This window comes from Glycomyces luteolus, assembly GCF_027622875.1.
Lineage (GTDB): Bacteria > Actinomycetota > Actinomycetes > Mycobacteriales > Micromonosporaceae > Glycomyces > Glycomyces luteolus.
Genome location: NZ_JAPZVP010000002.1, coordinates 193,885 through 234,995, shown reverse-complemented (window position 1 = coordinate 234,995; position 41,111 = coordinate 193,885). Strand labels below are relative to the sequence as shown.

General features: G+C 69.2%; 32 protein-coding genes and 2 pseudogenes. 9 read left to right on the top strand and 25 right to left on the bottom strand.

The annotated features are described in order from the left end of the window. Positions 1–155: 155 nt before the first annotated feature. From O1R50_RS03020 to pruA, 8 genes and pseudogenes are all read right to left on the bottom strand, one after another. Positions 156–578, bottom strand: a pseudogene (locus O1R50_RS03020) (protein-tyrosine phosphatase family protein); the annotation flags it as partial. Between the two features lie 88 nt (positions 579–666). Then, positions 667–1,944, bottom strand: a complete 1,278-nt coding sequence (locus O1R50_RS03015; RefSeq protein ID WP_270108380.1) for an MFS transporter — start codon at positions 1,942–1,944, stop codon at positions 667–669. A gap of 72 nt (positions 1,945–2,016) precedes the next feature. Beyond that, entirely contained in the window at positions 2,017–4,530 is a 2,514-nt protein-coding gene (locus O1R50_RS03010) for a CHAT domain-containing protein (RefSeq protein WP_270108379.1), read from the bottom strand. A gap of 10 nt (positions 4,531–4,540) precedes the next feature. Continuing rightward, positions 4,541–5,071 (bottom strand): hypothetical protein, encoded by a 531-nt coding sequence (locus O1R50_RS03005; RefSeq protein WP_270108378.1) that lies wholly within the window; start codon positions 5,069–5,071, stop codon positions 4,541–4,543. Further along, a complete protein-coding gene (locus O1R50_RS03000; protein WP_270108377.1) occupies positions 5,061–5,675 on the bottom strand; it encodes an RNA polymerase sigma factor in 615 nt (204 codons plus the stop codon). The genes O1R50_RS03005 and O1R50_RS03000 overlap by 11 nt, the downstream gene beginning before the upstream one ends. A 9-nt stretch (positions 5,676–5,684) precedes the next feature. Next, positions 5,685–7,229, bottom strand: coding sequence for a S8 family peptidase (locus tag O1R50_RS02995; RefSeq protein WP_270108376.1), 1,545 nt, complete (start codon positions 7,227–7,229; stop codon positions 5,685–5,687). 331 nt (positions 7,230–7,560) lie between these two features. Next, on the bottom strand, positions 7,561–7,863 hold the full coding sequence (locus O1R50_RS02990) for a DUF397 domain-containing protein (protein ID WP_270108375.1): 303 nt from the start codon (positions 7,861–7,863) through the stop codon (positions 7,561–7,563). A gap of 57 nt (positions 7,864–7,920) precedes the next feature. Continuing rightward, a complete protein-coding gene (gene pruA, locus O1R50_RS02985; protein WP_270108374.1) occupies positions 7,921–9,546 on the bottom strand; it encodes an L-glutamate gamma-semialdehyde dehydrogenase in 1,626 nt (541 codons plus the stop codon). Between the two features lie 178 nt (positions 9,547–9,724). Here pruA and O1R50_RS02980 point away from each other — a divergent pair, with 178 nt between their 5' ends. Next, positions 9,725–10,648, top strand: a complete 924-nt coding sequence (locus tag O1R50_RS02980) for a hypothetical protein (protein ID WP_270108373.1) — start codon at positions 9,725–9,727, stop codon at positions 10,646–10,648. 47 nt (positions 10,649–10,695) lie between these two features. On the opposite strand, the pseudogene O1R50_RS26220 reads toward O1R50_RS02980, so the two are convergent. Together O1R50_RS26220 and secA are read right to left on the bottom strand one after the other, a co-directional pair. Beyond that, positions 10,696–11,040, bottom strand: a pseudogene (locus tag O1R50_RS26220) (DUF6912 family protein); the annotation flags it as partial. Positions 11,041–11,080: 40 nt separating this feature from the next. After that, complete coding sequence (gene secA / locus O1R50_RS02970; protein ID WP_270108371.1) at positions 11,081–13,981, bottom strand: preprotein translocase subunit SecA; 2,901 nt, start codon at positions 13,979–13,981, stop codon at positions 11,081–11,083. A 114-nt stretch (positions 13,982–14,095) separates the two neighbouring features. Here secA and O1R50_RS02965 point away from each other — a divergent pair, with 114 nt between their 5' ends. The 3 genes from O1R50_RS02965 to O1R50_RS02955 all read left to right on the top strand — a co-directional run bounded on the left by O1R50_RS02965 (position 14,096) and on the right by O1R50_RS02955 (position 17,521). Beyond that, positions 14,096–15,217 carry a GNAT family N-acetyltransferase gene (locus O1R50_RS02965; protein ID WP_270108370.1) on the top strand — a complete coding sequence of 374 codons (1,122 nt, stop codon included), beginning with the start codon at positions 14,096–14,098 and terminating at the stop codon, positions 15,215–15,217. A gap of 99 nt (positions 15,218–15,316) precedes the next feature. Beyond that, the gene (locus O1R50_RS02960) at positions 15,317–16,288 is read left to right on the top strand and encodes a GNAT family N-acetyltransferase (protein WP_270108369.1); all 972 of its coding nucleotides are present in this window, start codon (positions 15,317–15,319) and stop codon (positions 16,286–16,288) included. Positions 16,289–16,372: 84 nt separating this feature from the next. Beyond that, positions 16,373–17,521, top strand: coding sequence for a L,D-transpeptidase (locus O1R50_RS02955; RefSeq protein ID WP_270108567.1), 1,149 nt, complete (start codon positions 16,373–16,375; stop codon positions 17,519–17,521). A 165-nt stretch (positions 17,522–17,686) separates the two neighbouring features. On the opposite strand, the gene hpf is transcribed toward O1R50_RS02955, so the two are convergent. The 5 genes from hpf to O1R50_RS02930 all read right to left on the bottom strand — a co-directional run bounded on the left by hpf (position 17,687) and on the right by O1R50_RS02930 (position 22,853). Next, complete coding sequence (hpf, locus tag O1R50_RS02950) at positions 17,687–18,349, bottom strand: ribosome hibernation-promoting factor, HPF/YfiA family (protein WP_270108368.1); 663 nt, start codon at positions 18,347–18,349, stop codon at positions 17,687–17,689. Between the two features lie 409 nt (positions 18,350–18,758). Further along, complete coding sequence (locus tag O1R50_RS02945) at positions 18,759–19,400, bottom strand: ComF family protein (RefSeq protein ID WP_270108367.1); 642 nt, start codon at positions 19,398–19,400, stop codon at positions 18,759–18,761. Between the two features lie 16 nt (positions 19,401–19,416). After that, on the bottom strand, positions 19,417–20,775 hold the full coding sequence (locus O1R50_RS02940; RefSeq protein WP_270108366.1) for an ABC transporter permease: 1,359 nt from the start codon (positions 20,773–20,775) through the stop codon (positions 19,417–19,419). After that, a complete protein-coding gene (locus O1R50_RS02935; protein WP_270108365.1) occupies positions 20,775–22,064 on the bottom strand; it encodes a peptidoglycan-binding domain-containing protein in 1,290 nt (429 codons plus the stop codon). Before O1R50_RS02935 ends, O1R50_RS02940 begins: the two co-directional genes overlap by 1 nt. 96 nt (positions 22,065–22,160) lie before the next feature. After that, positions 22,161–22,853: a ferritin-like fold-containing protein gene (locus O1R50_RS02930; protein WP_270108364.1), complete on the bottom strand. Its 693-nt coding sequence runs from the start codon at positions 22,851–22,853 to the stop codon at positions 22,161–22,163. A 239-nt stretch (positions 22,854–23,092) separates the two neighbouring features. On the opposite strand from O1R50_RS02930, the gene O1R50_RS02925 reads away from it, so the two are divergent. Next, a complete protein-coding gene (locus O1R50_RS02925) occupies positions 23,093–24,964 on the top strand; it encodes a DEAD/DEAH box helicase (protein ID WP_408612583.1) in 1,872 nt (623 codons plus the stop codon). 295 nt (positions 24,965–25,259) lie between these two features. Then, the gene (locus O1R50_RS02920; RefSeq protein ID WP_270108362.1) at positions 25,260–25,487 is read left to right on the top strand and encodes a hypothetical protein; all 228 of its coding nucleotides are present in this window, start codon (positions 25,260–25,262) and stop codon (positions 25,485–25,487) included. Between the two features lie 63 nt (positions 25,488–25,550). Here the strand turns inward: O1R50_RS02920 and O1R50_RS02915 are convergent, their stop codons facing one another. The 9 genes from O1R50_RS02915 to O1R50_RS02875 all read right to left on the bottom strand — a co-directional run bounded on the left by O1R50_RS02915 (position 25,551) and on the right by O1R50_RS02875 (position 34,567). Next, on the bottom strand, positions 25,551–26,066 hold the full coding sequence (locus tag O1R50_RS02915) for a hypothetical protein (protein ID WP_270108361.1): 516 nt from the start codon (positions 26,064–26,066) through the stop codon (positions 25,551–25,553). A 68-nt stretch (positions 26,067–26,134) separates the two neighbouring features. After that, positions 26,135–26,758, bottom strand: a complete 624-nt coding sequence (locus O1R50_RS02910) for a MarC family protein (RefSeq protein ID WP_408612590.1) — start codon at positions 26,756–26,758, stop codon at positions 26,135–26,137. 62 nt (positions 26,759–26,820) lie between these two features. Continuing rightward, the gene (locus tag O1R50_RS02905) at positions 26,821–28,008 is read right to left on the bottom strand and encodes a hypothetical protein (RefSeq protein ID WP_270108359.1); all 1,188 of its coding nucleotides are present in this window, start codon (positions 28,006–28,008) and stop codon (positions 26,821–26,823) included. After that, a complete protein-coding gene (locus tag O1R50_RS02900; RefSeq protein WP_270108358.1) occupies positions 28,005–28,550 on the bottom strand; it encodes a SigE family RNA polymerase sigma factor in 546 nt (181 codons plus the stop codon). The genes O1R50_RS02905 and O1R50_RS02900 overlap by 4 nt, the downstream gene beginning before the upstream one ends. A gap of 246 nt (positions 28,551–28,796) precedes the next feature. Further along, entirely contained in the window at positions 28,797–29,630 is an 834-nt protein-coding gene (locus O1R50_RS02895; protein WP_270108357.1) for a PH domain-containing protein, read from the bottom strand. 13 nt (positions 29,631–29,643) lie between these two features. Further along, entirely contained in the window at positions 29,644–29,808 is a 165-nt protein-coding gene (locus O1R50_RS02890; protein ID WP_230601565.1) for a hypothetical protein, read from the bottom strand. 540 nt (positions 29,809–30,348) lie between these two features. Beyond that, the gene (locus O1R50_RS02885; RefSeq protein ID WP_270108356.1) at positions 30,349–31,038 is read right to left on the bottom strand and encodes a TrmH family RNA methyltransferase; all 690 of its coding nucleotides are present in this window, start codon (positions 31,036–31,038) and stop codon (positions 30,349–30,351) included. A gap of 206 nt (positions 31,039–31,244) precedes the next feature. Next, on the bottom strand, positions 31,245–33,170 hold the full coding sequence (locus O1R50_RS02880) for an acetoacetate--CoA ligase (protein ID WP_270108355.1): 1,926 nt from the start codon (positions 33,168–33,170) through the stop codon (positions 31,245–31,247). Positions 33,171–33,235: 65 nt separating this feature from the next. Then, positions 33,236–34,567 carry an MFS transporter gene (locus tag O1R50_RS02875; RefSeq protein WP_270108354.1) on the bottom strand — a complete coding sequence of 444 codons (1,332 nt, stop codon included), beginning with the start codon at positions 34,565–34,567 and terminating at the stop codon, positions 33,236–33,238. A 253-nt stretch (positions 34,568–34,820) separates the two neighbouring features. Here O1R50_RS02875 and O1R50_RS02870 point away from each other — a divergent pair, with 253 nt between their 5' ends. The 3 genes from O1R50_RS02870 to O1R50_RS02860 all read left to right on the top strand — a co-directional run bounded on the left by O1R50_RS02870 (position 34,821) and on the right by O1R50_RS02860 (position 37,102). Continuing rightward, positions 34,821–35,489: a FadR/GntR family transcriptional regulator gene (locus O1R50_RS02870; protein WP_205326814.1), complete on the top strand. Its 669-nt coding sequence runs from the start codon at positions 34,821–34,823 to the stop codon at positions 35,487–35,489. A 112-nt stretch (positions 35,490–35,601) separates the two neighbouring features. After that, positions 35,602–36,060 (top strand): RrF2 family transcriptional regulator, encoded by a 459-nt coding sequence (locus O1R50_RS02865; protein WP_270108353.1) that lies wholly within the window; start codon positions 35,602–35,604, stop codon positions 36,058–36,060. A gap of 118 nt (positions 36,061–36,178) precedes the next feature. Continuing rightward, the gene (locus tag O1R50_RS02860; RefSeq protein WP_270108352.1) at positions 36,179–37,102 is read left to right on the top strand and encodes a YihY/virulence factor BrkB family protein; all 924 of its coding nucleotides are present in this window, start codon (positions 36,179–36,181) and stop codon (positions 37,100–37,102) included. Positions 37,103–37,148: 46 nt separating this feature from the next. On the opposite strand, the gene O1R50_RS02855 is transcribed toward O1R50_RS02860, so the two are convergent. Further along, positions 37,149–40,871, bottom strand: a complete 3,723-nt coding sequence (locus O1R50_RS02855) for a rhamnogalacturonan lyase family protein (RefSeq protein WP_270108351.1) — start codon at positions 40,869–40,871, stop codon at positions 37,149–37,151. Positions 40,872–41,111: the final 240 nt, after the last annotated feature.

Here is a 41,111-nt window from a genome sequence, read left to right as displayed (position 1 = left end):
GAGCGCCCGCGGTGCCACGTCTTATCCGCCCCGCCCCCCCCCTTTTGGGGGGGGGCCCCCCCCCCCGGCCCCCCCCCCGCCTGTGTCTGCATCCGTTCAGAGTGCCGTGGTGCGAATGTTCGCGAACCGCTGATTAACCGAGCCGCGCATCCGGTGAAGCGGGTGACGAAGCGGCTTTGCCAGGGGGTTTCGACGGCTTTGGGGGCGTAGTTGGCGCGGACGTAGGCGACCGCTTCGGGGGCGGGGACGCCGTCGAGGACGGCGAGGCAGGCGAGGGCGGTGCCGGTGCGGCCGTGGCCGCCGTGGCAGGCGAACTCGACGCGTTCGGTCTCGGCGCGGGCCCAGGCCGTTCGGAGCGCGGTGACGAAAGCGGGCTTGTCGCTGGGGAGGCGGAAGTCGGGCCAGCGGATCCACTCGGACTCCCACGCGACGGCGGGCGGTTCCTTGCCGAGGAGGTAGAGGGCGAAGTCCGGAGTCGGACCTTCTGGGAGCGGCCGGGCGAGCCCGCGACCGCGTACGAGGCGGCCGGAGGGCAGACGGAGGACGCCAGGAGCATCCGGATTCCAGGTTTCCTTCATCCCTTGGAATCTACTGCGCGCCAATGACTCGGGTACCGGCCGAATTGCGGAACGCGCGTGGGTGTGCTCCCTGGCGGCGATGTCCCGTTCAGGACTGCGGCGCGGCCTCCTCAGGAATCTCCCGGAGTTTCCGGAGCGGCGTGCGCAGCAGCGGCACGAAACCGACGAAGAGCATCCCGGCGGCGATCAGCAGCGCGGCACGGGCGCTGAGCACGTCGCCGGTGAAGCCGCCGACGATCGAGCCGACCGCGAGTCCCGCCCAGCAGATCACGCGCTGCGTCGCGCCGACGCGGCCCTGCATGTCGTCCGGGGTGACCGCCTGGCGGTAGCTGATGACGTTCACGTTGAATACGACGATCGACGCCACGAACACCACCTGTCCCGCGAACGCCACCGCCGCGCCCCAGCCTGGACCCGAAGCCGCGACGATCGCCATGCCCGGCCCCGAAACCGCCAGCGCCGCGATCGCAGTCGGGCCGACGCCCGCCTTCTTCGAGATCCGGCCCACGAGCATCGCCCCGAGCACCCCGCCGACACCGGAACCCGCGAGCACGAATCCGGCGACCTCGCTCGACTGGTCCGCCTCGCGGATGAGGAACACCATGAGCATGGCCTGGAACGCCCCGATCGACAGGTTGCACCAGGTGCTCACCAGCAGGATGCTCCGCAGGAGCTTGTCGTGGAAGATGAACTTGACGCCCTGAGCGATCTCAGTCCACAGGTGCGGCTTCTCGGGCTTTTCCGGCTCTTCCTCGCGGTACTTGATCGTCGCGACGGAGAACGCCGACACCGCGAACGACACCACCGCTACGACAATCGCGACCGGCGCGCTCAGCAGCGAGACGAGCGGGCCGGCGGCGAGGGGGCCGCCGGTGTCTGAGGCCGACCTGATCCCCTGGATGCGCGAATTGCCGCTGGCGAGGAGCTTGTTGTCGATCAGCCGGGGGACGTAGCTCGTCTGCGCGACATCGAAGAAGACCGAGGTCAAGCCCAGCAGGAACATCGCCGCGAAGATATGCCAGACCGTCAATGCATCGAGAGCCCATGCGGCGGGGACGCTCAGCATCACCACGCCTCTGAGGATTTCACTCACGACGATGATCGGCTTGTCCCGCAACCGGTCGACCCAGACACCGACCAGAAGCCCGAAGAGCACCAATGCGATCTGGTCCATCGCGTACAGGATCCCGATCTGCGACTCGCTGAGGTCGAGCACGACGACCGCGATGATCGAGATCGAGAAGTACGCGACCTGCAGGCCGATCTGGCTCGCTCCGACGGAAGTGAAGATCCGCAGGTAGTCGGGGTTGCGGAACATGGATGCGGGTTGGGACTGGGGTTTGGGGTCGGGCGGGGCTTCGGGCATCGGGGTGGACCTTCTCGAGAGACGGCGGGTTCGAAGGCGGCGGACAGGGAGTGGGGGTGTGCCGTGGCGATATCAGGCGCCGAACGCGACGAACGGATGCCACGGGCGGTGCTCCCCCACGGCCGCAAGGGCTTCGGCAGGAGTCGCGCCCGCGGCGCAGCGCTGGTGGTACTCGATCATCATGTCGGCGGCCATTTCATCGGGGACCCGAGCCAAGCTCGACACCACGGTCGATGTTCCGGCATGCAGGAGCGCAGCGGTGAAACCGAGGGTCTCGTTTCCGACCTCCACGGTCGACCGGCCGAGGTCGCACGCCGACAAGACCACGTGCGCAGGCGGCTGGTCGAGACCGAGGAGCTCGTACGCGTTGAGCGGGCCGAGCCCGAAGTCCAACCGGGAGAACAGGACGTTGTCCGGTTCGTGGTGTCCGTGCGCGGCGAGGTGCGCTACGGAGGCGCCGTCAAGGGCCTCGAGCACGTTCTCGGGGTCGGACTGCTCGGCGCGGATCACCCTCGCATCTGCATAGAGCGCGCCGACCGATTCGATCTCGCTGTCAGCGCGAACGAGCCGGGGCCCGGCTGCGACGAGCGCGGGGCCGGTGGCCGCGGGCTTGTGGACTGCACGCCACCAGGCCTCGGCGGAAGGGGAGACGGTCACCGGTCGTCCGCGCAGCGGCGGCAGCAGCGGCCACGGAACCCAGGCGAGCCGACTATGCGGCACGATCACGATCTGCCGGTCGCCAATGTACTCGGCCATGGGCTTCCAAATGCCTTCAGCGAGCACGTCCGCATTGCGGCGCATTGCGCTCTCGACACTCTGGCGGAGCCTCGGAGGGTGGTGGAAGGTCCGGCTCAGCGCGTCGAGGTCGGCACCGAGACGCCGTTCGAGCTCGGTCGCCTCGTCCAGCGGCATGAGCTTCACATGCTGGAGCCCGTCACCGCCGGCGAGGACCGCATGGACGAGCCCGTCGACCTGGAACATGTTGACCACCACGGTTTCCCGGGCGACCGCCAGGTCATGGATCTCTCCGGGCACGATCCGGTCCGCCTGCTCCCCCGGGCCGGGTCTGGCGCGGTCGTAATCGCGGATCTCCGCTTCGAGTTCACCGACGCGCGCTGCCGCCGCGCTGGTCTCCTTGCGTTCGATCTGGAGATCCCAGAGTTCCTGGCGCGCTTGGCGGAGCCGACCGAGCGCCTCACGGGCGCCGGGATCCGCCGAGGACTTGACCGGCGGAATCCGAAGCGACTGGGCCCGGGAGCGCTCCGCCCACCACAGCATTTCTGCCGGCTCCCCATGGGAGAAGGCATGGCCGAGGCCGGTGTTGGAGAGCCCGACTCCGAGCGCGGAGACCCCCGCCTGGAATTCGACCGAGCCGAACGCCGTCCGGTACTCGTCTAGGAGATCGAGCCCGGCACGCAGCTCCGGCATCGGGTCCTGGTCGAGTGCGATCGCGAGTTCGGCCCTCGCGAGATACCGGGCCAGGTCCTCCGCGAGTGCGTCGTGCCCCGGCCCGCCGTGCTCCCCTTGGAGCATCTCTGCCACGCCTTCGAGATCGCCCGCCTTGATCCTGGCGCGCGCTGCGAGGATCTTGGCCTGTTCCAGCCGCAGCGTCCAACCGCGCTGCTCCAGCGCCTGGCACAGTCCGACCACCTTCTCGACGAAACCCGGACCCGCCTGGCCGGAGTCGAACCTACCTTGAAGGATCAGGAGTCGCGCGAGGAACGCCATCGGCTCGTTGCCCTGCTTGTAGAGCGAGTCCATCGCTTGAATCGCCCATTGCTCCGCCGATTCGAACCGGTTGTCCTCATATGCGGCGAGCGCCCGCCAGTATTCGGCCATCGCCGCATTCCGCTGGTCCCCCGCGAGTCGCTGTGCGGCGATGGCCTCCTCCCATCGTTCGGCGGCCTGCCGGTACATGCCGACGGAGAAAAGCGCCCCCGCGTACGAAGCGTCGATGAAGGATTCGAGTTCGGGTGCGACGGAGCGGTACTGCTCCCGGACCTTGTCGAATGCCCGCAGTGCCTTGGTGACCTCGCCGAGGTCGAACCAGATCAGCGCCTCGAGGTGGATCGCCTTGGCGCGGTTCACAGGGATGTCGACGCGCTCGTACTGGGCGATCGCACGCTGGATGCTTTCGAGCGCCTTCTCGAGCTCGCCTAGGTCCCGCCACAGGTTGGCCCGGTTGTGAAACAGGGCTGTGTACATGTAGTCCGGCCCATTGGCTTCAAGGTGCGGTTCCGCTTCCTCGAACCAGTGGAGCGCCTGAGAGAGCCTGCCGCTCTGCCAAAGACCCAGTGCGCGCGTGTGAAGCAGGACCCCCCGGTCCGCCGGGGCGGCGAACCCCTCGGCGAGGTCGAGGAGCCGCAGTCCGTCGGCGGTGTCGCCGAGACTCGCGAGGTCGGTCGAGAGGACCATGAGCGCCTTCGCTGTCAATCTCGCTTGAGCGGTGCCGGGTTTCGGAGGAGACTCCGGATTCCATTCAAGGAGCGCCAATGCCTCTTCCAGCACCGCCGCGGATTCCGCGATGCGTCCGCGCCGGTTCAAGCGCTGGCCACGGGTGAAGAGACGCCAAGCGCGGTGAAGCATTCTTCACATGCTACAGCCGCACGGCAGGGGTCACGACGACTGCTGGGAGCCCTTCTCGCTGAAGGGCTTCGTCCGGCCTGATGACCAATTGGAACATTTCATCGTTCGGCAGTCCTTCGAGTGCGAATCGACCGGTCTCATCAGTCGAAGCGCGCCGAGTGCCCTGCGGGCTCCGCACTTCAACCTCATAGGTCCCCTCGGGTCCGATCCATCCGTCGAGCCGTATCTCCTGCACCGCGGAAGGCCGCGGCGTGACCATTACCGTGATCGTCTCGCAGTCGAAGGTGATCGAGGCGGGATCGCCCTGATTCACCGTCAAGCCAGTGTCCCCGCGAGTCAGCGCCATTTCGGTGGGGCGATACACCGAGGCTACTTTGGCGTCCAATGCGGCTTCGAGCTCGAGCACGAACTGCACACGCTCATTCAGATCATTCGGGATTGGATCGTCCCGGTGGTGCAGTTCGTTGATCACCGACATGATCCGCTCGTCGCAGGAGTCCATCGGTTCGAACTCGCCCTGGTTCCCAGTCTCAGGTTTCATCTGCCTCGCGCTCCTCACCTGAAGCCCAGGACGGATCATCCATGAGCGTCTTCCTCAGTTTGTCCAAGCAGCGGCCCCGGGTGGGTCCGATGCTCCCCCTTTTCATCCCGAGAGCCTCGGAGATGTGGTCGTAGTCGGGCCGGGCGACAGCCGATATGAAGGCGAGCAACTGCCGGCACCGTTCGGGCTGTACAAGGAAAGCCCGGCGAACGGCCTCGCGCTCGGCATCTCTGACGATGCCGTCCTCGATGCCCTCGATGACCGGCTCCTGTATGTCAAGCGGATCCGAGACGAGTTCGCGCTTCGCGCGTCCCGCGACCTTCCATGCCTCCCGCTTCACCGTGGTGAGCAGCCACTTGGTCAGCGCGCGAGGCTGGTTCAGCCCGTTCTCGGTGCGCCACAGGCGAAGCCACGCGGTCTGCACCACATCAGCGGCGCTGTCGCGGTCGAGGCCCGCGCGCCGCGCCGCCCGCCAGAGCAGCTCGTTGAGCTCCTCGACGAGGGCGCGCTGTGCGATGCGGTCCCCGGCACGCGCGGCCGTGTAGAGCCGCGCGTGCCGGTCGTAGTCGACCGTGGCCACCGAGTGAGCTGAAGTCGCGTTCATGGTCTCAGGCTAGCGACTCTTCAGCCGCGTCAGCGCCGCGTGCGCACGCTCCGCCGCCTTGACCGAGTCCTGCACTTCCTCCAAGCCGAACTCGGCCATGGAGTTCAGCAGATACGCCGCCGCGACCGGGGCCGCGAACGAGGTGCCGCTCCAGACCGCGTAGCCGGAGGAGAAGTCGTCGAAGTCGTAGGTCTCACGGAAGCGATTGCGCATGGAGGACTTCGAACGTCGCTCCGGTTCCAGCGAGCCCTCGGCCTCGCACGGATACGTGCTCACCAGCCCGGCCCCGGTGGCGTAGCACGAGACCCACGGGCCCTCGTTCGAGAACATCGCGATCTCCAGGTTCGGATTCAGCGCCCCGACGCTCAAGATCGGCGCGGCGTTCTCCGGCTGCCCGTGCGCCGCGTAGGCCGCGGGGTAGAACGGCCGATCCGACGACTGGTTCCCCGCGGCGGCGACCACCGGGACGCCCAGCTTGATCAGCCGGTCCACCGCCCCGCCCATCCAGCCTCCCGGGATGTCGTCGGCTGCTTCGTCCACATAGCCCGTGGCGAGGACGACCACGTCGACCGCGAACACCTCGGCATCGCCGGCACGGGCTGCCTCAACCTGGTCGGCCACGTGGTGAAGTGCGCCGATGATTTCGTGCTCGTAGGAGAGACCGTCGTTGTGAACCACCCGGAGCGAGTACACCTGGACGTCAGGGGACATCTGGCGCAGCAGCCCGGTGATGAAGGTGCCATGGCCGAAGTGGGTGGCGACCTCCCCGATGAGGGTCGGCTCGTGGACCGGGCCGTCCCAGGGGTCGTCGAGCGGCGGCGCGGGCGAGTCGTTGTGCTGGCCGAGCCTGGCCTGGAAGGCGTGGTCGACCACCACGAAGGTGTCCTTGCCTTCGGAGAGGTCGGAAATATCGAAGGCAGGGTGTCCGCTGGGGACGCCGGTGTCCAGCATTGCGACCCGAAGGCGTCGCTCGAGCCTCTTGCGTTCGGGCATCGGGGCGACCATGTCGACCGGCATGCGGCCGATGGAGTGCCTGTGCGGGCCGCCGACGGGGGGCTCAGGCGTACCGACGCTGGGTCCGCCGGTCTTCGAGCAGATCATCAAGTGCTCCAGGCGGACCTTGGCGAGCAGGTCCTCAGGGAGGCTCTCGTCGCTCGTGTCGGTCCTCAGCCGCTGTAGCAGCGACCACGCATCGACACCGGCCTGGTTGCCGTGGCTGCTGACGACCGGGACCCGGAAGGGGCCCTGGCCGGTGACGAGGGCGCTGGCGGACTGGCTCTCCAGCGTCATCCCGGTCGGCTGGATAGCGCCTTCGAGCTTCAGACGCGCTTTGTCGTCATTGATGACCGACTCGTCCACCAGCAGGCGGTCGTAGCGGTAGATCGTGCCGACCGGGGCGGACTGTCCGGCAGTGCGGACGACCTGGCCGGGTGCCAGGACGCGGCCGCCGTGGCGGTCCAGCGTGGAGTACGAAAGCTCGGGGACGCCGCTCATGTGGTCGCGGCGGGGGTTGGGCTTCAGATGGGGTTCGTGATCGGCGAACACCAATCGCATGGGAGCTCCTCTGCTTGTCTCGGGGGTCTATGCGGTTGTTCGGTGAGGAGGGGGATCCTTCGCGATCCATTCTCCTCGCCGGCCGCCATGCGTGGGGGCCACGCAAGGCGCCGATAGGTCGGGAGGCACTCAAGCCCGGAATGCCGCGAACGCCACGGGCTGGACTGGTATCGCGTCATTCACCAGGGAAGAGACCTCCGAGTCCGTTCGGATACAAGAGGTTCCCGAGAAATTCAGGTTGGCACGTTTCGGCGATGCGAGGCTCGTGCGGGGTACGCGAACGGCCGCGGCGGCGGATGTCCGTCGGCGCGGCCGTGTGTCGTTGCGGGACTTACTGCTTGGCGGGTTGGTCCGCGTCTTCGTCGTCTTCGATGATCTCGACGATGGGCTCGTCGTCCCAGGTCTCGATGTCGAACTCGCCGTCGCGGACGCCTTCGACGAAGGCCTCCCATTCGGACGGGGTGTAGATGAGGATGTCGCCCTCGGGGTCTTCGGCCATGCGGAGGGCGACCAGGCCGTTGTCGGCGTAGCCGATCTCGAGCGCGGCGGGCGTGCCGTCCTCGTGGGTGGTGCGTTCCCAACGGGCGGCGGCAGTGTCGAATTCGCCCTTGAGCGGATGCTCACGCTTCGTCATGGGGCAAGCATAAAAGGGCCCGGACCTCGCGGTCCGGGCCCCCTCGGTCGCGACGGGCTAACCCTGATGCGGGTAGCGGTAGTCGGTGGGCGGCAGGAAGTTCTCCTTGATGGAGCGCGGGCTGACCCAGCGGACGAGGTTCTGCCAGGAACCGGCCTTGTCGTTGGTGCCCGAGCCGCGGGAGCCGCCGAAGGGCTGCTGGCCGACGACGGCGCCGGTGGGCTTGTCGTTGATGTAGTAGTTGCCGGCGGCGAAGCGCAGTGCTTCACTCGCACGGGCGATCGCGGCCCGGTCGGTGGCGAAGACCGCGCCGGTGAGCGCGTACGGGGCGATGTCGGCGGCCTGGCGGACGACGGTGTCGAAGTCGTCGTCGTCATAGACGTAGACGCCGTTGATCGGCCCGAAGTACTCGTCGGTGAAGAGCTCGTGGGTCGGGTCGGTGGACTCGATGAGGGTGGGCTTCACGAAGTAGCCCTGGGAGTCGTCAGCCGAGCCACCGGTGATCACCGTGGCCTTCGAGTCGCCTTGCAGGCGTTCGAAGAGCGCGGTGTGCTTGGCGAAGGCGCGGTCGTCGATGACGGCGCCGCCGAAGTTCGCGAAGTCGGTGACGTCGCCGTAGGTGATGTCCTCGGTCATGCCGACCACGATGTCCCGCAGGCCGCTGCGCCACAGCGAGGCCGGGACGTACGTCCGCGAGAGCGCCGAGCACTTCTGGCCCTGGTACTCGTACGCGCCGCGCACCATCGCCACGGCGAGCGACTGGGGCTCCGCGCTCGGGTGGGCGACGATGAAGTCCTTGCCGCCGGTCTCGCCGACGATCCGCGGATACGAGCGGTACCCGGCGATGTTCTGCCCCACGGTCTTCCAGAGGTGCTGGAAGGTCTTGGTCGAGCCGGTGAAGTGGATGCCGCCGAGGTCGGGGTCGAGCAGGGCGACCTCGCTGTGCTCGCCGTAGCCGGTGACCATGTTGATCACGCCCGGCGGCAGGCCGGCGTCGAGGAGCACCCGCATCACGAAGTGCGCCGCGAACTGCTGGGTGGGCGAGGGCTTCCAGACCACGGTGTTGCCCATGATCGCCGGGGCCGTGGGGAGGTTCCCCGAGATCGCGGTGAAGTTGAACGGGGTGACCGCGAGGACGAACCCGTCGAGGGGCCGGTGGTCGGTGCGGTTCCACAGGCCTTTGGAGGAGTTGGGCTGCTGCCGGTAGATGCCCTCGGCGAAGCTGACGTTGAAGCGCAGGAAGTCGATGAGCTCGCACGCGGCGTCGATCTCGGCCTGCGTCGCGGTCTTCGACTGGCCGAGCATGGTCGCGCCGTTGAGGAGGTCGCGGTAAGGGCCGGCGATGAGTTCGGCGGCGCGCAGGAAGATCGCGGCGCGGTCGGCGAAGTCGGTGCGGATCCAGTCGTGGCGGGCGGCCTTGGCGGCGGCCACCGCGTCGGCCCATTCGGCGCTGGTGGCCTCATGGGCGACGCCGAGGACGTGGGCGCGGCGGTGCGGCTGCACGACCTTGATCTCGGCGCCGGTGCCGCGGCGCCACTCGCCGGAGATGTTGAGGTCGAGGTCGAGCTGGGTGCTCGAGAGTTCGGCGAGCGCCTTCTGGAGGCTTTCGCGCTCGGGAGTGCCCGGCGCATACGAATTGACCGGTTCGTTCTCCGGAGTGGGAACCGTAAACAAGGCGTCCATCGCGCCCTCCCGTCGAATCGATGGCTACTGCAGATTTGTGTCTTTGATCAGTAGGCTACAAGATGCGCTGCCTTCTGGCCATCCTCGCATAGTTCAGTGCCCGTGACCTGGTGCGAGATCAATAAAGAACCAAGCGGTGTGATGTAGCCGCCCGAACCGCGATACGTACTCTGGGCTCGTGACTGAAACGCAGGAAGCACAGGCGCAGGAGCACCAGACCGAGCAGCGGGCGGCGGCACCGCCCGGGGTCCGGCCCGGCCGGGTCGCGCTCTGGGTGCTCGGCGCCGCCGCAGTGCTCTCGCTCGCCGGGGTCGTCTTCTCGCTGTACCAGCTCACCGGCATGGCCGACGGCCTCGACGACACCGGCGTGATGCTCCTGGCGAACAGCCTGTTCAGCCCCATCATCGTCACCGCCTTCGCGGGCGCCGTCGCCGGCGTCGTCACGCCCCGGCTGCTCAAGGGCCCGCAGCGGGCCCTGACCGCGCTCGGGTTCACCGTGATCGGACTCGCCGCCGCGATCGTGGCCTACGCGAGCTTCGCCGTCGACGCGTCGATCGCCCTGGTCCTGGCGCTCGTCCTGCTCGGCTCGGCGGTCATCGGCGGACTGTTCGCACTGCCGAGGCGCAGCGTCACCGTCGTCGCCGGGCTCAGCGCGACCCTGCTGCTCCTGGCCCTCATGTTCGCCCGCGGCCTGTTCGAATCGGCCACCTCAGTGAGCCTCTTCTCCGACCCGCTCGACCAGTACGGCGCGCTCGGCCGGACCCTGCCGTTCATCGCAGGGCTCGCCTGCGGCATCTGCGCGTTCCTCTACCTGCGCAAGAAGAAAGCGGGCGTGAAGCTCCTCGGGCACCTGCTCGCCGGGGCGATCCCCGGCGGGATCTGGCTGGTGTCCACGGTCATCGCCCAGATCGGCGTCGAAGTGCTCCTCAGAGTGGGGCTCGACGAAGTCTCGCCGCTCGACAGCGCGTTCCTCGCGCTCAGCTTCCAGTGGCAGTACAACGGCTCGATGACGGCGATGTTCGCCGGCGCGTTCTGCGCCGTGCTCGCCTTCGGGCTGCTGCTGCCGAAGACCGCTAAGCCCAAGGCCGCCAAGAGGTCTTGAAGCTCCGAGGGGGCGTACCAGTCGAGCACGTTCGACTCGATCAGCTCCAGGTCGGGCTCGTCCGAGGCGAGCTCGGCCGCGATCTCCCCGGCCGCCGCGGCATCGTCCATGTGGATCGCCGCCACCTTCTTCAGCTTCACACTGCCGTCGAACGCGGCGGCGGTGCTCCCGGGCTGGTCCGTCACGAGATCGTCAGGGACGTCAGCGGAGATCACCACCCGCCGCGGCGGCTGGCCGGCCAAGAGCCCCACCGAAGCCAGCGCGGCGTCCGCGAACGCCGTGTACTCAAGGTCTTCGACGTCGGCCTGCGGCGCCTCGCGCCTGAGCCAGGCCGTCACCGTGTGGACCGTGCTCGGCTTCACCTCGCCGCTCGCGGCGAGGTGAGCCAGCATCTCCGCGTTCGCGGGCACATAGATACGACGGGTCATGCCCCTAGTTTGCGGCCCCGCCGGGCGCCCCGTGGCAGCGCTTGTACTTCTTGCCCGAACCGCACGGGCAGGGCTCGTTCGGCCCGACCTTCTCGGACTGGCGCTGCTGCGGGTTCGCCTGCTTCGCCGGAGGCGCGGTCGAGGCCTTGCGCGGACCGGCCGAACGAGCGGACTTCGGGGCGACCTTCGCCGCGCCCTTCGTGCCCGCACCGGGCGTCCGCTTCACGGCGCGCTTCTGGCCGGGGACCGGCTTCGGCGGGCGCTTGAACACCGCGCCGTCCTCGGTCGTGGTCTGCTGCTCCACACCGCTCGCGGTGTCCATCGACGGCGCCGACTGCACCAGCATCTCGGGCTTCTTCAACGGCTCGAGGCCGCGGATCTGGGCCTCGGGCTCGGCCGCGGCGCCCTCGGTCTTCTGCTTCAACTCGGCGTTCATGAGGAACCGGACCGACTCCTCCTTGATGCCGTCGAGCATCGTCTGGAACATGTCGAAGGCCTCGCGCTGGTACTCGATCACCGGGTCGCGCTGCGCGTACGCCCGCAGGCTGATGCCCTGCTTGAGGTAGTCCACCTCGTACAGGTGCTCGCGCCACTTCCGGTCGATCGTCTGCAGCAGCACGCGCCGCTCGAGCTTGCGGAGGATCTCCTCGCCGAACTCCTCCTCACGGGCGGCGTAGACGGCGTGCGCGTCCTCCTTCACGGCGGACAGCAGGGTCTCGGCGTCGAGCTCGGAGAGGCCACCGGCCTTCTTCACGACCTCCTTGTGCGAGATCTGGATCGGGTAGAGCTGCTTGAACGCGCTCCACAGCTCGTCCAGGTCCCAGTCCTCGGCGTAGCCCTCGCTCGTCGCGCCCGCGACATAGGCCTCGAGGGTGTCGTCGATGAAGTGCCCGATCTGCTCGGAGACGTCCTCGCCGTTGAGCACCTTGCGCCGCTCGTCGTAGATGACGGTGCGCTGGTTGTTCATGACTTCGTCGTACTTGAGGACGTTCTTGCGGATCTCGCCGTTGTGGCCCTCGATCTGCGACTGCGCCGACTCGATCTGGCGCGACACCATCTTGGAGATGATCGGCACGTCGTCCGGGACGCGCAGCCGGTTCATCATGGCGCGCACCGCATCCGCGTTGAAGCGCTTCATCAGGTCGTCGGAGAGCGAGAGGTAGAACCGCGACTCGCCCGGGTCGCCCTGGCGGCCGGCGCGGCCGCGCAGCTGGTTGTCGATGCGGCGCGACTCGTGGCGCTCGGTGCCCAGCACGTACAGGCCGCCGGCGTCCTTCACTTCCTCGGCCTCGGCCTTGGTGGTCTCCTCGAACTTCTCGAGGGCCTCTTCCCAAGCGGCCGCGTAGGTCTCCTCGTCGGCCTCGTCGATCCCGCGCGCGCGCAGGTCGGCGGCGGCGAGGTACTCGGGGTTGCCGCCGAGCATGATGTCCGTACCGCGACCGGCCATGTTGGTGGCCACGGTGACAGCGCCGCGCTGGCCCGCCTGGGCGATGATGTCGGCTTCCTTCGCGTGGTTCTTCGCGTTGAGCACGTTGTGCGGGATGCCGCGCTTCTTCAGGAAGTGGCCGAGCATCTCGGACTTCTCGACCGAGGTGGTGCCGACGAGGATCGGCTGGCCGGTCTCGTGCCGCTCGGCGATGTCGTCGACGACCGCCTGGAACTTGGCTTCCTCGGTCTTGTAGATGACGTCGGACTGGTCCTTGCGGATCATCGGCTTGTTCGTGGGGATCGGGATGACCCCCATGCCGTAGACGTTGTTGAACTCGGCGGCCTCGGTCTGCGCCGTGCCGGTGATGCCGCCGATCTTCTCGTACATGCGGAAGTAGTTCTGCAGGGTGGTGGTGGCGAACGTCTGGTTCTCCTGCTTGATGTCCACCTTCTCCTTGGCCTCGATGGCCTGGTGGATGCCCTCGTTGAAGCGTCGGCCCGGCAGGACGCGGCCGGTGAACTCGTCGACGATGAGGACTTCGCCGTTCTCGGAGACGATGTACTCGCGGTTGCGCTCGAACAGCTCGTGGGCCTTGATGGCGTTGTTGAGGTAGCCCACCAGCGGGGTGTTCACCGAGTCGTAGAGGTTCTCGATGCCGAGGCGGTCCTCCACGCGGGCGACGCCGCGCTCGGTGATCGCGATGGTGCGCTTGCCCTCGTCGACCTCGTAGTGCTCGTCGCGCTTCATCGAGCGCACGATCTCCGCGAACTCCTTGTACCAGCGCGGCGTGTGCTCGGCGGGGCCGGAGATGATGATCGGGGTGCGGGCCTCGTCGACGAGGATCGAGTCGACTTCGTCGACGAGCGCGAAGTGGTGGCCGCGCTGCACGAGGCCGTCGGCCGAGCTGGTCATGTTGTCGCGCAGGTAGTCGAACGCCAGCTCGTTGTTCGTGGAGTACGTGATGTCGCAGTTGTAGGCCTCGCGGTGCTTCTCCGAGCCCTCGCCTGGGAGGACCACGCCGACGGTGAGGCCGAGGAAGCGGTGGATCTCGCCCATCCACTCCGCGTCGCGTCGCACCAGGTAGTCGTTGACGGTGACCTGGTGCACGCCTTTGCCGGTGAGGCCGTTGAGGTAGACCGGGAGCGTGGAGACGAGGGTCTTGCCCTCACCGGTCTTCATCTCGGCGATGTTGCCCTGGTGCAGGGCCGCGCCGCCCATGAGCTGCACGTGGTAGTGCCGCATCCCGCGGACGCGCTTCGCGGCCTCGCGCACGGTGGCGAACGCCTCGGGCATGAGGTCGTCGGTGGTCTCGCCGTCCTTCAGACGCTCTTTGTACTCGTCGGTGAGCGCGCGCAGCTGCGCGTCGGTCATCGCCTCGTACTCGTCCTCCAAGGAGTCGACCGCATCGGCGATCGCATTGAGTCGCTTGAGCGCACGGCCCTCGCCGGCTCGCAGTACCTTCTCGAACAACGACACGGAAGATCAGCTCCCACAGCAACGTCTCGGCCAAATCGGGTGGATTTCCCGGTCAATAGTACGCGTCGTCGGCGGCTGGCCCCGATGGCAGCCGGTGGGGCAGAATCGAACGCTATGGAACCCGTCACCCTCACCGCCGACGGCCTGCGACTCGTCACGTGGGAGCAGCGGCACATGTCGGATCTCGCGAAGATCTACGCCGACCCCCTCATCGAGCGCTTCCTCGTCATGCCGCTGCCGTGGGCGGGCACCGCCCGCGAGCGCTTCGTGTGGCTGCAGGAGCGGCACTGGCAGAGCGGGAACCCGCGCTGGGCGGTCATCGACGAGGACGGGAGGCTGGCCGGCTCGATGGCGCTCACCAAGTCGTTCCCGTACGAGCTGACGATCACGTACGTGACCGCGCCCTGGGCGCGGGGGCGCGGGGTGGCGCAGCGGGCGATCCGCGCCGCCGTCGAGTTCGGGTTCGAACACCTCGGCGCCAAGCGCATCGCATGGGACGCGATCGTGGGCAACCACGCCTCGCGCCTCGCCGCGATCCGCACCGGCTTCACCGTGGAGGGCATCGCCCGCAACGGGGTGCACCAGCGGGGCGTCTCGAAGGACTGCTGGGTCGGCGGCGTACTGCCCGGCGAGGTGCGCGGGCCCGACGACCCGCCCGCGAACTACGCGATCCTGAAGCGCCAGGCCGGGTTCTTCATGGCCGAGCGGCGCGAGCTGGAGACCGGCGCGGCCGGGCTGCGGCTGCGTCCGCTGCGCGAGACCGACCTGGACGACCTGGCCGCGACCTGCGCGGACGAGGAGGTGCAGCGGTGGGTGGACATGCCCGGCGACTACACCAGGGCGAAGGCCGACCAGTGGTTCGCGTTCGCGCAGGGCGCGTGGGACCGCGGCGAGCGCGTGCTGTTCGCGCTCGCGGACTCGGACGACCGCTACTGCGGCTCGGTCGATCTGGTGCTCAAAGCGCCGGGCGAGGCCGAGATCGGCTACTTCTGCTCGCCGTGGGCGCGCGGGCAGGGCTGGATGACGGCGGCGGTCAAGCGGCTGTGCGGGCTCGGCTTCGAGGATCTGGGCCTGGAGCGGATCGAGTGGCGCGCGGTGGTCGGGAACGAGGCGTCGCGGCGGGTCGCGGAGAAGGCCGGATTCTCCGTCGAGGGGACGCGCAGGCGGACGCGGCACGGCGGGGACGGCCGGGTCGACTCGTGGACCGCGAGCCTCTTCCCTGACGAAATGGGCTGAGCCCCGACGACCTGGGATGAACCGGGCGACCTGAGCGATTCGTGAATCCTGTTCGCCGAATGGTTGACGGGACGGTGTCGTCCCTGCTTGGCTGAGGGCGTGTATGTCTTCGAGCCCGTCGATGCCGCGGCGTTCTCGCTGCGCGTCGCGCCTGAGGACGCGAAGGTCGACTGCGGGTTCGCGCCCGACGCCCTCGCCGTCGGCCCCGAGGACGAGTCGGTCTGGGGCGCGCTCGGCTTCGCCACCGCCGGGAGCACCGTGGGCGTGCGGTACTGGGTCGCGCCCGAGCGGCGCGGCAAGCACCTGGCGGCGGTGATGCTGCGGGCGGTCGCCCCGGGCGTGTTCGCCTCCGGCGCGTCGCGCTTCGAAGTTCGCCCGCCTGTACGCGACCAGGCCGCCATCCGAGCCGCCATGCGGGCAGGGTTCCGGCCCGACGGCGGCGTGGCGCCAGGCGCGGCCTGGGACGGCACCACGGCCCTGACGCTCGGGCTGCTGCCGGGCGACGGGCCGGGCCCGGCGCCGCGGGTGCTGCCGGACCTGCCGGGCGGGACCCTGAGGGACGATCTGATCACACTGCGGCCCTTGACCCCCGACGACTACGAGGCGCACCTGCGGCACCGCTCGCGCCCGGAGGTCTACTCCGGCGCGGTCCTGCCGCTCCCGCCGAGCGAGCTGGAGGCCCGCGAGGTCTGCGAGTGGCGGGCGGCGGTCGAGTGGCTGCGCGGCCGCAGCGCCCTCATGGTCATCGACGACGGCACGGGCTACCAGGGCACGATCGGGCTCTACGACGTGGCGCGCGTGGTCGGAACCGGGATGATCGGCTACGACCTGCGTCCCGAGACGCGCGGGCGCGGGTACGCGACGCGCGCGGTGCGGCTGCTGCGCCGGTGGGCGTTCAAGGAGGTCGGGCTCGACCGGGTGTGGGCGGGGACCGACATCCACAACACCGCGTCGCAGGCGGTCCTGCGGCGCGCCGGGTTCCGGCTCGAAGGCGTCGAACGGGGCGGTCTGCCGACCCTCTCGGGGCGGCGGCGGGACACCCTGTTGTGGGCCTCACTTAGTAGTGATTGACGTGCAACCCAACAGGTAGGGCCGAGCGTCGAAGCTATAGTGGTCCAGTCACTTCGCTTTGTGGAGGAACCCCCTTTGAAGCTCATGCCCGCGCGCGCCTTGGCGGTGCTGTCCCTGCTGCTCCTGGCGGGGGCCTGCAGTGCGCCCCAGACGGGGACGTTCACGCCGGCGCCGATCGTCCCGGTGGTGTCGATGGACGCCGTCGAGGAGCAGGACCCGACGGCGCCGTTCACGCTGTCCGTGGTGGACGGCATCCTCGAAGAGGTCAATGTCACGTCCGACCGCTCCGAGACCATCGACGGCTCGTTCTCGGAGGACCTCACCACCTGGACGTCCGAGGGCATCCTCGACGCCGGGTCCACCCACACGGTGGTGGCGAAGGCCGTCAGCTCCGACGGCACCGTCACCGAGTTCGAGAAGCAGTTCACGACCGAGGCCCGCGAGAGCTCCGGCTTCGAGGTCGCCGACGTCACCCCGGTGGCCGACGGCGAAGAGGTCGGCGTGGGCGCCCCGATCATCGTGACCTTCACCGAGGACGCCCCCGACCGGGCCGCCGTCGAGGGCCTGCTCGTCGTCGAGTCCGAGAAGCCCCACGAGGGCGCTTGGCGCTGGATCGACGACGACACGGTGATCTACCGGACGAAGGAGTACTGGGAAGGGCACCAGACCATCACGTTCACCGCGAACTTCGAGGGCGAGTTCCTCGGCGGCGACACGTGGGGCGGCGAGGACTACACCGCCCAGATGGTCATCGGCGAATCGCAGATCTCCCGCGCCGACCTGGACTCGCACACGATGACCGTCGAGGTCGACGGCGAAGTGGCCCGCGAGATCCCGATCAGCGGCGGCAACGGCGAGGAGTTCGAGTACTACACCGCCACCGGCACGCACCTGGTGATGGAGAAGTTCGAGAAGAAGACCATGGTCTCCCCCGGCAAGGAGGAGGGCGACGAGGGCTACTACTCGACGGACGTCAACTGGGCCACCCGCATCAACGCCACCGGCGAGTTCGTGCACGGCGCCCCGTGGAACGGCAGCCTGGGCGAGGCGAACCTCTCGCACGGGTGCCTGAACGCCAGCGAGTCCGACGCCGAGTGGTTCTACCACATGGCGCAGCGCGGCGACCCGGTCGAGGTCGTGGGCGACTCCTCCCCGCGCGAGATGCCGTGGGACAACGGCTGGGGCTACTGGGTGCTGTCCTTCGACGAGTGGAAGGAAGGCTCGGCCCTCTAGGCCCGGCGAATTCCCCGCAGCGACAAGCGAATGAACATGGATCGAGGCCCCGGGCTCGCGCCCGGGGCCTCGTCCGGTCCGGATGCCACCCCTCAACAACATCCGGGCCGAAGAGGAAAGTCCCCCCTCTTCAACGGTGCCGGGTGTGCGGCACCGCGGTCCTGGTCAGAGGTCGAGCCGCAGCAGGCCGTAGTCGAAGGCCCGGCGGCGGTAGACGACCGACGGGCGGCCGCTCTCCTTGTCGTGGAACAGGTAGAAGTCGTGCCCGACGAGCTCCATGTTCTGGAGTGCGTCGTCGACGGTCATCGGCTCGCCCGGGTGGATCTTCTCGCGCACGATCCGGCCGGGCAGGTGGTCCTCGACGAGGCCGTCGAAGTGGTCGACGTCCTCGGAGATGAAGTGGGCCGAGGCCGCGTCCTTCGTTTCGGGCTCGGCGAGCAGGGTGCCGTTCACGTTGTTGCCGTTGGAGGTCGCCTGCGCCACCGACATGGGGGCCTTCGTCCCTCCACGATGGACGCGCTTGCGATCGGTGTTCTTGCGGAGCTGGTGGCCGAGCTTGGTCACGGCGAGTTCGAACGCGGACCGGAAGTCCCCCGCGCAGGCCTCGGCACGCATGACCGTCCCCTTGGGACGGCAGGTGATCTCGACTCGCTGGGCGTGGTCGGCCTGGCGCGGATTGGGCTCGTGATAGAGCTCGACGTCGATATCGATCGCCTCCCCGTCGTAACGGGCGAGGTACTTGGCGATCTTCGATTCGATCTTCTCCTCGACGAGCTCGCGGTAGTGGTCGGGGACCTCCACGTTGCGACCCTTGACGACGATGTCCACCTCTGAACCTCCCAGGTGCATCCCGCGTCTGGCGGCGGTGATGCGAACGAAGTTGTGCGTGCTGGGTCCGGAGCCGATGGTCCGGTACGGCGGAAGCAGCGACCTCCTCTCACGGGTGGAACGACCTGGGGTTCCGCGCCTCAGTTATTGGGGGCGTTCACCTTTGAGCCATCTGGCCTCTGTCGTCTCGTTACCGATCTGAGATTTCGAGACTATCCCTTCGTTCACCGAAAGTCGACCCTTCGGCTACCGGAATTCTCCAATGGGAATGGGCACGCGCGCGCGAGATTCGGCGGACCGGAGACAACTCTTCGCATTCGCGGCCGAAGCGGCGACTAACGGCTTGTCGCCTTGCCGACAGCGAGAGGGGTACCCGGCAGCATCGCCCCGTGAACCACTCCCGCCACGCTCATGCGGCGGCGACCGCGATCGCGGCGGGCACGTGTACGCCCGCGCCGCGCAGGATCGCGGCCGCGGCGCCGAGCGTCGCGCCCGTGGTGACGATGTCGTCCACCAGGATCGCGGGGCGGCGCAGCGCGGCGAGGGCCGCGAGGCGGCGCGGGACGGCGTGGAGGCTCGCCCGCGCGTGGGCGGCGCGCTGCCGCGGGCTGAGGCCCACCGAGTCGGGCCGGGGCCGGGCCCGCAGCACCGGGCGGAGGTCGCCGAGGCCCGCGCAGGCATGGGCCACGTGGTCGAAGCCGCGGGCGCGGCGGGCGGCGCGGGTGGGCGGGACCGGGACGAGCACGGCGCCGGGGACCTCCTCGGTCACGACCGCCAGCGCGCGGGCCAGGAGCACGCCGAGTGCGGGGGCGAGTTCGCGGCGGGAGCGTTCCTTGTATTCGTTGAGCGCTTCAGCGAGCGTTCCGGCGTAGGGCCCGCCCGCGACGACCGGCGGCGCGGTGCGCAAGGCCGTTGAGGCGAGGAGGGGGCGGAGGGCGAGCAGGTCGGCGGCGCAGTCGGCGCACAGACCGCTGCCCGCCGCCGGCGCGCTCCGGCAGGAGGCGCAGGCGGCGGGCAGGAACAGGTCCCGTGCGTCCTCGGTGAGTCTCACCGGGGACTAACGAGGGTCAGGCCCGGAGGGTCACCGCGGGCGGGATGCGGCTGGCGCGCCAGGCGGGGTAGACGCCGGCGACGACGCCCACGACCGCGCCGATGATCGGTCCGGCGGCGAACAGCATCGGGTCGAACACGATCTGCCAGTCGCGGTAGAGCGAGACGATCGCGGTGACGTTGACGCCGAGCACCGTGCCGAAGAGGCCGCCGATGAGTCCGATGAGGGTCGATTCCCACACGAACTGCATGGCGACCGCCCGTCGGGCGGCGCCGACGGCGCGGCGCAGGCCGATCTCGCTGCGGCGCTCCATGACCGAGACGAGCGCGGTGTTGGAGACCGAGACGGCGCCGATGACGAGCGAGACGCCCGCGAGGCCGAGCAGGAGGGCCTGCATCTCGTTCTCCACGCCTTTGCGGAAGTTCCGCAGGTCCGAGGGCTTGGTGATCGAGAGGTTCTCGGCGCCTTCGGGGAAGACCGCGGTCGGGGCGGTCTTGGCGACCTTGTCGGCGGCGCCCAGGTCGGTGCGGATGAAGACCTCCGCGGCCCCGTATTCGGGGTCGGCGGCGGTGCACGGAGTGGGCGGGATGATCACGGCGCCGGTGAGCTTGGCTTCGCCTTCGGGCGCGGTGTAGATGCCGACGAGGGCGTACTCCTCGCCGTTGAGGTAGATCATCGGGCCGCCTTCGAGCGAGGCGTAGCCGAGGTCGCGGGCGGCGGACTCGTCGACGACGGCGACCTTGTCGTCGCGGGAGACGTGTCCGATGTCGAAGGCCGCGCCTTCGACGAAGGTGAAGCCGAAGGCGTCCATCGCGCCGGGTTCCATGCCGAAGACCGGCACGTCGCGCACGTAGTCCTGGGACTCGGTGCGGGAGGCCTGCCGCTCTTCGCCTGAGGCGCAGAAGATGCCGGCGTCCTGGACGCCGATGATCTCCCGGACCCGCTCGCTGGACTCCAATGTGGGCGCGAAGCCGGCGTCGCGCATGTTGTTGGAGAACGAGACGGTGACCTGAGTGGCCTCGGTGGCGTTGAAACGCTCGGCGATGGCCGCGGCCGAGGTGGACGAGAGGCCCACGGTGGCGACGGTGGCGGCGATGCCGAGTGCGATGCCGATCGCGGTCATCCAGGTGCGCATGGAGCGGCCGCGCAGGGACTGGAACGCCTCGTAGGCGATGCCCATGCTGCGGACTCCGAAGCGGCCCTGCCGTTTCGGCGCTGCGGCCTTGGCGGCCTTCCGCTCCGCCTTGGCCGCCCGCTTGGCGGCTCGGCGGCCTTTGCGGCCGCGCGGTTCGGCCCCGACCGCTTCACTTTCCTCCGCGGAGACGTACTCCAGGAGTTCGGTGTCGGTCTCGGGTTCGCGGCGCTTCCGGGCCATCAGGCGTTTTCCCGGTCGCGCCAGGCGATCACGACCTCGTCGTCTTTGGCGAGCTCTCCGTCCACGGCCTCGACGACGCCGCGTCCCTCGTGGCGGAGGGTCACGTTGACTTCGACGTGGCGCTCCTTCTGGTCCTCGCCGTCGACGACGGTGAGCATGGTGCGGTCCTCCGCGTCGGTCCACAGTGCGGAGAGCGGGACGATGAGCGCGTCCTCGGCGGAGCGGGCGCGGACGAGCGTGACCTCCTGCTCCTCGCCGGGGGCGAGGTCCTCGATGCCCTCGATCTTGTCGGCGTCGAATTCGAAGACCGCGTAGGTGACTTCGACGGGCTCCGGCTCGCCTTCGCCTTCGTAGAAGTCGCCGCCTTCCTCGGGGGCCTCCTCGCGGGTCTCGAGCTCGAACGCGCCGACCTCCTGGCCCTCCATCGGGCCGTCGCCGAATTCGAGTTCGGCGTCGCCGCCGAGCTTCGAGAGCTCCGAGGCGACCTCTTCATCGAGCTTCGCCTCGAGCTTCCAGTCGCCGGAGGCGAGCACCATGACGGGCTCTTCGGTGCCGACGGGCGCGGACTGCTTGGCGTTGATCTTGCCGACCTGCATGGGCAGGTCCGGCAGGAACACGACCTCCGAGGAGGGCACGATCACGCGCTCCACAGTGGTGGCCTGGCCGCCGCCGGTGTTCTCGGCCTCCTCGTCGCCCTCGCCCCCGGGGGGCACCTCTTCCTCGCCCTCGGTGGTCTCGTCGGGGACCTCTTCAGAGGTCGTGGCGTGGTCGTAGCCGGCGTGGTCGTAGAGCTTCTTGACGTCCGAGACGGTCCGGGCGTCGAACGTGCCGGTCTTCGGGGTGCCGTAGATCTGCTGGAGCGCGAGCTGCAGCTGCTCCACGTCGGGCCCGGTGTCGCCCTCCTTGAGGTCCCGGTAGGCGGGCACGTCGCCCTCGAGGGCGATCATCGGGCGGCCGGAGACCTCCAAGAGGACGGTGCCGGCCTTCACCTCGTCGCCGACCTTGAGCGGGAGCTTCGAGGCCAGGGCGGTCTCGATCCCTTCGGGTGCGGCCGGGGCCGGGACGGGGAAGTCCCCGGTGCGGTCGAGGACCGCGTCGAATTCGAGTGTGTCGATCAGCTGGTCCTGGTCGACCCGGACGGTGATCACACTGTCCTCGGGTTCGGCCGTCTCCTCGGCGCGCTGCGCCGGGGTGCGCGCCTGGAGCGCGAAGTACCAGGCGGTGCCGGTGGCGCCGAGCAGCGCCAGGGCGAGCACCCCGCTGACGACATGGCTTTTCTTGAGCCGCATGTTTGTGTCCTCCTCCACCGCCAAGACGCGTGGAAGGAAGGGTCCAGTTGCGGCCGAATCATCTCGATTCGGTAACGCCCCTTGCGGGGCCCGGCCTCAGTTGTTCAACCCGACGGATTTCATGCGGTCCTGGTGCGCGCGCGTCAGCCTGCGCAGCAGCGCGTCGAGGGTGCCGCCGTCGCCCACGATGATCGCGGTGAGGCGCTCGTTGGCGGCGGCCACGCCCTGGGCGCGGTTGATGCCCTCGCCGACGAGGCGGCGGGCCCACAGCGAGAGGCGGCCGGTGACGGCGGGGTCGGCCTCGACGGCGGCGCGGATCTCGTCGGCTGCCAGGTCGGAGGCACCGGTCTCGGCGAGGACGCTCTCGATGAGGAGCCGGTCCTTGTCGTCGAGTCCGGCGGAGACGACGCGGAAGAAGTCGTCGGCGACGGCGTCGCCGAGGTAGACCTTCACCAGCGCCTCGAGCCAGTCGCGCGGCGAGGTGGAGGCGTCGAAGGACCGGAAGGCCTCTTTGAACGGGGCCATGGCCTCGCCGGGGTCGGCGCCGAGCTCCTGCAGGCGGTCGGCGAGGAGCCGGTAGTTGCGAATCTCACCCACGGCCGCCTCCGAGAGGGCGGCCCGGCGGCCGAGGTCGGGCGCGAGACGCGCGTCGTAGACCATCCGTTCGAACGCGAGCAGTTCGCCGAGGGCAAGCAGCCCAAGGAGATCGATGACGGCCTCGCGGCTGGGGGCCGTTGCGGCGGGAACCGGGTCGTCGGACTGCGCGGCGGGATCAGTTGTCTCGGACACGGGGGCAGGTTACCACTGGCCCGGAGTGGCCTTCGCCTTCGCGGGGCTGTCGCGAACCGGACCGATACACGCGTCTTCGCAGGTCGGCACGGCCCCGAACGGGTGAGTCCGCCCACCTTGGGGGCCTGACCGCAGCGTCGCTCCGAGACGGAGGTGCGTCCGGGGCGTACGATGGACGGGAGCGACCGCGGCCATCTGGTGGCAGTCCCCTCGACGAAGCTCGCGAATCCTATTCGGCAATGCGAGAGCGGCGATGCGAGAGCGGTCCTCGAACGCGGTACCGGCGCCACGCGCCGGACCGCTCCTGCGAAGCGGCGACTTCCCGAATCCGGCGGTCGTCGCCGCTGTATGACGAGACTGAATGTGGCGCCGAGTTCCCCGGATCTGGTGACGTCCTCCGCCACGAGGTGAACAGAGTGAACGAAGTGAACAACGACCGGCCCAAGAACGAGGGGCCGACCTTCGCCCAGCTGGGCGTCAGAGAAGAGACCGTCGAAGCGCTTGCGGCGCTTGGCATCGAACGGGCCTTCGCCATCCAGGAGTACGCGATCCCCATCGCACTCCGCGGCTCCGACATCATCGGCCGCGCCCCCACCGGCACCGGCAAGACCTTCGGGTTCGGCCTGCCTATCATCGACCGGATCGTCTCCGCCGAGGAGGGCGCGAGCGGCAAGCCGCAGGCGCTGATCCTGGTCCCGACCCGCGAACTGGGCCTCCAGGTCGCACGCGACCTCGAGGACGCGGGCAAGACCCGCGGCATCCGGGTCCTCCCGATCTACGGCGGACGGGCCTACGAGCCCCAGGTCGAGGCGCTCAGGGCGGGCGTCGACATCATCGTCGGCACCCCGGGACGGCTCCTGGACCTGTACAAGTCCAAGCACATCAAGCTCGACGCGATCGCGCACTGCGTGCTCGACGAGGCCGACCGCATGCTCGACCTCGGCTTCTCCGAGGACGTCGAGAAGATCCTCAAGCTCCTCCCCGAGGAGCGCCAGACGATGCTGTTCTCGGCGACGATGCCCGACACGATCATGTCGCTCTCGCGCCGCCACATGCACCGGCCCATGACCGTCGCCGCCGACGTGACCGGCCCGGACCAGGAGGCGGCCAACAACACCCGCCAGCTGGTCTACATGACCCACGCGCTCAACAAGGTCGAGGTCACCGCCCGCATCCTGCAGGCGCGCGAGCGCGGCCTGACGATCCTGTTCTGCCGCACCAAGCGCGCGGCGCAGAAGCTCGCCGACGAACTGGACTTCCGCGGTTTCGCGGTCGGCTCGGTCCACGGCGACCTGGGCCAGAACGCCCGCGAGCGGGCCCTCCGGGCCTTCCGCTCCGGGAAGATCGACGTGCTGGTGGCGACCGACGTGGCCGCCCGCGGCATCGACGTCCCCGACATCACGCACGTGATCAACTACGACTCGCCCGAAGAGGCCGAGACGTACGTGCACCGCATCGGCCGCACCGGCCGCGCGGGCGCCACCGGCATCGCGGTCACCTTCCTCACGTGGGAGGACCTGCCGCGCTGGAAGATCATCGTCAAGGCCAACAACCTCGACATCGGCGAACCGGTGGAGACGTACCACACGTCCGACCACCTGTACACGGACCTTGACATCCCCGAAGGGGCGCCGTCGGCGCTCCCGAGCGAGCTCCGCAAGCGCGACGGCCTCAGCGCCGAGCGCGAGGAGAACGTCGAGGGCGACAGCCGCAAGTCCGGTCGCGGCCGGGGCCGCGGACGCGGTGACCGCGAGCGCGGTCGCGGTGGGAACGACCGCGGCGGCAGCGACCGCCGCGGCGGCGGCCGCTCCGGCGGGCGCAGCGAGGGCTCTGGCGAGCGCACTGCGGCCTCCAGCGAACGCATCACGGTCGACGACAGCGGCTCGGTCGTGGGCGGCTCAGCGGACGGCGGCGAGGCTCCGGCCCCCCGCAGCCGCCAGCGCCGCCGCATCCGCACCGAAGGCGAAGGGGCCGAAGCGAAGGCACCGCGCGAGTCCGCGCCCGCGGCCGAGAGCGCCCCGAGCGCCGACGCCGAAGGCGACGCCCCCCGCCGGCGACGCCGTCGCCGCCGCCCCACGGGCGGCAGCGACCGCCAGACCAGCGCCGAATAGGCGAAAGCCAGAGCACAACGGCTCGGCCCGCCGGATCCGATCGGATCCGGCGGGCCGAGCCGTTTCCGCGTCCGCCGCCAGCATCCGCTTCGGTTCGGGCCCGTGTCCCTGGATCGACCGGCCTGAGCCGTTTCGTCGTACCCCGGAGCCGCTGTCGTATCGGGGGCGCTCAGCACCGACACACCGACCTCGGGGGACCGGGACCCCTCCGGCCGCCCCGTCCGGCTCGCAGCGCTCCTGCGTCGCCTCCAGCGACCCCGGAACCGCTGCCGCGGTCCGGCGTTAGGCTTCTTCGATGAGCGACCGCAACGAGTACGACGGCCCGCCCGTCAACGTGCCGCCTCCGCCCGGCTGGCGGGTCGAGGCCGTGGCGCTGCCGAGCGAGCCCCGCGTGCTGCCGCGCCAGGACCACGAGGCGATCAACGCCGCCGAGCAGCGGGCCCGGCTGGTCACCCACTGGATCACCCTCGTCAGCGTGGCGCTCATGTTCACCGTCCTCATCATCGGCCTCCTCAACGGCTGACCGCGAACGAGCAGCCGGCCCCGGTCGGGCTCATGCCCGGCCGGGGCCGCTTCACGGCTTCGCCTACTGCTGCACGGTCGCACCCCAGACCATGTCCGCACCGGAGTGACCGGACTTGAAGAGCAGGTATGCCGCCAGCGCCAGCAGCGCGAAAGCCACCAGGCCGATGATGAACATGATGACCTTGCGCCCGGTCGCGGCCGGGTCGTCCGCGCCGGCCGGGGTTTCGCTGTCCTCGTCGGCCGCCGGCGCCGGAGCGGCGCCGTTGCGCTGCAGCGCGGCCCGCCGCCCCCGGTCGAGCCCGGCGAACAGGAACCACACCGGAACCAGGGCCACAAGCGTCCACAGGAGCCACCAGCCGTAGTTCTGGTGCTGCTCGACCGCGTCGGTCCACTTGCCCTCGCCGAAGGTGTAGTCGGCGAACATCTCGCCGGTCAGCACCGAGCCGTACACGGTCGCCGGCGAGATCAGGGCCAGGGCCGCCACGGCCCAGCCGATGCGCTGCCGCAGCGGCGGGATCAGCAGATAAGCGAGGCCGCCGAGCACCAGCAGGGCGACCAGAATGATGGGGGCGTGCACTGCCAGAGGGTGAATCGGCAGGTCAAGAATCGTAGGCATCTCCATAGGGTTAATTGAACCCTAAAGCATCACCAAGCGGAAGCTCCCGCAGAACTTTCGAAGAGTTCGACGTAGCCCATCACGGCATCCGCTATGAGCTGCACCGCGATCGCGGCCAGCAGCACGCCCGCGATCCGCGTCAGCACCTCGATGCCGCCGCGCCGCAAGATCTTCACCAGGAACCCCGAGTAGCGCATGACCAAGTAGATCGAGATGTGGATGACGAGGATCGCCAGCGCGATCCACAGGTAGTCCGCAGGGCCCGGCGCCTGCTGCACGAACAGGATCACCGCGACGATCGCGCCCGGCCCGGCCAGCAGCGGCGTGCCCAGCGGCACGAGCGCGATGTTCGAGGTGGCCGTGCCCGAGGGCTCGTCGGCCTGACCGGTGAGCAGCTGGAGGCTGACGAGGAGCAGCAGCAGCCCGCCCGCGCCCTGGAGCGCTTCGAGATCGATGTGGAGGTAGTTGATGATCTGCTGGCCGAGGAGCGCGAACAGCGAGATCACGCCCAGGGACAGCAAAGTCGCCTGGAGCGCGGCTCGGTTGCGCTCGCGCTGATCCATGGTCCCGGTCAGGGCCAGATAGATCGGCACGATCCCCGGAGGGTCCATGATGACGAAGAGGGTCACCATGACCGTCAGCAAGTATTCGATTCCACCCACGCTGCGAGTATGTCAAGCCCGCTCGATCACAGACTCCGGTTCGACCGCCCGTGTTACGTGTAGCTCAGGATGGGCATCACGGCGCCCTCGGGCGGCTCGAGTTCCGACACCACCGGTTCCTCGCCGGACGCGTCGATGAGCAGCCAGGTGTCCTCGCCGCGGTTGCCGACGATCTGCCAGGCCCCTCCCGGATCGGTCCAGAACTCTCCGGCGTTCTCGTAGCGTTCCTGGTACACACCGAAGTCGACGTCCTCGATCGGCGCGAACTCGAACTCGGCCTGGGACTTCGTGATCACGGTGTCGACGAGCGGCACCGGGTCGGCGGCGGCCTCGCCACCGGCTGCGGCGACCATCTGCGCTCGGATCTCGGCGCTGTCGGCGGGCCCGCACTGCTCCCGCTCGCTGGCGGTGCCGACGGCGTCGAGGTCGGAGACGCAGACGTTGTTCGGGTCGGTCGTGTCGACGAGGACCGCGGCCTCGAACCCGGCGGCGCTCACCGTCTCCAGGCCGAGGCTGAGATTGTCGTTGAACCAGTAGGCTCCGGCGCTCCCACCGGTGGCGCTGTTCAAGTCGGTCGTGAACACGGCGGTGGTCGCGTCCCAGTCCTCCAAGGTGACGGCGTAGTTGGTCGTGAATCCGACCGTCTCGGTCGCGGCCTCCTCGTGGAGGGACACGTCGAGCAGCTCGTAGTCCTCCGCGGAGTAGTCGGAGTTCGGCGTGATCATCGCGAAGCGGTCGCCGGCGCTGCTGATCCTGGTGTAGGTCTCGTCCGCCGAGGGCTTCTCCCAGGCGGTGGCGTCGCCGTCGAAACTGACCGTCCACACGTCCGACACGGCCTCGGAGAAGTACGAGGACTGCAGCTTGTAGACGTTGCCGATCGGCTCATCGACCCCGAAGGAGATGGTGTTGCCGTTCTGGTCGAGCACGTTGTACGAGCCGTCTTCCTCCTGGATGAGGAACTCCATCGCGAACTCGTTCTGCACCTCGACCGTGCTCGTGTCAGCGGCGGTCAGGTTCCCGTCGCCCCTGTCGTGCCCGATCAGGGGGTTCCACGCGAAGGTCGCGGCGCCGAGCACGATGAGGCCCGCGCCGCCCGCGGCGGCGGCCACGCGCCTGCGGCGGCGGATACGGCCGGCCCCGGCGATGGCCAGATCGGCCAGCCCGGGGTCGTCGAACGAAGGCGCGGCCTCGGCGCGTTCCGCCAGCCCGCTGCGCAGGAGGCCCTCTATGTCGTCGCTCATGCCGCTTTCCCCTGTTCCACCTGCAGGCCCAGTGCGGCGGAGGGCGTGCCGAGTCGCTTGCGCATGCCGGCGAGCGCGCGGGACGCCTGGCTCTTGACGGTGCCGACGGAGATGCCGAGGATCTCGGCGATCTGCTGGTCGGTGCGGTTCTCGTAGTAGCGGAGGACGAGGACCGCGCGCTGGCGCTTGGGCAGGACGGCGATGTGGCGCCACATGGCGTCGCGCACCGCGGAGTGCTCGGTGAAGTCGCGGGAGTGGTCGGCCTTGTCCTCGAAGACTTCGGTCGGCTTCTCGCGGTTGGACCGCTTGCGCCACCAGGAGGCGTTGGTGTTGTAGAGGATGCGGCGGGCATAGGCGTCGACCGAATCAGTAGTCCTGATCCGGCTCCACGCCAGGTAGGTCTTCGTCAAGGTCGTCTGCACCAAGTCCTCCGCTGTCGCCCAGTTCCCTGTGAGGAGATACGCCGCACGGTGCAGCGCGGCGGAGCGTGCCGCCACGTACTCGCGGAACTCCTCGTCCTGGGACGATTTGGCCTCGCTCACGAGTCTCCCTGGGGGGGTCGAAGAACAGACGACATTCCCCCGGCGGGCGGTTGCGCCGCCGGGCGGAATTCTGCCAAAAGATGGGTGTCATTGGCAACCGAGGGTCGGTTAGGAGATGAGTATACGAAGTAGGTGCTACCCCATGGGTCCGGGCATGGGTTGCGGCGATGTGGGTCATGACCAGGACGAAGAACACCCGCCGACGGTGTCGGCGGGTGTGCGGAGGGTGAACGGAGCGGCTCGGCCTCAGGCGTCGGCGGACTTCGGCGCGGGCTCCGCTTCGGGTATCAGATCCTCTTCGGGTTCGGCCTCGCGTTCGTCGACGGCCTCGGGCTCGTACATCTCCTCGCACATCTGGAGGTAGAGCTCGTTCGGGTTCGGCAGGTGCGGGACGTTCCGCAGCGCCTGGTCCTGGCCGGCGGACTCGATGATGAACTCGCCGTAGTTGAGCATCCGGCCCATGGGCGTCTGGGAGTACTTCATGTCGGTGACGCGGCCGAGCGGCATCATGGCGACCGAGCGGGTGATGACCCCCTGGATGAGCATGATCCGCTTGTTGGTCAGGATGAAGCGGTCCATGTACCAGTCGAGGATCTTCCAGCCCACGAAGCCGAGGATGAGCAGCCACAGGAGCACGGTGATCGTCAGCCCGGTGCTGTTGGCGCCGGACTTCGTGAGCATCCCGGAGATGAGACCCATGATGAAGGTCGCCAGAGTGCCGATGACGTACCAGGGCATGAGGTGGACCCAGTGCCGCCGCCACTCGCCGCGGTACTTCTCGGTCGGGAAGAGGTAGCGGGCGGAGATCGGGGAGGGGACGTCGGGCACGGACGGGGCGCGCATGCCGCCGAGGAGGCCGCCGCTCAGTCCGCTGTTGAGGCCGTCGTCGAAGCGGACGCCGTCGATGTCGCTCGCGGCGGTCGCCGGCGCGGATCCGGCTGTTCCCGGAGGGAAGCTGAATTCGCGCGTAGGAGATTCCGCGCCCGGGGCGGGACTGTCGGAGGGGGCGCGGGGACTGGGGGGTTCCAGCGGCTCGGTGTCCTTGTTGTCCCCCGAGCCGCCTGCACCGGTATCGGTCATAGTGCCGTCGCTATCAGGTCACGAGGTTCGTGAAGAACGCCGCGAAACCGTTTGCGGCATCGAGGATTCCGCCTGCGAGGTTCCCGACCACGTCACTGGCCTCGCCTGGCCTGAAGGCCACAAAGAACACCAGGAACGCAAGTCCGCCCCAAGTCAGAAACTTCTTCAACTTCCTCACCCCTCCCGTCAAGGGTCCTGGCCGATCGTTCGTCTGGCGCAGGCTGGCACGAGTCTACCGTACGAGCATGACTCGGCTTTCAGTTTTGTTCTGGGCCCCAACGGTGCGAACCGCGCGGCCCGATGCCGGGATCAGCGTAACGCGGTGGTTCCACTTTTGCCCGACTCCGCCTATCTACCAGCGGATTCAACCTATTCGCTTGTACCACGGGGAGCTTACCCCAAGTAACCCGCTATTGGCTCAATGTAGGCGCATAGGCCCTCGTGACCCCATGGAAGCGTCAGGTATCCGACACCGACCGTTCGCCTAGGGCCCGATGGGGAGCGACGTTGTGACCCGGCGTCGCCATCGACCCCTCGAGCACCGATGTGCTCCATTCCAGAGTGCCACCGGGGTGCGACATCGTGTGGCCCCAGCGGCGTCGGATTCCTGACGATCGGATTTCAAGACGCGGGCCGCCCGGCCGTGGTATCGGGGCGCCGCCCTATCTGGTCGGGCGCTGCCCGGCTGCCCTATCCGGTCGGGCGCTGCCCGGCTGCCCTATCCGGTCGGGCGCTGCCCGAAGACGTGTTCCCTCACCCAGGCGTGCATCGCGATGCCGCTGGCGACGCCGGCGTTGATGGAGCGGGTCGAGCCGAACTGGGTGATCGAGCAGACCATCGAGCAGACCTCGCGCACCGGTTCGGAGAGGCCGGGGCCCTCCTGGCCGAAGACGAGGACCGCCTTGCGCGGCAATGCGGTCGTCTCGATCGGGACCGAGCCGGGCAGGTTGTCGATGCCGACGATCACGAGGCCCTCGGCCTCGGCCCAGGCGAGGAAGTCCTCAACAGTCGCGTGGTGCTCGACGTGCTGGTAGCGGTCGGTGACCATCGCGCCGCGGCGGTTCCAGCGGCGCTTGCCGACGATGTGGACGGTCTTGGCGAGGAACGCGTTGGCATTGCGCACGACGGTGCCGATGTTGAAATCGTGCTGCCAGTTCTCGATGGCCACGTGGAAGTCGTGGCGGCGCTCGTCCAGGTCGGCCACGATCGCCTCGCGGCTCCAGTAGCGGTACTCGTCGAGGACGTTGCGGCGGTCGCCCAGACGCAGCAGGTCGGGGTCGTAGCGCTCGTCCTCGGGGAGCGGGCCCTCCCAGGGGCCGACGCCGACGGCATCCGGAGCTTCGTCCTGCGGGGGCTCGAGGGCTTCGCCCCGCGGGGGCTCTGCGGCGGGGCCGATCGGGTCAGTCACGCCGCCTATTGGAGCACAGGAGCCCGCCGACGCGGCGGCAACCGGCTTCAGACATAGCGCCGCCCCGGCGGCTACGGGGGAAACCGACCGGGGCGACGCGTTGCATAGTATCTTCCGGACGCCTGCGATCGGGCACACACCTCACTGAATTCCCTTGCCGCGTAAGGAATTCGGGTTATTGATCGTCCCTTGTCACTCAGGTCTCGTCATACGCGCATGAAGGCCTTGAGGGCGTCCGGGTTGGCCAGGGCGTCGCGGGCGATGGCCTCCTCGGCGGGCACGCCTTTGAGGATCTTCTTGACCGGGACCTCCACCTTCTTGCCGCTCAAGGTGCGCGGGATCGACGGCACCTGCCGCACCTCGTCGGGGATGTGGCGGGGCGAGAGCTGCTCGCGCAGCCTGGCGGTGATGCGCCGCCGCAGGTCGTCGTCGAGTTCGGTGCCCTCGGTGCAGGAGATGTAGAGCAGCAGGCGGTCCTGGCCCGGGTCGTCCAGGTGCACGACCAGGGAGTCGGCAACGCCCTCGATCGCCTCGACGACGGCGTAGAACTCGGCGGTGCCCATGCGCACGCCGCCGCGGTTCAGCGTGGCGTCGCTGCGTCCCGAGATCACCGCCGACCCGCGATCGGTGATGGTGATCCAGTCGCCGTGGCGCCAGATCCCCGGGAAGTCCGTGAGATAGGTGTCGCGGTAGCGGTGCTTGAGCGGGTCCCCCCATAGCCCCACGGGCATCGAGGGCATCGGAGAGGCGATCACGAGCTCGCCCTCGCGTCCGATCCCGGGGTGGCCCTCGGGGTCGAAGGACTGCACGTCCGCACCGAGGCACCGGCAGGAGAGCTCGCCGCGCCAGACCGGGACGGTGGGCGCGCCGCCGATGAAGCCCGTGCACAGGTCGGTGCCGCCCGAAAGGGACTGGAGCTGCGCGGTCTCGCTGATCTGTTCGTACACGTAGTCGAAGCCGACCTCCGGGAGCGGTGCGCCGGTCGAGCCGATGCCGCGGATCAGGGAGAGATCGGCCTCCTCCACGGGCTTGATGCCCCGCGAGCGGCAGGCCATGAGGAACGGCGCGCTCGTGCCGAAGTAGGTGGTGCCGGACTCCTGGGCGAGGCGCCACATCCCGGCCGGGTCCGGTGCGCCGTCGAACATGACGATCCCCGCGCCCACGATCGGCGCGGACATCAGGTAGTTCCACATCATCCAGCCGGTCGTGGAGTACCAGAAGAAGCGGTCGCCGACGCCGAGGTCGTGGTGCAGCGAGTGCATCTTCGCGTGCTCGATCGCCATGCCGCCGTGGGAGTGGACGATCGCCTTCGGCAGGCCCGTGGTGCCCGAGGAGTACAGGATGTAGAGCGGGTGGTCGAAGGTGAGCGGCTCGAAGGCGACCCCTTCGTCGTACGCGCAGAAGCGGTCCCAGGTCTCGCCTTCCACCTCGCCCGCGCCGATGTACGGGAGGGTCACGACCGAGCCGAGGCCTTCGAGGCCGCGCACCACGCGGCGCAGGTCGGCGGAGCGGTCGATGGTCTTGGAGCCGTACATGTAGCCGTCGACGGCCACGAGGACCTTCGGCTCGATCTGCGCGAAGCGGTCGAGCACGGCCTTGGCCCCGAACTCGGGGGCGCAGCTCGAGAAGACCGCGCCGATGCTGGCTGTGGCGAGCATGAGCGCGTAGGTCTCCGGGATGTTCGGCATCCAGGCCGCGACCCGGTCGCCGCGGTGGACGCCGTGGGCGATGAGCCCGGCGCGGGCGCGGGCGACGGCCTCGCGCAGCTCACCGAGGGTCCACTCGACGGGTTCGCGGGTGTCGGAGTAGGCGCGCACGAGCACGTCCTCCTCGTCCACACCCGGGGCGGTGAGCACCGCGCGCGCGTAGTTGAAGGTCTCGTCGGGGAACCAGACGGTGTCCGGCATGGTCTCGTCGGCGAGCACCCGGTGCTCCGGCACGGTCTTGCCGAGGCCGAAGTACTCCCAGACCGCGCCCCAGAACGGGCGCAGATGCTCCACGGAGTACTGCCACAAGGCCGGATAGCCGGTGAGGTCGCGCTCCTCCCGGCGGGACAGCCACTGGCTGAACCGCCCGATGTTCGTCGTCTCCACCGCGTCTGGCCGCGGCAGCCACAGCACCTCGTTGGTCACGTTCGCCTCCCCGATTCCACAACAGTGTGGTCCACAGCACTATCGTGTCACGAGGAAGCCTCGGCCTACCTTGCGGGGCCGCCCGTTTCGGTGGTTTCGTCCCCTATTCTGTGAATGGGAGCGAGCTCGTCCTCGATGTAGCGCTCGCGGATCACGTAGAGCCCTGCGCAGAAGAGGACCACGGTCAGCGCGGCGAGGAGCCCGAACGGGACCGACCAGGAGCCGGTGAGCCCGTAGACCCAGCCCACGGCCAGCGGCCCGACCCCGGCGATGAGGTAGCCGCCGGACTGGGCGAACGAGGACAGCGCGCTCGTCCCGGCCGGGGTGCGGGCACGGAGCCCGAACAGGGTGAGCACCAGCGGGAACACCGAGGTGCCGAGGCCGAAGAGCGCCATCCACAGCCAGGTGAGCGCGCCGCCGCCGATCCAGAGGCCCGCGATCGCGGGCGGGTAGCAGGCCATGAGGATGAGGAAGACCGGGCGCGGACCCCAGCGGACGGTGAGGATCGGGACGACCACCGAGACCGGGATCTGCACGATCGTGAGCAGCCCGAGCATCGACCCGGCGGCGGCAGCGGCCATCCCGTCGGCGACGAGGATCGTGGTCGTCCAGCCCATGAGGATGTACGCGATGGCCGACTGGCAGCCGAAGACCACGAGCATCATCCAGGCCAGTCGCGAGCGGCGGACCCCGCGCAGGCGGCCGATCGGCGCCGCCCCGGCGGCGGCCGCCGCGGGACGCCACAGCACCCACGGGACGATCGCGATGAGCGCCGGGAGCGCCCAGACGGCCAGCGCGATGCGCCAGTCGCCGACGAGGTGGTCGATCGGGGCGGTCGTGGCGGCGGCGACGGCCGTGCCGACCGCGAGCGTCGTGGAGTAGGCGGTGGTCATGAGGCCGATGCGGTTCGGGAAGTAGCGCTTCACGATCACGGGCACGGCGACGTTGCCGACGGCTCCGGCGGCGAGCGCCAGGAGGCTGAAGAGGAGGAAGAGCGCGGCGTTCGGGGCCCAGGCGCGGGCGATCATGCCGATGCTCATGACCAGGAGCGCTCCGGTGAGGAGGGAGCGGGGGCCGAAGCGGCGGGCGAGGCGCGGGGCGAGGGCGCCGAGGCCGGCGAAGGCGAGGACCGGGAGCGTGGTGAGGAGCCCGGCCGCGGTCTCCGACATGCCGAGGCCGGTGCGCAGTTCGGCGAGGATCGCGCCGACGCTGGTGACGGCGGTGCGGAAGTTGAACGCGGCGAGGACGATCCCGGCGACGAGCATCCAGCCCATGGCCACCGCCGCGGCCGTGGGCTTCGGCGGGTCAGTGAGCTCGGCGCGCGGAGTGGGGGCGGGGTGCTCCGTGTCGGAGTTCGGGCCGGCGTCGTCGATGGCGGTGGCGTCGGTCGTCGTCACGCGGACGGCTCCTTCCGGGTGCGGGAGGCGGTCGGTGTCCGGTGGGGTGGTAACCGTTAGCCAGCTGATCCGTACACACGCTGGTGGCACCTGAGCAGCTGGGATAGTATTGAGTCAATTCATAGGATGAATTAACAGCCTGTCAACGGTATCGCGACGGCTGTCTGCTTTAATCCTTCTAGTGTTGGGAAACACGCACCCCCATGGCGGGCCCCCGCTAGCCATGGACGCTCCGGAGAGGTCAGGTCCGTCAGTGGCATTGCAGTCGACACGCAAGTCCGCCCTCGTCGATCAGGTGATCGAGCAGCTGCGCCAGCAGATCAGCGACGGCGAGTGGGGCCTCGGCTCGCGCATCCCCACCGAGAGCGAACTCGCGGAGCTCCTCGGCGTCGGCCGCAACACGATCCGCGAGGGCGTCCGGGCCCTCGCCCACGCCGGGCTCCTCGAGATCCGCCAGGGCGCCGGGACCTTCGTCGTCGGACGCAGCGAAGTGACCGCGGCCGTGCGCCGCCGCATCGCCGCGAGCCCCGCCTCCGACGCCATGGAGGTCCGCCGCGGCCTCGAGGTCGAGGCCGCCCGCCTGGCCGCCCACCGCCGCGACGAAGCCGACATCACCCGCCTGCGCATCCTCCTCTCCGAGCGCGAGGCCACGCACGAGGTCAACGACACCGAGTCGTTCATAGCGGCCGACATCGCCCTCCACCAGGCCGTGGCCGAGGCCAGCCACAACAAGCTCCTCGCCGAGCTGTACGCCGAGCTCGCCGACTCGCTGCGCGAGACCGTGCGCGCCGGGCTCGGCCCGAACCTCGCCGAGGAGCCGCACATCGACCACTCGCGCGCGATCGAGGCGATCATCGCGGGCGACGCCGACCTGGCCGCCGCGGAGACCGCCGCGTACCTGCGCCTGCTCATCGACGATTGACTGACCGCGGCGGACGCGGGCACCTCACAGAACGCCCGTGAGCCGCTTGGAAAGCCGTCTCATGGAGATAGAGTCGGTACTGCCGCTCGCCTCTGAGTACGAAGGAGTCCCCATGCGCCTGTCCGCCCGCGTCGACTACGCACTGCGGGCCGCCGTGGCCCTCGCCGGGTACGGCGAGCGGTGGGTCTCGGCCGAGCAGATCGCCGAGGACCAGGGCATCCCCCGCAAGTTCCTCGAGTCGATCCTGCTGCAGCTGCGCCGCGGCGGCATCGCCACTTCCAAGCGCGGCTCCGAGGGCGGCCACCAGCTCGCACGGCCCGGTGACCAGATCAGCCTCGCCGACGTCATCCGCGCCGTCGACGGCCCGCTCGTCGGCGTCCGAGGCGAACGCCCCGAGCAGGTCCCCTACTCCGGCACCGCCACCGCCATGACGAACGTCTGGATCGCCCTGCGCGTCTCCGAGCGCAACATCCTCGAATCGGTCTCCCTCGCCGCCGTCGCGAACGACGACCTCCCCACCTCCGTCACCAAGCTCCTCGAGGACCCCGACGCCTGGGTCATCCGCGACTGACGCGAGGTTGCAAAGGCCGGTCGGAAGAATCCGGTAACAGTCGAACCCTGATGCACCGCCGATGTGGTGCTGACGCGTCGGGCCGCCGAGGGCGGTTCGGCTTTGACAGAATCGACACGTGAAGTTTCCCGATTTGGGGGCCTGGTGGGACCGCGTGCTCCTAGGGGCTCGGAAACGGTCCAACCTGGCGGACCACTCCTGGCGCGCGGGCGAGCGGTACGGCGAGGTCCACGGCGGGCAGCTGGCCGCCGCGATCTCGTACTACGCGTTCTTCGCGGCGTTCTCGATGTCGCTCTTGGCATTGGCGATCTTCGGCTACATGCTCGACATCCCCGACATCTACAACTCGGTCGAGGCCTGGCTGGAGACGAACCTGCCCGTGATCGACGTCGGGGTCCTCGAGAGCTCGCGCAAGTCGGTGACGATCTTCGCGGCCGTGGCCCTCATCGTCGCCGGGGTCGCCTGGGTCCAGTCGGTGCGCGCCGCGATCCGCACCATCTGGAGCCTCGACGCCCAGCCCGGCAACCCGTTCCTGCGCTGGGCCATCGACCTCGGCATCCTCGTCGGCGTCTCGATCCTGCTGCTCATCACCATCGGCGCGACCGCCGGCGCGGAATGGGTGCTCGCGGCCCTCGAGCTCGACGACGCCACCGGCAACCTCGCCCTGGTGGTCCGCGGGGTCTCGGTCGTGGTGGGCCTCGTCGCCAATGCGCTGCTGTCGCTCGTCCTGCTCCAGGCGCTCCCGCGAGTGGTGATGCCGCTGCGGCGGGTCGTCTGGGCGGCTCTGGCCGTCGCGATCGGCATGGAGCTGCTCAAGACCCTCGGCCGCATCTACGTCCTGCACGTCTCCGACCGCCCCGCCTACCAGGCGGTGACCACAGCGGTCGGTCTCCTCGTCTTCCTCTACCTGTTCAACGTGATGCTGCTCCTCGCCGCCTCCTGGACGGCCACCTCCCTGCGCGGCAGGGCCATCGACCTCGCCGAGCGCGCGAAGATCCCCTATGAGTCCGGCCGCCTCCACAAACCCCACAACGACGAATGACGGCCCGGGCGCATCGCGCCCGGGCCGTCGTTCATGCAGTCGCAGGTTACGCGGTGGCGCAGACCTGGCCGTTCATGAGGAACATGCCCGGGTCATCGGGGTTGCCGGTGCCTTGGAAGCCGATCTGCTTGGTGCGGCCCGGCTTCAGGGGGAAGTTCCAGAAGGCCGGGTCGGCGACCATGGCGGCGCCGTCGATGGCGATGGTGCCGCCCCAGTCGTATTCCACTGTGGCCACGCCGCCGGACTTCCAGACCAGGTCGAACTCCTCGATCGGGGCGTCGCCGGTGTTGGTGACCTTGATCTGGACGACGAACCCGTCGCCCCAGTCGGACACGACGTCGTAGTCGACGGAGCAGGACGCGGCCGCGTACGGGGCCGCGGCGGTGTCGCGGACCGGGCCGGAGGTCACGGTCTCCCAGACCGGGGCCTCCATGTCGTAGCCGATGAAGAAGCTCGGCCACGGCGGCTGGTTGTACGACACGTTCTGCCACGACACGGCGAGGCGGTACTGCGGGTCGTTCATCAGCGTCGGCAGCGCGTAGTCCGAGGCGATCGTGGTGGTGAACAGGCGCACGCCGTCGTTCGACTCCTTGCGCAGGATCACCTCCTCGCGCCAGTCCCCGAGCAGGTCGCCGGTGAGCGCCGCGTTGCCCTTGGTGCCGTTGCTGGTGTCGACCCCTTCGGGAGTGAAGATCTCCGACTGGGTGCCCGCGGTGTGGTCCCACTCGGCGATGTAGGGGTAGAGCGGCACGTAGTCGGGCTCGTTGAACTCGTGGTCGAAGATCTCGCGGCCGAGGTCGCCGTCCCACCAGACCATCGAGTTCGCCGACGGGATGCTGGTGCCGATCAGGGTGCCGTCGGCCGCGTGCAGCGCGCCCTCGCGGGCGTTCCACGCGCCGGTGGTCGAGACGGCCCAGCATTCCGCGCCCGCGTAGTTCGGGTCGATGTCGCCGCAGGTGCCGCGGCCGGTGTCCTTGGTGCCGGGGATCGACCACAGCACTTCGGCGGTGTCCGCGTCGCGGAACGCCCCGGCCTTGTTGCCCGAGCATGACATGCACTCGAAGGGGCTGAAGATCTCCAGGCCCTCGTTGGAGGGGTCGAAATCGGAGACGTGCAGCGCGTCGCCGTGGCCGAGGCCGGTCGAGTACAGCGGTGTCCCGTCGTCGTTGATGGTCATCGCGCCGAACACGATCTCGTCGCGCCCGTCGTTGTCGACGTCCGCGATGGACATCTGGTGGTTGCCCTGCCCGGCGTACTTCCCGCCCCAGCGGTCGGAGCTGAAGCTCCACAGCTGCGGCAGGTTGTCGCCGTCCCAGTTCCACGCGGTGATCTCGGTCTTCGCGTAGATGCCGCGGTTGGTGATCAGCGACGGGTGCACGCCGTCGAGGTAGGCCACCGCGAGCATGAGGCGGTCGCCGCGGTTGCCGTAGCAGTCGCCCCACGAGCAGATGTCGCCGCGCGCGGGCGCCCAGTCGGTGGTCTCCATCGCGGCGCCGGTCTGGCCGTTGAAGACCGTCAGGAACTCCGGGCCCCGCAGGATGCGCCCGTCGGTGCCGCGGTAGTCCGCGTCGGCGTCGCCGATCACGGCCCCTTCGCCGTCCACAGTGCCGTCGGCGGTCTTGAGCGCCACCTCGGCCTTGCCGTCGGAATCGAGGTCGTACGCAACGAGCTGCGTGTAGTGCGCCCCGGCGCGGATGTTCTTCCCGAGGTCGATGCGCCACAGGCGCTCACCGCCGAGGGTGTACGCGTCGACGTAGACGTTCCCGGTGTAGCCGCTCTTGGAGTTGTCCTTGGAGTTCGACGGGTCCCACTTCTGGACGATCTCGTAGACGCCGTCGCCGTCCAGGTCCGCCACGGTGGCGTCGTTCGGCGCGTACGTGTAGGCGACGCCGTCGGGGGTGGTGCCGCCTTCGGGGCGGTCCATGTCGATGTCGATGTACTGGTCGTCCCAGACCTCGAAGGCCTTCGTGTAGCCGGTCTCGACGCCTTCGGCGACGGTGGCGATCCAGTAGGTCGCGTTCGCGGTGCCGCCCTGGTCGGTGAGGTTCGTCAGCTGCGTCGGCTCGGGCGTGATGAGCCTGCCGTCGCGGTAGACGTTGAACGCCAGGCCTTCCGGGTCGAGCGCGAGGCTGCGCCAGCTGAGGAAGTTGCCGCCGTCGGTACTCACCGCGACCGGCGCGCGGTCGAGGCTCTCGATCTGCTCGGCGCACTCGGCGCACGGCGTGTCGGGGCCTTCGTCGCCGCCGCCGGGGACGTCGCCGATGCGGGTGAGCTCCAGGCCGTTGAGGTGCCCGGTCTGGCCCGAGATGGTGACGTTGAGCTGGCCGTCCTCGACGGTGATGCCTTCGAAGTCCTTGGTGAGGATCGCCTTCGAGGCGGCGTTGGCCGCGCCGAAGTCGACGCCTTCGAACTTCACGTTCGCGCGGGCCGAGCCCAAGTAGTCGCCGGTGATGACGCGCGCGCTGTACAGGCCGTCGGCGACGTCGACCGCGAAGTCGTACGTGCCGCCGAACCAGGCCACGAAGTCGGAGCCGAGCGGGTCGGTCGCGACGCCGCGGTCGCGGTCGATCGCGCTGGTCATGTCGGTGGTGAAGCCGTAGCCGCGCTCGGCGGTGTAGGCGGTGCCGCGGTTGACCTCGGTGTACCCGGGGGCGACGGTCTGCGAGGCCGGGCCGAAGTCGTACTTGAACCCGGCGGTGGCGGTGGTGACGGTGAGGGTGGACGACTTCTCGCCCTCGCCCTTGCCGTTGACGCCCGCGACGGCGAACTCGTAGGCGGTGTCCTCTTTGAGCCCGGAGACGCGGCCGACGCCGACGGTGGCGGTGGAGCCGAGGCGCCATTCACCGCCCGGCTCGCGCACGAAGACGCGGTAGATGTCGGCGTCCTCGGCGGCGTCCCAGTTGAGGGTCACGCTCGCGTTCGCGACCGTGGCGGCCTTGAGCCCGGTCGGAGCGGCGGGCGCGTTCGCGGGGGGCGCCACGTCGACAACGTGCTCGGAGAGCGGGAGGCCGAGCGTGGCCGTCTCCTCGGCGACCAGGCGGGCCATCTGGATGGCGCCGTACTCCTGGAAGTGCGTGTCGTCGGCGGTGCCGTTGGGCCGGTTCGGGTAGACCCCGGCCGGGACGTGCAGGAACACCGACTTCGCTTCCTCGGGCCCGATCTCGTTGAGGTAGGCGCGCGAGGAGGCCGAGAGGTCGACCATGGCGACGCCGGTCTCCTCGTGGAGCTCGTAGACCTTGTTCACGTAGTCGCCGAAGGACACGTTGAACTGGCCGGTCTCGGCATTGAAGCTGCGGCGCGAGACGGGGGTGACGAGCACCGGGATGGCGCCCTTCTCGATCGCGCCGGCGATGTAGTGGTCCCGCAGGTACATCTTGTAGTCGTCGGGCGAGGTGTACCGCTCGGGGACCGAGGCGGTGGCGTCGTTGTGCCCGAACTGGACGAACAGGTAGTCGCCCGGCTGGATCTCGTTCAGGATCGCGTCGAGGCGGCCCTGCTCGATGAAGGAGCGCGAGGAGCGCCCGCCGATCGCGTGGTTGGCGATCGTGACGTTCTCGTCGAAGTAGCGGTCGATGACCTGGCCCCACCCGGCCTGCGGCTCCCAGTAGGGGTCGTAGGTCTGGACCGTGGAGTCGGAGGCGAGGTAGACGGTGATGCCGTCGTCCTGGGCCTGGGAGGGGGCGCCGGCGGAGAGGACCCCCGCGAGGGCGGTGGCACCGGCGGCGGCGACCGCGAGGGCGCGCCGCCATCGGCGTGGAGGAGGAGTCATGTTCACTTCCGTGGTGAGGAGGAGGGGGCTTGCCGGACATACGGTAATGAATCGTTTCAATACCGAGGACGGTTGCCGGGCAAGCGGTTTCTAGAAGGGGACGGTACCGAGTGGATTATGGAATGTCAATACATGTCGATGTCTTAGAGCAGGGGTCGGGGGGGGGGGGGGCGGGGGGGGCCCCCCCCCCCCCCCCCCACCACCCCCCCCCCCCCCCCCGCCCGGCGGGGGCCGGGGTGG

Coding starts and splice junctions, on each gene's coding strand:
- O1R50_RS03015 (WP_270108380.1), bottom strand. CDS start 1,944: ATGCCCGAAGCCCCGCCCGACCCCAAACCCCAGTCCCAACCCGCATCC.
- O1R50_RS03010 (WP_270108379.1), bottom strand. CDS start 4,530: ATGCTTCACCGCGCTTGGCGTCTCTTCACCCGTGGCCAGCGCTTGAAC.
- O1R50_RS03005 (WP_270108378.1), bottom strand. CDS start 5,071: ATGAAACCTGAGACTGGGAACCAGGGCGAGTTCGAACCGATGGACTCC.
- O1R50_RS03000 (WP_270108377.1), bottom strand. CDS start 5,675: ATGAACGCGACTTCAGCTCACTCGGTGGCCACGGTCGACTACGACCGG.
- O1R50_RS02995 (WP_270108376.1), bottom strand. CDS start 7,229: ATGCGATTGGTGTTCGCCGATCACGAACCCCATCTGAAGCCCAACCCC.
- O1R50_RS02990 (WP_270108375.1), bottom strand. CDS start 7,863: ATGACGAAGCGTGAGCATCCGCTCAAGGGCGAATTCGACACTGCCGCC.
- pruA (WP_270108374.1), bottom strand. CDS start 9,546: ATGGACGCCTTGTTTACGGTTCCCACTCCGGAGAACGAACCGGTCAAT.
- O1R50_RS02965 (WP_270108370.1), top strand. CDS start 14,096: ATGGAACCCGTCACCCTCACCGCCGACGGCCTGCGACTCGTCACGTGG.
- O1R50_RS02955 (WP_270108567.1), top strand. CDS start 16,373: ATGCCCGCGCGCGCCTTGGCGGTGCTGTCCCTGCTGCTCCTGGCGGGG.
- O1R50_RS02940 (WP_270108366.1), bottom strand. CDS start 20,775: ATGGCCCGGAAGCGCCGCGAACCCGAGACCGACACCGAACTCCTGGAG.
- O1R50_RS02935 (WP_270108365.1), bottom strand. CDS start 22,064: ATGCGGCTCAAGAAAAGCCATGTCGTCAGCGGGGTGCTCGCCCTGGCG.
- O1R50_RS02925 (WP_408612583.1), top strand. CDS start 23,093: ATGCGAGAGCGGCGATGCGAGAGCGGTCCTCGAACGCGGTACCGGCGC.
- O1R50_RS02920 (WP_270108362.1), top strand. CDS start 25,260: ATGAGCGACCGCAACGAGTACGACGGCCCGCCCGTCAACGTGCCGCCT.
- O1R50_RS02905 (WP_270108359.1), bottom strand. CDS start 28,008: ATGAGCGACGACATAGAGGGCCTCCTGCGCAGCGGGCTGGCGGAACGC.
- O1R50_RS02895 (WP_270108357.1), bottom strand. CDS start 29,630: ATGACCGATACCGGTGCAGGCGGCTCGGGGGACAACAAGGACACCGAG.
- O1R50_RS02865 (WP_270108353.1), top strand. CDS start 35,602: ATGCGCCTGTCCGCCCGCGTCGACTACGCACTGCGGGCCGCCGTGGCC.
- O1R50_RS02855 (WP_270108351.1), bottom strand. CDS start 40,871: ATGACTCCTCCTCCACGCCGATGGCGGCGCGCCCTCGCGGTCGCCGCC.